Source organism: Kribbella sp. CA-247076, from assembly GCF_050942445.1.
Lineage (GTDB): Bacteria > Actinomycetota > Actinomycetes > Propionibacteriales > Kribbellaceae > Kribbella.
Map to the genome: position 1 here is coordinate 6242680 of NZ_CP192051.1, position 55742 is coordinate 6298421.

The following is a 55742-nucleotide window of genomic DNA, read 5'->3' on the forward strand; positions in this document are numbered from 1 at the left end:
CCGGCGCCGTACGACGGCTCGGCGACGAACAACTCGATCACGCGGCGGGCGACGTACCAGGTCTTGTCGATGACGTGGACGTGCGCCCGGCCGCGGAGGGTGGTCAGGAACCACTCGAGCTCGAGCCGCTGCTCGGGCCGCAGCAGCAGGTTGGACTTGTACTCGGTGGTTCCGCGGCGACGGAACGACGACCGCAGGACGGCGACCACCTCGGCGGCCTCCGGTACGGCGAGATCCACGCCGGCGTGGGTGATCACCGGCGATCCGGGGTCCAGGAGGTTGCTCCCGGAGAACCCCGACTCGTCGCAGGCGATCTCGACCCACGCCCGCGTCGGCAGGATATGCATCGGTGAAGTGCTCCAAAGTCGAAAGGCTGCACGCTGAGCGGCCCGCCGGCGTGGCGGGCGTGATCCGGCGAGGTGTCGCGGGACTCAGTGAGCGGCAGCAGCCTTCGGAGACATGCCTCCCATGATCGGCCACCCAGCCCGCCCACACCAGCCATTTGCCCCCGGCAGCACGCCTTCCCGACCCACGTCCGGCCGGACCGCGATGAGTATCTTCCGGCTCGCTCGTCTCATCCTGGGGAGAAACGAACGAGCCGGAGGTTGTGATGGCGAAGGTGCTGTACTCGGTGACGATGTCGGTGGACGGATTCATCGCCGGGCCGGGCGGCGACATGCAGTGGATGCGGCCGTACCTGGGTCCGAATCCGCAGATCGAGGAGCTGGTCCCGCGGATCGGGTCGCTGCTGGTCGGCCGGCGGTCGCACGACGGCGACGACCCGCACAAGGGCGAGCAGGGCGAGGGCGAGGCCTTCGGCGGCGGCTGGGACGGCCCGATCTTTGTGGTCACCCACCGTCCACCGGCCGGCGCGGAGCCAGGCATCACGTACGTCGACGACTTCGCGAGCGCGCTCGCCATGGCGAAGGAGGCGGCCGGGGACAAGTACGTCAACGTGATCGGCGCGAACATCGCCAAGCAGTGCATCGAAGCGGGTGAGCTGGACGAGGTCCTGCTCTGCTACGCACCGGTCATGCTCGGCGACGGCACCAGACTCTTCGACCATCCGGGCGGCCGGACGGTCCGCCTCGAGCGTCTGAGCCTGACCGAGAATCCACTCGCCTCGAACTTGTGGTTCGCCGTCTCCGCCTAGAGATCGACGGCGGTCGAGTGCATGACGGCGCGGATCTCTACCGAGCGGCCCGGCGTACGGGTGTCCGGAAGGAGGTTCGCCAGCTCGATCGCGCGGGCCGGACTCTCCACGTCGATCACGTAGTAGGCGTCGATCGCGGTCGCGCGGGCGCGGCCGGGCACCGTGACCGCCAACTCCGGATCGGCGAGCACCTCACCACCGACCAGTTCTCCGGCCTCGTAGGCCGTGTGCTCGAACGCGTCCCGGCGCAGGTCGGCGCACGGATCGTGCCGGTCGGTGTCACTCTGCAGGATCAGTAGGAATTTCATGGCGCGCTCCTCTCACTGGTACGACGGAGCAGCGGCCGCGGATTTGACATGACGGGCGCCGGAACCCGGATGCAACCAACCAAACCGGTGGAGGCGTGTCTAACCCGGTACCAAGGATCGGGAGGACACATGAGTGATCGGGATGCCGCGTTCGAGGCGTACTTCGCGGCACGCTCCGACGCCATGCGCGGCACGGCGTACCTGCTGTGCGGCGACTGGCACCGCGCGGAGGACCTGGTCCAGCAGACGTTCACGAAGCTCTACCTGGGGTGGCGCCGGATCCAGCGGCACGAGGCGATGGACAACTACACCAGGAAGACCCTCGTGCGCACGTTCCTGTCCGAGCGGCGGCGCGGGTGGTTCCGGTTCGAGTCGGTCGGGTCGCCGCAGGCTGATCGGCCGGTTGATCGGCCGGGCCTGTCGCCGGGTCTCGCCGACGAACGGATCGTCCTGCTGGAGGCACTCGCGAAGGTGCCGCCGAGGCAACGCGCTGTGCTGGTTCTGCGGTACTGGGAAGACGCCTCGATCGAGCAGACGGCTGCCCTGCTCGATTGCTCAGCCGGAACTGTCAAGAGCCAGGCCGCGCGCGGGCTACAGACGCTGCGTGCTCTGCTCGACGAAGAGAGGGTTCGATGAACGAAGAAGATCTCAACCAGGCGATGCGCGACGTGATGGAGCGCAGCACTCCACCACCGTCCATGGATCCGTCGCGCGCGCTCGACCGGGGCCGCAGGGCCCGGCGGCGGCGCACGGTGACCTGGACCGGCCTCGCCGTCGTGCCGCTGGTGGCGGGCATCGCGGCGGCTCCCGCCCTGCTCGCGGGCTCTACCGACAACGGGGTGGGTGGCCTGGTCGCCGGCGGCACCACCGCGACGCAGTCGGTGTCCACCCCGGTCCCCACGAAGACGCCGGTAGCTACCGTGGCGCCGACTACGCGGAAGACGGGCGACCCGTGGCCAGAGGGTCAGACCGACCGCACCGCGACCGCAGGACCGCGCGCCGATCGCGCCGCGGCCCTGATGAAGGACCTGAGCTCCTCGGTGCCGGCGGGCTTCAGCACTCCCGACCTGAAGGACCCGGACGGGAGCCCGTTGCGCTACGCGCAGGCGCAGTACGCGTCGAACGACGGGGAGCAGGACTACTGGGAGTACGCGGCGAACATCCCGGTGGAGAAGGACGGCAAGGTCGGCAGGCTGGCGGTGAACTCGACCACGCCGAGCGGCAAGGCGGCGACGGATCCGTGCGAGCTGGCGAAGGGATCCCGGACCAGTCCCGGTACGTGCGCGGTCGTGGACGTCGACGGCAAGAAGGTCGGCGTGGTGACCGCGAAGGGCAGCGGCGGCTACGACCAGTGGGCCACCTACCGCCATGACGACGGAACCGTCGTCTGGCTGGCACAGGCCAGGAAGCACGACAGACGACAGAGCCCGCCGCTGGCACAACCGATCTTCACCAGCATCCAGTTGGCCGAGCTGGCGACCTCGGCGACCTTCAAGCTCAGCAACTGACCAGGCAGGGTCCCCGGCTGATCGTCCCGGGGACCCGGCCTTGGCCGGCGTCGGCCATGATGAGTGGATGTTCGTGCGTACCGAGCGGCTGGGTCTGCGCCGCTTCACGATCGCGGATGCCGAGGCGTTCGCGGCGTACCGGTCGGATCCGGAAGTGGCCCGCTACCAGTCGTGGGAGGCGCCGGTGGGTCGTGACGAGGCCCGGCGGCTGGTCGAGGCCTTCGCGCACGGCGATCCGGCGGCACCCGGCTGGTTCCAGTACGCGATCGACCTGGACGGCGTACTGATCGGGGATCTCGGGCTCAACCTGCACGACAACCTGATGCAGGCCGAGCTCGGCTTCACGGTGGCGCCGGCGTTCCAGGGCAGGGGGTACGCGACCGAGGCCGTTCGGGGGTTGCTCGACCACCTGTTCGACGACTGGGAGCTGCATCGCGTCTCGGCCGAGTGCGACGCCCGCAACACCGCGTCGGCGCGGCTGCTCGAACGCGTCGGCTTCCACCGCGAGGGGCTCCGGGTGGCCAACTCGTGGTTCAAAGGCGAGTGGACCGACGACCTCCTCTTCGGCCTACTCCGCACCGACTACGTCAACTGATCGCCTTCGCGGCCCACGCTCTGGCGGTCAGTCTGATCAACCCGTCCGCCTCGATCGGCAGACGCACCCGGACCGCTTCCCGAAGGACCTCCTGATCCGGCGCGGGCAGGCTGCGCAGATAGGCCGGCGCAACCCCCTGACCACCGAGGAACGGCGTCCAGTAGTCGTCGAACGACGCGAACACCGTGGGTACGACGATCTCGCGCGTGCCGACCGTGGTGAACCCGGCCTCGGTGAACAGTCCCTCGAGACCCGCCGCCGTACAGAACGCGAACCGCCGGCCCTCGTCGTGCTCGCGGTCCTGCGGACGCACCTCGGTCATCGCGTCGAAGAAGTACCGCATCAGTTGCATGCCCTCGGCGTAGTCCCAGACATAGACCGCGACGGTCGCGCCGATCTCGCGCATCCGGCGCAGGGCCTCGACCCGCTCGGGGATGAAGTTGAGGACCAGGCCGGCGACGACCGCGTCGTACGGACCGTCGGGGAGCTCGGCCGCGGACCTGACCTCGAAGCGCGCGCGATCGTCGTCGACGGTACGGCGGGCGTACCCGATGAAGCCGGCCGACGGATCCACACCGAGCACCGACGCCGGGTCCGCCGTACGCAGGATCGTGCTGGTCAGGGCGCCCGTACCGCAGCCGACGTCCAGCCAGCGCAGGCCGGGCGGCTGGTCGAGCCAGGCGACGAACTCCTCCGCGACCAGCCGGCTCCAGCGGCCGACGTACGACTCGTAGATCTCACCGGTCGACCACTCGCTCATGGCGGCAGACTAGTGCCCGGGGCGGCAGGACTTAGCCGACGTGGGTCGGGAGGGAGACACCGGTCAGTTCCTCGGCGGTCCTCCAGAGGCGGGCGTTCGTTTCCGGGTCCCGGGAGCGCTTCGGCGGGTCGACGAGTTTGGTCGGGCCGACCAGGCCGAGGCGGCCGGACGGGCCATAGTACGCGCCCGGCTTCGCGTCCGGACTGGTTGCCGCGACCAACAGTGGCTCGGTGCCGATCTCGACCCCCTGGGACGGCAATGGATTGAAGCGCATCGCGAGCTCGACGTGCCGCGGTGTCCGGTCGCGGCCGAGGCTGGCGCCGGCGGTCTGCAGGTTGGTGCGGGTGAAACCGGGGTGCGCGGCGTTGCTGAGCAGCGGCCAGCCGTGCTCGCCGGCCAGCCGGGCGAGGTGGTTGCTGAACATCAGGTTGGCCAGCTTCGACTGCGCGTACGCCGGCGTCCGGCGGTAGCGGCGTTCCCACTGCAGGTCGTCGAAGTGGATCCGGCCGAAGTTCGCGGCGCCGCTGGCCATCGTGGTGACCCACGGCTTCGGCGCGGCCAGCACCAGCGGCAGCAGCCGCAGGGTGAGGGCGAACGGGCCGAGGAAGTTGGAGCCGAACTGCAACTCGAAGCCGTCCTTGGTGGTCATCCGGGTCGGCGGGTGCATGACGCCGGCGTTGTTGACGAGCAGGTCGAGGTGCGGCTCGTCCGCGGCCAGGCCGTCGGCGAAGTCCTTGACCGAGGCGAGGTCGGCGAGGTCGATCCGCCGGACCTCGAGCTGGGCGCCCGGGTGCTCGGCGAGGATCTCGGCCTTGGCGGCCTCGCCCTTCGCCGGCGTGCGGACCGCCATCACCACCCGGGCGCCGGCGGCGGCCAGTCGCTTGGTGGCTTCCTTGCCGGTGCCGCTGTTGGCGCCGGTGACGACCGCGAGCTTGCCGGTCTGGTCGGGTACGTCGTACATCTCGGCTCTCCGCTCATAAAAGACTGGTGGTCTGTTATGGACGACAGTAACAGACCGGCGGTCCGTTAACAACAGACCGCCGGTCTGTAGACTGTGACGGTGACGACGTTCCAACGAGCCCGCAGCGAGGAGCAGCGCGCCGTCCGGCGGCAGGCGATCCTCGACACCGCGGCGGCGATGCTGACCGAGCAGCCGGTCGCCGAGCTGACCCTGAACGAGCTGAGCCGCCGCGTCGGCCTGGCCAAGTCGAACGTGCTCAAGTACTTCGAGTCCCGCGAGGCCGTCCTGCTCGAGTTGTTCGGCTACGAGTTCGACGCGTGGGTCGAGGACCTGCGCGCCGCCCTTCGAGGGGTCAAGGGCAGGTCCGGACAGCGCGGCGAGTTGCTGGTCGACGCGGTGGTGCGGACGCTGGCCGCGCGGCCGGTGTTCTGCGACCTGATCGGCGCGCAGGCCGCCGTACTCGAGCGCAACATCTCGACCGAGGTCGCGCTGTCCTTCAAACGCTCGGCACTGCGTGGCTACCAGGCCCTGCTGACTGTGGTCGTCGAAGCCGTACCGCAGGTCAGCGTGGAGGGCGCCTCCCGCTTCATCTCCAGCGCCAGCATGCTCGCCGGCGCGATCTGGACCCACGCCCACCCGACGCCCGCCATCCAGGCCGCGTACGACGCCGATCCCGATCTGGCCGCCATCCGCCTCGACTTCGAGTCCAGCCTCCGCGAGGCCCTGACGACCATCCTCTACGGCATCCTCCCCCGCTGACCCGAGCAGCAGCCGCGATCAGACCGCCTTCGTGTAGCGGTGACACGGAACCGGGATCGGACCCGACTCGGTCGTCGCCGGATAGTCGAAGGCGCCCGCGTCCGTCCAGCCGCTGCGCTCGTAGAAGCGCCGCGCCCGCGCGTTGCCGGTGGCAACCGCCAGCCAGGCCTCCGCGAACCCGTTCGCCTTCACCTGCCGCTCGGCCTCACCGAGCAGTACGCCGGCGATCCCCGACCCCCGGTGGTCGCGCGAGACGTACACCTGCTCGACCTCGTCCCCCACGACCATCACGAACCCGGCGACCTCGTCCCCCACGACCGCGACGGTAGTGTCACCGACCCGCTCGGCCGCCCGGGTCCAGAACGACTCCTTGGTCCGGATCGCCACCAACTCGTCCGGCACATGACCAAGATGCCCGTCCCCCCACCCCGCATACCAAATCGCAGCAACGGCCCCGGCATCCCCATCCCCAGCAGCCCGCACAGAAGCAGTCATGCAGTCAGCGTAAACACCAGAGAGGCACCCGCTGCCCCCAAGAACACGACCGCCAGCCCGAACTGCGCGGTGTAGTCCGCCGCCCGGACGTGCGTGTACAGCGCGCAGACGAAGAACAGCACCAACCCGGCCGCGGCAGCCGCGACCAGCCATGGCACGCCGAGCACCAGCCCGGCGAGCAGCCCGGCCGCCCCGGCAGTCTTCAACGTGCCGATCGGAAAGGTCAGCCACGACTCCGGGACGTCGGCCTTGGCCATCCCCGGCAGGATCGCCTTCCAGTGCAGCAGTGCCGCGATCCCCGAAAACGCGTTCATCGCGACGGTCACCGCCACGACAACCACGGCAGCGGTCGTCACCTCAGTCCACCTCCAATCGCGACAGCTTGTCCGGATTGGTGATCGCGTAGATGCCGCTCACCTGGTCGCCCTCGACGTCGAGCACGATCACGGCGTACGGCGTGTCTCCCGACAGCAGCAGCGCGGACGGGTCTCCGTTGACGGTCCGGTACCGGATACCGAGGGACGACACCGGACGGCGAAGGCGATCGCCGATGATGAGCCGGCCGATCCGGTCCCGCCCGAGCAGCGGGCGCAGGCCGGCCGCCCGCGCCTTCCCGCCGCCGTCGGCCCACAGCGTGACGTCGGGCGCGAGCACCTCCATCAGCGCGTTCAGATCCCCACCGACCACGGCATCGATGAACCGCTGCGTCACCTCCTGCTGTACGCCGGGATCCGCGGGGAAGCGCGGCCGGCGCGCCCGCACGTGTTCACGCGCCCGGTGCGCCAGTTGCCGCACCGCCGCAGGCGTCCGGTCCACGATCGCCGCGATCTCCGGATGCGCGTAACCGAACACCTCGTGGAGCACGAACACCGCGCGCTCCAACGGCGTCAGTGTCTCCAGTACGACGAGCACCGCGAGCGACACCGCCTCGGCCCGTTCGACCGGATCCGCCGGCGTGATCACCGGCTCCGGCAGCCACGGCCCGACGTACTCCTCCTTGCGCCGGTTGATCGTCGTACGCCGGGCCAGCGCCGAGTTGACCGCGATCCGCACCAGGTACGCCCGTGGGTTCTCGACGCCGGACCGGCGCGACCAGGCCAGCCAGGTCTCCTGCAGAACGTCCTCGGTGTCTGCGACGCTGCCGAGGATGTTGTAGACGATCGAGAACAGCAGCTCCCGATGCCCGACGTACACCTCGGTCGCCGCGTCCGGACTCACCTCATCGTGGGCACTCACACCCGCTAAGAGTCCCCGCGGCGCCGAAGTGTGACATCTCAGTCGGGGTCGTAGGCGAGATTCGGGCGGAGCCAGCGTTCGACCTCGGTGACCGGGAGGCCCCGGCGGACGGCGTAGTCCTCGATCTGGTCGCGGCCGAGGCGGCCGACGCTGAAGTACCGGGAGTCCGGGTGCTGGAAGATCAGGCCGCTGACCGCCGCGGCCGGGGTCATCGCGAACGACTCGGTCAGGCCGAGGCCGATCTTCTCCGCCTCCAGCAGGTCGAACAGCTCCTTCTTCTCGGTGTGGTCCGGGCTGGCCGGGTACCCGAGGGCCGGCCGGATCCCGCGGAACCGCTCGGCGTGCAGGTCCTCCAGCACCGGCTCGGCGTCCGGCTCGAACCACGCCCGCCGGGCCTCCAGATGGATCCACTCGGCGAACGCCTCCGCCAGCCGGTCGGCCAGCGCCTTCACCATGATCGCCCGGTAGTCGTCGTTGCGGGCCTCGTACGTCGCCGCGAGCTTCTCGGCACCGTGGATCGCGACCCCGAAGCCGCCGAGGTGGTCACCGGCCGGTGCGACGTAGTCCGCGAGGCACCGGTTGGCCCGGCCTGCCGGCTTCTCGGTCTGCTGCCGGAGCATCGGGAAGGACACGTCCTGGCCGTCCAGGATGATGTCGTCACCCTCGCGGTGGGCCGGCCAGAAGCCGTACACGCCCTCGGCGGTGAAGGAGCCGTTGGCAACGATCTCGTCGAGCAGCGCGTTCGCGTCGTCGAAGAGCTCGCGGGCGACCGGCTGGTCCAGGATCGCCGGGTACTTGCCCTTCAGCTCCCAGGCCAGGAACAGGAACTGCCAGTCGATCATCGCCCGGAGCGTCTCGATCGACGGCGACACCTGCCGCAGCCCGGTGAACGCGGGCACCGGCAGCTCGTCGTACGCGACCTGCTCGGCGTTGGCGCGGGCCGCGGCGACCGGCAGCAGCGGGGTGCGCTGCTTCCCGGCGTGCAGCTCCCGCAAGCGCTCCTGCTCGACCGCGTTGCTGCGCGCCAGCGCCTCCGAGCGGTCGTCGTCGAGCAGGTCCGACACCACGCCGACCACGCGGGACGCGTCCAGGACGTGCACGGTCGTGCTCTCGTACGCCGGGGCGATCCGGACCGCGGTGTGCTGCTTGGACGTGGTCGCGCCGCCGATCAGCAACGGCAGCTTGAGCCCGCGCCGCTGCATCTCGGACGCGACCGCCACCATCTCGTCGAGCGACGGCGTGATCAGGCCGGACAGTCCGATCGCGTCCGCGCCCTCGGCCACCGCGGTGTCCAGGATCCTTGCCGCCGGCACCATCACGCCGAGGTCGAGCACCTCGTAGTTGTTGCAGCCGAGGACGACGCCGACGATGTTCTTGCCGATGTCGTGCACGTCGCCCTTCACCGTGGCGAGCACGACCTTGCCCTGGCCGCGGACCGTCTCTGCCCGGCCCTCGAGCCGGGCCTGCTCCTTCTCGGCCTCCATGAACGGTTCGAGGTAGGCGACCGAGCGCTTCATCACCCGGGCGCTCTTCACCACCTGCGGGAGGAACATCTTGCCGGCGCCGAACAGGTCGCCGACGATCTTCATCCCGGCCATCAACGGGCCCTCGATCACCTCGAGCGGCCGGGGCAGCTTCTGCCGGGCCTCCTCGGTGTCCGCCTCGATGAAGTCGACGATGCCGTGCACGAGCGCGTGCGACAGCCGCTCCTCGACCGGCCCCTCGCGCCAGGACAGGTCGACCTCGCGCTGCTTGCCCCGGCCGCTGACGGTCTCGGCGTGCGCGACCAGCCGGTCGGTGGCGTCCTCCCGCCGGTCGAACAGCACGTCCTCGACCAGCTCGAGCAGCGTCGGCTCGATGTCCTCGTAGACCGCCAGCTGGCCGGCGTTCACGATGCCCATGTCCAGCCCGGCTTTGCCGGCGTGGAACAGGAACGCCGAGTGCATCGCCTCGCGGACGATGTCGTTGCCGCGGAACGAGAACGACAGGTTCGAGATGCCGCCGCTCAGGTGCACACCGGGACAGCGTTCCTTGATCAGCGGCAGCGCGTCGATGAACGCCTTCGCGTAGCCGTTGTGCTCGGCGATGCCGGTGGCCACGGCCAGCACGTTCGGGTCGAAGATGATGTCCTCGGGCGGGAAGCCGGCCTTCTGGGTCAGCAGGTCGTACGCCCGCCCGCAGATCTCCACCTTGCGCTCGGTGGTGTCCGCCTGGCCCTGCTCGTCGAAGGCCATCACCACCACGCCGGCGCCGTAGTCGCGGACCCGCCGGGCGTGCTCGAGGAACTGCTCCTCGCCCTCCTTCAGGCTGATCGAGTTGACCACGCCCTTGCCCTGCACGCACTTCAGCCCGGTCTCCAGCACGGACCACTTCGAGCTGTCGATCATGATCGGGATCCGGGCCACCTCGGGCTCGGTCGCGATCAGGTTCAGGAACGTGGTCATCGCCTGCTCGCTGTCGAGCAGGTCGGCGTCCATGTTCACGTCCAGCAGGTTCGCGCCGCCGCGCACCTGCTCCAGCGCCACGTCCACCGCGGCCTGGTAGTCGTCGCCCTCGATCAGCCGGCGGAACTTCGCCGACCCGGTGACGTTCGTCCGCTCACCGATCATCACGAACCCGGTGTCCGGCGCGATCCGGAACGGCTCGAGGCCGGAGAACCGGGTGGTGTGATCGGCCGGGACGACGGTCCGCGGCGCCGTCCCGCGGACCGACTCGGCGATCTTCGCGATGTGCGCGGGCGTCGTCCCGCAGCAGCCGCCGACGATGTTGACCAGGCCGGACTCGGCGAACTCCCGCAGCAGCGCCGACGTCTCCTCGGGCGTCTCGTCGTACCCGCCGAAGGCGTTCGGGAGGCCGGCGTTCGGGTGCGAGGCGACGTACGTGCCGGCGAACCGGGCCAGGTCGGCCACGTGCGGGCGCAGCTGGGCGGCGCCGAGTGAGCAGTTGACACCGACGACCAGCGGGTCGGCGTGCTCGACCGAGCTCCAGAACGCCTCGACCGTCTGGCCCGACAGCGTCCGGCCGCTCAGGTCGACGATCGTCACCGAGATCCACAGCGGCAGTTGCGGCGCGACCTCACGGGCGGCCATGATCGCGGCCTTCACGTTCAGGGTGTCGAAGATGGTCTCGATCAGCAGCAGGTCGACGCCGCCCTCGGCCAGGGCCGCGATCTGCTCGGCGTACGCCGCCCGGACCTGCTCGAACGTCACCGCCCGGTACGCCGGGTCCTCGACCCTCGGGGACAGCGAGAGCGTCACGTTGAGCGGGCCGATCGAGCCGGCCACGAACCGGTCGCCGAACTCGTCGGCGGCCTGCCGGGCCAGCCGCGCGCCGGCGACGTTCATCTCCCGGACGTGGTCCTGCAGACCGTAGTCGGCCTGGCCGATGCTGGTCGCGGTGAAGGTGTTCGTGGTGGTGATGTCCGCACCGGCCGCCAGGTACTGCCGGTGGACGTCGAGGATGACGTCGGGCCGGGTCAGGTTGAGCAGATCGGGGTCACCGGTGACGTCGTGGGTGTGGTCGCCGAACCGGTCACCCTGGTAGTCGGCCGCGGTCAGCTTCGCCGACTGCAGCATCGTCCCCCAGGCGCCGTCGAGGACCGCGACCCGCTGATCCAGCAGCTCCCGTAGAGCGGATTCGCTCACCTGCCGTCACCTCCAGAAACAGTTCCGGAGGCGCCCTTGCAATCGGAACCGGTCGAGCGTGGCGGACCAGAGGTCCGTTGCAGCGCCTCTCGACCTGGCCGCACCATGCTAGCGGCGCGACCCCCGAATCACAGGCCCTTTGCCCACTTCGTGAGACGCCTGTTCATACAGTGGATGGAATGGCCCACCAGATCGGCCCGCGAATGGACCACCGTCCGGGCCGCGAGGATCGCCTAGCGTGAGCTCCATGAGGATCTTTCTCGCCGGCGCGACCGGTGTGGTCGGGCGCCTGCTCGTGCCCCTCCTGCTCGCCGACGGTCACGAGGTCACCGCACTCACCAGACGTGACCCGGCCGCCCTCCGCGACCGCGGCGTGACAGCGGTCGCGGGGGACGTGTACGACGCGGACGCGCTGCGCGGCGTGGTCGCGGCGGCCCGGCCGGACGTCGTGATGCACCGACTGACCGACCTGGGTACGCGCGACTTCGCCGGCAACCTGCGGATCCGCCGGGTGGGCACCCGGAACCTGGTCGACGCCGCCCTCGCCGCGGGCGTCCGCAAGGTGATCTCGCAGAGCATCGCCTGGGCCTACGAGCCGGGCGACGAACCGGCCGCCGAGGCAACGCCGCTGGATCTCGCCGCACCCGACGAAGGCCGCCGCGCGATGGTCGAGGCGGTGGCACGGCTCGAGGACATCACCGCGGAGGCGCCGGAGTGGGTCGTACTGCGCTACGGGTTGTTCTACGGCCCAGGCACCTGGTACACCAAGGCCGGCCTGATGGCTGATACCGGCAACCTGCCCACCGGGCCGGACCTCACCAGCTTCCTCCACGTCGAGGACGCCGCGCTCGCCGCCGTCCAAGCGCTCGACTGGCCGACCGGACCGGTCAACGTCGTCGACGACGACCCGGCGTCGGCCGACACCTGGGCGCCAGTCTTCGCCGAGTCCGTCGGCGCCGTCACTCCCCCGCCAACCCGATCCGCACGCACCGCGTGGGCGCGTGGCGCCTCGAACGACTACGCCCGTACCCGGTTAGCGTGGACGCCCACCTACCCCAGCTGGCGTACCGGCTTCTTTGGTCGCCCGGGCTAACAGGAGAGCGCAGGCAACGACGCCGAGGACTATGGTCGCCAGGCCGGACGCGCCGAGCGTCGCCCGCGGACCGAGGGCTGTGGTCAGCGGTCCGCCGAGGGCTGTGCCGAGCGGGGACGCGGTGAGCAAGACCGAACTGCGGGCGGCGAGTACGGCGGCCAGATGCTGGGGCGGCGACTTGGCCTGGACCAGCGTCACCGAGAGGGGAACGAACGGACCGTAGATCGCGCCGCCGAGCATGAAGCAGACGACGGTGACGGCGACCGGCGCGTCGAAGCCGAAGGGCAGGAGCAGCAGTCCCCAGAGGACCACGATGGCCAGCGTGACCGGCCAGAGTGGAAGTTGCCGCAGCGCACCGACGGTGAGGCCGCCGAGGACCGCGCCGATGCCGAACAGCATCCAGTACAGACCGAGCAGCGTGCCCGGCGCGTCCAGGTCGTTGGTCACGTGCAGCGGCAGCGCGACCTCGACCGGGCCGTAGAGGAAGTTGAAGAACCAGGTCAGCGCCAGCAGCCCGAGCAGCTCGGGATGCGAGCGCAGGAACGCGAACACCCCTCGCGTCGCCGGGGTGGCCGTCTCGTCCACAGCCGGGCGCGACGCGGGCAGCCGGATGCTGAGCACGACCACGGCGAGGAACACGTACGTCAGCGCGTCCAGGCCGATCACCAACGCCGAGCTGACGTAGGTGACCAGCACGCCAGCGATCGCGGGACCGGCGATCGTGGCCGCGAAGTTGAGCGAGCTCACGAGCGTGTTCGCCGCGAGCCGTTGGTCCTCGGGCAGCAGCTCGGCCATCAGGGTGTACATGGCCGCGCTGCCCCATGCGTGCAGCAACGACGAGACGGCGAGCAGTGCGACGTACACCTGCGGTGACAGCACCCCGGTTGCCCAGGCCACGGGGACGGCGCCGAGGACGACGCCGCGGACGAGGTTGTCGGCGAGCAGGATCCGCCGCGGTGGCAGGCGGCGCAGCCGGCGGCCGAGCAGGAGCGCGCCGACGACGCCCGGCAAGGTGTACGCCGCGACCGCGCCACCGACCCACAGGCCCTCGGTCGCCTCCGGGGCGAGCTCGATCGCGAGCCACGCGACCGCGACGAAGCTCATCCCGTCACCGAGGTACGAGACCGCGAAGCCGAGGATCAGCCGCCGGAGCACCCGGTGCGCGAGGACCGGGCGGTACGCGGCGGGGACGAGACGTCGGATCATGACGCCGACCCTATGCGCGGCGTACTCCGGGTGGCTTCTTCATTCCTGACGGGGTGCGTGATTCCTGACGGGGTGCGTGGACAGCGATCGGGCCCGAGCGCCTCGGAGGGGGTAGGAGGCGCCGGGCCCGATCGGTTGCGGTCCGCTGCAGCGGGGGGAGTAGCGCTGGGGTCAGCGGACCGGGCCGGTGATGAGTTCGATGGTTGCTTTGTGCTGCTGTCCGGTCTGGTCGACCCAGCCGACCTCGACCTTGTCGCCGGGATGCTGCTTGTCCAGCAGCTCCGACAGGGTGTCGGGCGACTCGACCGGTTCGCCGGCGAACGAGGTGATCACGTCGCCGGGCTCGATACCGGCGTCGTCGGCCTGGCCGTCCGCGAGCACGTCGCCGACCGCTGCGCCCCTGATGCCGGCGGCGGTGCCGGCGTCCGGGACGACCGAGACGCCGAGCATGGCCGACTCGCCGATGTGCACGGTGTCGGAGGCCTTGCCGTCCTCGATCTGATCGGCGATCGCCATCGCCTCGTTGATCGGGATCGCGTACCCCTCGGTCGTGGTCTGCCCCTGCCCATTGCCCGACCCACCGCCGTTGGGGTTGCCGTTGCCGTCGGGGTAGCCATTGCCCGAGCCGTCGCCGTAGCCGGGGCTTGATCCGTTGCCGGAGCCCGGGCCGAAGCCGGGGCCGCCGTACTGCCCGTTCCCGTCGCCGTACGCCGTGCTGGACGCGGCGGTCCGGCCGGGGCTGCCACTGTTGGCGACGGAGCCGGCTGTGTCGACGCCGATGACCTCGCCGGACGCGTTCGCCAGCGGTCCGCCCGAGTCGCCGGCCTGGATGTTCGCGTTGGTCTGGATGAGATTGCTGAGGTCCTCGGGGTCCTGCCCGTTCGCGTCGGTCGCGGTGATCGACTGGTCCAACGCGGTCACCTCTCCGGGCGCGTAGCTCGGCGTACCGCCGTCACCGCCCGCGTTGCCGATCCCCACTACCTGGTCGCCGACCTCGACCTCGTCCGAGTCACCGATCTTCGCGGTCTGCAGCCCGGACGCGTCCTTCAGCTGGAGTACGGCGATGTCGTGGTCCTCGTCGTACCCGACCACACTCGCGGTGTACGTCTTGCCGTTGCCGACATTCGTCACCGAGATCGAGGTCGCCCCCTCGATCACGTGGTGGTTGGTGAGCACCTCGCCGTCCGAGGTCAGCACGATCCCGGTCCCGGCCGCCTTCTCACCCTCGTACCCGAGCACGGTGTTCACGTTCACCAGGCCCGGCGACACCTGCGCCGCGACCGCGGCCGGGTCGAACTGGTGCTGTGCGAGCTGCGAGCCGGCGCCCGTCCGCGCATCGATGCCCCAGGCAACCGATCCGGCGACCAGCGCGGCCGCGAGCCCGAGCGCCCCGGCGCCGAGCAACCGCCGACCGCGCCGCTTCGGCGGCTTCTGCGGCCCACCGTAGGGCGCGTAGCCAGGGTACGGCGGATACGGCGCCCCCATGTACTGCGGCCCGGCGTGCTGCGGACCGGCGTGCTGCGGACCGGCGTGCTGCGGTCCGCCGTGTCCTGGACCGCCGTACTGCGGACCGCCGTGTCCTGGACCGCCGTACTGCGGACCGCCGTGTCCCGGACCGCCGTACTGCGGACCGGGACCGTGGTGTCCGAAGCCTTTGTGCCCAACTCCCTGCCGACCCGCGTTGTCGTTCATTCCCGTGCCCTCCTAGGCCAGTTCCTCCTGCCTTCGAGTAGAGCGCGCGAGACTGAGAACTCCATCGGGCGATCCAATGAGTTGGCTGAGAATCACCCGTGTCCTACGCCACATCGTCAGCCGGCCACCAATCGCCGGACCGCCTCGACGACGGCTGCCCGGCGGGCGGCCCGGCCCGGGACCGACGCGCCGTACTCCGGGTTCATCGACGACCAACTGGTCGCGACGGCCTGGAGCAGCGCGAGCAGCTCGGCCGGCGTGAAGTCTCCCGGCACGACACCGGACCGCTGGGCCTGCCGGAGCTCGGCCAGGCGGTTCTTGTTGACGGCAACGATCGCCGCCAGCGCGGAGCCTTCGGGCCGCTCGAGGCGGTACCACACGTTCAGCCGCTGGTGCTCCGGATTCTTCTCGAAGTAGTCGAAGACGCGGCCGGCGTACGCCGGAAGGTCGGCGGTGTCGAACCCGACGTCGGCCAGATACCGGTCGACGGCGGCCGTGTAGACCGCGTCGAACAGCCCGTCCTTGCTGCCGAAGTACGCGTACAGCATCGCCTTGTTGCAGCCGGCGATCTCGGCGATCCGGTTCACCCGGGCACCGGCGATCCCTCTGGCGGCGAACTCCTCGGTGGCGGCCGCCAGGATCCGCGTCCTGGTCCGCTCGGCGTTCCTCTGCATGTCACCAGGATACCGCGGGAATTATCCAACCAGTTGGTTAGTTAGCATCGGTATGAACAACGACATCTGGCTCATCACCGGCAGTTCGCGCGGGCTCGGCCGCGCCCTCACCGAGGCGGTCCTGGCCGCCGGCCACCGGGTGGTCGCCACCGCCCGCCAACCCGGGCAACTCGACGATCTGGTCCAGCAGTACGGCGACCGGATCCGCGCGATCGCCCTGGACGTCACCGACGCGGCCGCCGCGGAAGCCGCCGTACAGACCGCGGTGGACACCTTCGGCAGGCTCGACGTGGTCGCGAACAACGCCGGCTACGCGAACAGCGCCTCGATCGAGCACACCACGGACGCGGACTTCCGCGCGCAACTCGAGACCAATCTGTTCGGCGTCGTCAACGTCACCAAGGCCGCGCTACCGGTGTTCCGGCGGCAGCGCGGCGGCCACTTCCTGCAGTTCTCCTCGATCGGCGGCCGGGCCGGCGGTACGCCGGGCATGGGCGCCTACCAGACCGCGAAGTACGCGGTCGAGGGGTTCTCGCAGGTGCTGAGCAACGAGGTCGCGCCGTTCGGCGTCAAGGTGACGATCATCGAGCCGGGCGCGTTCCGGACCGACTGGGGCGGTACGTCGATGACGCTGGCGCCGGTGGATCCGGACTACGACGCGACCGTCGGCGCGATGAACCGGTACCGCCTGGAGACCGACGGCAAGCAGCCCGGCGACCCGGCCAAGGCGGCCCGGGCGATCCTGGACATCGTTGCCCTCGACAACCCACCACTGCGGCTGCTGCTCGGCAAGGACGCCCTGACGCACGCCGACCAGGCGTCCCGCTCCCGCGCCGAGGAGGCCGCCGCCTGGGCCCACCTCACCACCTCGACCGACTACTGAATCACCCATCGGCATTTCGACAGGAGGTAGTCGGTTGGCGAGGGACGACACGCCGCAGGAAAGCGGTTGTCGCCGTCGAGGCCCGGGATACCTCCTGTCGAGCTGCACCTAGTGCGGCTAGCGGTCCACCGGCACCGCGGCGGCCAGGCGGGCAGTCAGCGTGCTGAGGTGGGTGATCAGCTCGGGCGGGGACACGACCTGGAACGGGTGGCCTAGGAGAGCGATGTAGAGGACGAGCTCGTCCAGGGAGTTCGAGCCGGTGTCGATCTGGGTCGTCCGGGCGTCGATCGGGGTGACGGTCGCGACGCTCGGCGCCAGGCGGTCGGCGATCTGCTCGGCGGGCGCCTGGACGACGAAGCGCGCCTGGTAGCGGTAGCCGCCGGAGGCGACGCCGCGTGCCGTGCTGTCCAAGTCGGGGACCTCGCGGGGCGCGAAGCGTGGTCCGGTCGGGATGCGTGGTTCGACCCGGTCGAGGCGGAACGTTCGCCAGTCCTCGCGGTCGATGTCCCAGGCGACCAGGTACCACCGCCGGCCGGTGTGCACGAGCCGGTGCGGCTCCGTCGTCCGGACGGTCGACGTACCGTCGTGGCTGCGGTAGTCGAATCGCAGCCGCTGCCGATCGCGGACCGCTGCCGCGACCGCGAGCAACACCTCCGGCTGCACCACGGCTCCACCGGATGGCGTGACCGCGACCTCCTCGAACAGCTTGATCCGGTGCCGCAGCCGGGACGGGAGCACCTGCTCCAGCTTCGTCAGCGCCCGGACCGACGACTCCTCGATCCCGGCCACACTCCCGGTCGCGGCCGCGCGCAACCCGATCGCGACCGCGACCGCCTCATCGTCGTCCAGGAGCAACGGCGGCAGCGCCGTCCCCGCGCCGAGGCGGTAGCCGGCCACTCCGGGTACGGCGTCGACCGGGTAGCCGAGGTTGCGCAGCTTGTCGACGTCACGGCGGACGGTACGCACTCCGACCCCGAGCTCCGTCGCGAGCGCGGCCCCGCTCCACTCGCGAGGCAACTGCAACAGGGACAGCAGCTTGAGCAACCGTGCGGACGTTTCGAGCATGGAACAAGTTTGTCAGCAAGCTAGGACTGAAGCTGTCCTAACCAACTGACACAGTGGAACCATGATCAAGCCCTTCAGCATCGACATCCCGCAGAGCACGCTCGACGACCTGGCGAACCGGCTGGCGAACACCCGGCTGCCGGCCGCGCTTCCCGGTGACGACTGGGACACCGGCGTACCGGTCTCCTGGCTGTCCGGTCTGGTGGACTACTGGCGGGACGAGTACGACTGGCGCAAGGCCGAGGCGGAGCTGAACGCGTTCCCGCATTTCACCACCACCATCGACGGTCAGCAGATCCACTTCCTGCACGTGCGGTCGGCCGAGCCCGGCGCGCTGCCGCTGATCCTCACCCACGGCTGGCCGGGGTCGATCGTCGAGTTCCTGGACGTGATCGGCCCGCTGACCGATCCGGTTGCGCACGGCGGGGACGCCGCAGACGCGTTCCACGTGGTCGTCCCGTCCCTGCCCGGCTTCGGCTTCTCCGGTCCGGTCGGCGACAGCGGCTGGTCGACCGACCGCGTCGGCCGGGTCTGGGCCGAGCTGATGAGCCGGCTCGGGTACGAGCGGTACGGCGTCCAGGGCGGGGACATCGGCGCGGCGGTCTCACCCGAAGTGGCCCGGGCGGACAAGGAGCACGTCGTCGGCGTCCACGTGAACGGCGGTCCGGACCTGCCGCCGTTCCCACTGCCGGACGAGGAGCTGAAGACCCTCACTCCGCTCGAGCAGGACCGGATCGCCCGGATCGGGACCTTCATGCAGGAGGAGTTCGGCTACATCGCGATCCAGTCGACCCGTCCGCAGACACTCGCGTACGGGCTGGTCGACTCGCCGGTCGGGCAGCTCGCCTGGATCATGGACAAGTTCCGGGCCTGGACCTACCCGGCGCAGACCCCGCCCGAGGACATCGTCGGCCGGGACCGGCTGCTCACCAACGCGATGCTCTACTGGCTGACCGGGACGGCCGGGTCGGCGGCGTACGTCGGGTACGCGCAGCAGCAGGCGTGGGGCGAGACCAAGGAGAACTCGGGTGTCCCGACGGCCGCGCTGATCCTGGCGCACGACGTCAGCATCCGCCGGTACGCCGAGCGCGAACACACCATCACCCGCTGGACCGACGTGGACCACGGCGGCCACTTCGCGGCCCTGGAGGAGCCGGAGCTGCTGGTGAGCGACGTCCGCGAGTTCTTCCGGACCCTCCGCTGACCGCTCCGGCGCCGCACGACCCGGAGCGCGTGGGATCAGCGCGCGGCCGGGCGCGCGTGAGGTCAGCGGCGCCGGTCGACCCGGAGCGCATGAGGTCAGCGGCGGGGTGGGACGCGGATGCGGGTGAGGTCGGCGGCGACGACGATCTCACCCGTGAACTCTGCGGCCGCCTCGTCGTGGAACGCCTGCGGATCCAGGTAGCGCTGCGAGAAGTGCGTGAGCACCAGCTTGCGGACGCCGCACTCCCGGGCGACCCGGGCCGCCTGGCGCGCGGTGAGGTGACCGAAGCGGCGGGCGAGCTCCGCCTCGGTGGACAGGTAGGTGGACTCGATCACGAGCAGGTCGGCCCGGTCGGCGAGCTTCAGCACGTTCTCGCAGAGCCGGGTGTCCATCACGAACGCGAAGCGCTGGCCGGCCCGCGGTTCGCTGACCTGCTCGATCGTCACCGTGCGGCCGTCGACCTCGATCGCGCCGGCCTGCTGCAGTTGCCCGATCGCCGGGCCGGCCACGCCGTACGCGGTGAGCTTGTCCGTCAGCATCCGCCGACCGTCCGGCTCGATCAGTTGGTAGCCGAAGGACTCGATCGGGTGCTCGAGGCGCCGGGCCCACAGCTGCCCGAACGATCCGACCGACAGCAGACCGTCCTCCTCGACCGGCTCCTCGAGCAGCTCGGCCCGCTCGTAGAACGACGCGGCGTACCGCAGATGGGTGAAGTAGGTCTGCCCCGACGCCGGGTAGTGCGCCCGGACGGGATGCGGTACGTCGTCCAGCGACAGCCGCTGGACGATGCCGGGAACGCCGAGGCAGTGGTCACCGTGGAAGTGGGTGACGCAGAGCCGGGTGATCGCGCCGGCCGCGACCCCGGCGTACAGCATCTGCCGCTGGGTGCCCTCCCCCGGATCGAACAGGAACCCTTCGTCGTCCCAGCGCAGGAAGTACCCGTTCTGCGTGCGTTCGCGCGACGGCACCTGGCTTCCGGTGCCCAGCACAACCAGTTCGCGCACCCGCCAACAGTAGCTAACGCAGTGCGTCCTCGAACGCGGTCAGGAACCGCTCCACCTCCGCGGACTCCCAGATCAGCGGCGGCCGGACCTTGAGCACTCCCCCACCGGGCCCGGTCGTTCCGACGAGTACGCCGTACTCTCGCAGCCGCTCGGCGAAACCGGCGGCGTCCGGCAGCTCGACGCCGACCATGAGCCCTTGTCCGCGGACTCCCGGGACGAGTGCCTCCAAGCCGGCCCGCAACTCCGCACCGACCTGACCGGAGCGCTCGACCAGGCCGGTCTGCTCGATCACGTCCAGCACCGTCAGCGCCGCGACGCACGAGACCGGGTTGCCGCCGAACGTACTGAAGTACTCGTCCACCTCGACGAACGCCTCGGCGATCTCTCGCCGGGTGATCAGCGCCGCGACCGGATGTCCGTTACCCATCGGCTTGCCGAGGGTCACGAAGTCCGGTGTCAGCCCGAAGTCCTGGAACCGCCACAAGTTCCGCCCACCGCGGCCGAACCCGGCCTGCACCTCATCCGCCAGGAACAGCCCGCCGCCGGCCCGGGCCTCGTCCTGCAACCCGTGCATGAACGCATCGGTCGGTGTCAGGATGCCCGCGCTGCTGAAGACCGTGTCGACCGCGAGCAACGCCAGGTCGTGCCCAGCCCGCCGCAGGTCCGCCCGCGCGGCCCGGACCCGCTCCACCGCCGCCCGCCCGTCGTCACCGGCGTTCCGTGGGGCCTCGAACACCGCGACGTGCGCCGGCCGCCGGTCGGCCGGGTAGGTGTTGGTCGAGAACGCCGCGGTCGCCTCGCTGACCCCGTGATAGGAGAGGTTGGCAACTATCGCACCACCGCGACCGGTCACCACCCGCGCCATCCGCCATGCCAGGTCGTTGGCCTCGCTACCGGAGTTGGCGAACACGCACGTGTCCAGCCCGTCCGGCATGGACGCCGTCAACCGTTCGGCCAGCTCGACCACGTTCGGATGCAGGTAGCGCGAGTTCAGATTGAGTACGGCGGCCTGCCGGGAGATCGCCTGGACGACGGCCGGGTGGGCGTGCCCGACCACCGGAACGTTGTTGTAGGCATCGAGATAGCGGCGGCCGTCCGCGGTGTGGAGATACGCACCTTCGCCCCGGACCACCTGGAGCGGGGAGCGGTAGAACAGTGGGGACAGCTGACCGCCGAGCGCCGACCGGCGTCGTCCCAGGAGGGTCGGATCGGGAGCCTGGGCCGAGGCGACCCGCGACGTGCCACACAGCCGGTGGAAGCGGCCGGCCAGTTCGGTGCGGTCGAGGTCCGCGAGCGCGTCGAGGACGCGCCAGCTTCCGGCGACCAGGCTGGTCAGGTACTCCTCGTTGTCCGGGTAGAGCGGGGCGCGCCAGGCCGAGATCAGCACGCTCGCCGCCGACCGGGCGAGCACGAGCTCGCCGATCAACGCGACCTCGGCGGGCACGAGTGGGAGCACCCGCTGGTACCCGTCCAGGAACCGGCCGGCGTCGGCCCAGAGGTCGTCCGACTCGCGCAGCAACGAGGTCAGGCTGATCGCGAGCTCCGCCACCCGGGCGGTGTGGTGCAGGTCGCCGAAGTCGATCACGCCGGTGATGCCGCCGTCCTGCAGGAGCACGTTGCTCAACGTCACGTCGCCGTGCAGCACGGAAGCGGGCAGGTGCCTGGTCGTCGCGTCGAGCCCTTCGAGGCGGTCGAGGAGCCGGTGCATCGGTGCGCGCCGGCGCTCGTCCGGCAGCCGGTCGGCGTACGGGCGCAAGGTGGTGACGATCCGTGGATCCCAGTCGAGCCGGCGGAACGCGGCCGGATGGCCGAAGCCTTGCAGGGCGCGGGTCAGCCGCGCGCTCACCGTCCCGAAGCCGGCCGCGAACCAGTCCGGCAGCGAGGTCAGGTCGGCGACGTCGCCGGGCATGACCGTCATCACCCGGACGAGGTGCCGCCGCCCGTCCTCGGCGTCGACCGTGACGACCGACCGGCCGTCGAGGCCGGTCAGGACCCGTGGGATCGGGAGGTCGGGATCGACCGCCTCGACGTGGTTCATCGCGGCGTTCTCCATCGCGATCTGGTCCGGATCGTCACCCGAGTTCGACACCTTGACCACGAGACGGCGACCGTCCGTCGCGACCGCGAGAAAATTCCGGTCACGTTCGCTGCGCAGGTCGGTGACCTCGGCGTCGATCCCGTACTCCGCGCGCAGCAACCGGGTGGCCGCCGTCAGGCCGACCGCAGGCGGATCTTCCAGCATGCTCGCCGTCCGCTCGGGGATGGTGTGCACCGCAACTCCTCTGCTCAAGGCGCTCTGAACTCCAAAGACGCCGCGGGCCCGTCGTACTCCAAGGCACGGATCGGGTGGTCATGGCCCGGATAGACGACGTCGGCGAGCCGCGCGACCCGCTCGACCGAGGCGTCGGCCTGCTCGCGGTCGTACCGCCGACCCGAGGCCCGGCGCGACCGCAACACCGCCAGCGTCGGTACGGCGTCCGCGGCCAGGACCGTCGTCTCGTCGCCCGCGACCACCAGTCCGATCGAACCCGGTGTGTGTCCCGGCAGCTCGATCACCGAGACCCCGGGAACGACCTCGTCCCCGTCGCCCGTCTCCCGGATCTTCAGGCCGGTCAGGATGGCTGCGGCCCACCGCGGCGTACCGAAGTCGGTGGCCGGCGGAGCGGCGAGGTTCCGCAGCTCGGCCGGGTGGACGAACACCTCGGCGTCGCGGAACAGGTCGGCGTTCTGGAGATGGTCCCAGTGCCCGTGCGACACCACGACCTTGCCGACGTCACCCGGCTCCAACCCGCGAGCCGCCAGCGCCTCCAGCAACCTCCGCCGCCGGCCGACATGCCCGAAGTCGAACACCACCCGCTCACCGCCACTCTCCACCAACAACACCGAGCAGAACGACGGATTGCCCTGAGGCGACGTGAGCGAGTACCCGTTCAGCAGCGGCATGACCGAGGGCATGGTTCTCCAGACGAGGTGGTGCAGCAGTGCCCCGCGGAGTTATGAGCACGCATCACGCGGGGCACTGCTGGATCAAGGGAGGACGAGCGGGCCGGCGTCGATCAGCAGGGACGGCACGACCACGCTGTCCATGAAGGTGGTGTCGCCGCACTCCCGGGTGTTGCCGACGGCAAGGACCGCGTTGAGTACGTCGTCCATCCGGAAGGTGAAGCGGACCTGCGGGTGCCAGGCGACCAGCTCACCGTTCTCTGCCCAATAGGTGCCGTCCCGGGTCGTGCCGGTGACGAGCGTCTGCTTGGGGTGCAGCGAGCGCAGGTAGTCGAGGCGGTTGACGACCAGACCGCTGCCGCACTCGGCCAGCAGCTCCTCGTCGGAGACGTCACCGGGCGCGAGCAGCAGGTTCGACGGGCTCGGATCGCCGCCGAAGCGCCAACCGTCCGGTACTGCGTGTCCAGTGGGCACTCCACCGGTGACGGCGGCACGCCGGCGGTCGGAGACGACACCGGTGAGTATGCCGCGGTCGATCAGCCGGGTGCACCGACGTACGTTGCCCTCGGCATCGAAGCCGCTGGGCAGGCCGTCGGTGTCGGAGCCGTCGTCGACCAGGGTGATCAGGTCGCTCACCACCTTCTCCCCCAGCCGGCCGGCCACGGCCGAGCGTCCGGTCGCGTAGCCGGTCGCGCCGAGGACGAAGTGCCCGTACGTCGCCATCAGCGTGATGACCGCCTGTGGTTTCAGCAGCACGCGGCATGGCCCGCGGTGGGCGTCCCAGGTCGGCAACGGCGTCAGCGCGGTCCGGAGCTGGTCCGGGATCTCGTTGACCGGCACCTGGTCGGCGTCGCGGTGCATGGCCCGGACGCTGACCGAGTTGTCGCCCTTCTTCGCGATCGCCTGGATGGCCGCCTTCGTCAACGTCTCGGCCCGGAACAACCCGTCCGAGTGCGCCACCACCCGATCCAGCACGTCGTACCGGATCGCCCCACCCAGCGTGGTCGAGGAGTCCAGCCCGTCTCGAACCGTGCTGAACCACCGATGCCGATCCGCCGGCTCGGCCTGGAGCACCGAGGGCCAAGCGACGACCCGCGGTGCTTCCTCCGGCAGCGCCGCACCGGGCGACTCGACGGCGATCGTTCCGGTGCGCGCGCCCGGCTCGCTCGGAGCCTGGGACGAGCGCGCCGGAGGTGAGGCGGGGAGATCGGCCAGTGCGGCGTTCAGGCGGTCGGCCAGCGTCTGCACCGCGGCCGGCTCGAGGGTTTCCAGGGAGCCGGCGGCGGAGCGGCCGTTGCGGGTGGTGCGGACCCGGACCCGCAGGCGGCGTTCGCTGTGCTGGGCGGTGATCTGGGACTCGGCGAAGCGGAGCAGGTCGGCGCGTTCACCGAGGACGTCGAGCCGGGTGCCCTCGCCGAGGATCTCCAGCGCCTGCTCGACCTGGGACTGTTCGATGCTCATCGACCGACCTGCACATTCCGGAAGCGACCGGGGACCGTGCCGTGACCGACGTGGGCCACCTGCAACGGCTCGCCCTTGTTGCAGGACGGAACGCCGTGCACCTTCCACTCGTCCGGCCCGCCGAGCGCGTCGAGACCGGCCCAGAACTGCGGCGTGACGCTCTGGTACGTGCAGTTCTTCAGCAGCCGGCCGACCTTCCCGTCGCGGATCTCCCAGCCGACCTCGGTGCCGAACCGGAAGTTCATCCGCTGGTCGTCGATCGAGAAGCCGCGGTTGGTGTCCACCAGGATCCCGCGCTTGGTGCCGGCGATCATCTCGGCCAGCGACGACTCCCCCGGCTCCAGACAGATGTTCGTCATCCGTACCAGTGGCAGCCGCTGCCAGCCGTCGGCCTTGGCCTGGCCGGTCGACTCCAGCCCGAGCGCGCCGGCCGACTCACGCCCGGACATGTAGCCGACGAAGATGCCGTCCTTCACCAGTTGCGTGCGCTGCGCCGGCACCCCCTCGTCGTCGTACCCGAAGGATCCGAGCGCACCGGGGATGGTCGCGTCGGCGTAAGCCGAGACCATGTCGGAGCCCCAACGGAAGGTGCCCCGGCGTTCCGGGGTGGCGTAGGTGCCGCCGGCCAGGCTGACCTCGGTCCCCTGCGCGCGGTCGGCCTCCATCGGGTGGCCGGCGCACTCGTGCAGCACCATCGCCAGTTGGTTGCTACCGGCAATCAGTGTGGTGATCTCGTCCGGGCACTGCGGTGCGGACAGCAGCGCGACCGCCTCGGCGGCGATCCTGGCCGCCTCACGGTCCAGCCCGAGGGAGATCACGTGCTCGTAGCCGGCGGTGGCGAAATCACCGCGCTGGCCTCTGATCTGCCGCGGCACCCCTTGCGGGAAGGACCGGCGCTGCAGGTCGTCACCGTCGCCGGCGTTGACCATCAGGCCGCCGCCGCTCTCGATCAGGGTCTGCTCGATCAGCGCGCCCTCGGTGTTCGCGAACACCTTCTCGTCGCGGTAGAAATCCATCGACGCCTCGATCTGCTGGACCAGCGGACCGGCGGTGGATGCCTCCTTCACCGTGGCCGCGAGCAGATCGAGCTTGCTGGACAGCGGCACCGTGAACGGGTCCACCTGCAGCGGTGAGCACCAGGTGTCGCGGGTCGTCACCGGCGATCCGAGCACGACCCGGCCACCTCCACCGGCGGCGCGGGCCTGGCCGACTGCCTGGCCGACGACCGCGTCGAGCCCCGGGCGGTCGAGTCGGTGGGTGGCGGCGAAACCCCACTGGCCGCCGATCAGCACCCGCAGTCCGAAGCCGGTCGAGTCGTCGTACCCGACCTCGCCGGGACCGTCGAGCTCGACCAGCACCTGCTCGTGCGTCCGCCGGACGACCCGGACGTCGCCGTACTGCACATCCGCCGGAAGGAGGCCGAGCACCGCCTCGGCAGTGTCGCGCATCACCGGTGAACCAGACACTTTCGGACCTCCGATTCGGAAGGGGGAACGGGCGCCTCGATCGGCACTGTAGCAGACACTACGAGATCCTGAGAAGACGTCATGGCTACTACAAACAACTCCGGCCCCACGCAACGCCGTGGGGCCGGAGGTCGAGCAGGGCAGGGAATCAGCGACGCTTGGGACGGACGTCGATCGCGAGGCTGATCGAGAACGCGACCACAATCGCGACCCCGCCGAGCAGCGTCAGCGCGGTGTCGCCGAGCAGGCCGGTAGCCATCGCCACCAGCGTGACGGCGAGGGCGAGCACCACCGCGACGGCGATCTTCCAGTCGTCGCCGATGACGAAGTCGTACCAGAACTGCCCGAAGGCCTTGAGAAACCTCATTTCTTCACCTCCACCGCGACCTCGGGGGCGGCCACCGGGGACGACGGCGTCCGCAGCACCGCGACGAAGATCCGGCTGAGCAGGAGCCACGCGACCAGCAGGACCAGGATCATCAGGTCGTGCCCGGGCCAGTCGATGCTCTCCCTGCCCTCGCGGAAGATGCCGAGACCCTCGACCGCCCAATAGGTTCCGAAGGACGCCAGCAGCAGGCCGACGCCGTACTTGAGCAGGTTCTCGTTGATCATCGACAGCGGGCGGCGGAGCGCGACCGCGACACCCAGGACGATCACCACGGCGGCGATCGCACCGAGGGCCGCGCCGGGGATGTTGCCGGCGTTCAGGCCGAAGGTGAGCACGATGAACACGACCTCCATACCTTCGAGGAAGACGCCCTTGAAGGACACCATGAACGCGAACAGGTCGAGGCCGGTCTTCGTCTCACCGGCCGCCTTGGCCGCGGCCACCTCCTCGCGGTAGATCGCGTCCTCGTCGTGGATCGCCTTGCGCCCGGACGACCTGAGTATTGCCTTGCGCAACCACTGCAACCCGAAGATCAGCAGCAGGCCGCCGATCGCCAGTTGCAGCGCCGACTCCGGCAGCCAGTTGGCCAGGGCGTAGCCGGCGGCCACAGTCACGACCGCGAGCGCGCCGAGGGCCGCGAACGTCCCGGCCAGCGCCGATTTCCAGCTCCGGGTGTACCCCATCGCCATCACGATCGTGGTCGCTTCCACCATCTCCACGAAACACGCGACGAACGTCGCGATGATCAACCCCCACGTTGCCGCATCCATCAGTCACTTCCTCATCCTAGATGAAACATATGCTGCACGAAACGATAGTTACGACGTTACGAAGGTGTCAACGGCGCGTGGGAACGGCTGTAAACGCCCCGATGAGGGCATGCCGAAGCACCCGAGGTGGTCGCCTCGGGTACTTCCGCGCAGAGGTCAGGCCAGCGCGGCCACCAGCGTGCTCGCGGAGATGTTGCCGCCGCAGGAGACGATCGCGACGCGTTGACCTTCGAGTTCGGTACGGCGGGCGCGGGCGGCGGCGAACGCCATCGCGGCGGACCCTTCGATCAACTGGTGCTCGGTGTCGATCACCATCCGCAGGGCGGCGCTGATCGCGTCCTCGCTCACCAGCACCCAGTCGTCCACGAGCTCACGGCACAGGTCGAAGGTGATGCTGCCCGGCTCGACGCTGCCCGCCGTACCGTCCGACAGCGTGTCCTGCGCGTCGACCAGGACGATCTCGCCGGCCCGTACGGACGCTGCCATCGCGTCGTCGCGGACCGGTGAGGCGCCGTACACCCGGATCCCGGGCAGGTGCTTCTTCAGCACGGCCGCGACCCCGCTGACCAGCCCGCCACCGCCGACCGCCACGAACACCGCGTCCAGTGGCTCGCCGGCCAACTGCTCGAGGATCTCCACCGCCACGGTGCCCTGCCCGGCCACGATGTCCGGGTCGTTGTACGGCGGCACGTAGGTGAGGTCGTGCTCGGCGGCGTACGCCCGGGCCTTGGGCTCGAGCACACCGGAATCGTTGCCCTCGGCATGGAGATCGAGGCCCAGCCGGCGGAGCGCGGCGACCTTGCTCGGCGACGCGTTCTCCGGCAGGTACACCAGGCCGCGGCCGCCGAGGGTGGCCAGCGCGTTGCCGACCCCGAGGCCGTGGTTGCCGGTCGAGGCGGTGACCACGCCACGTTCGCGCTGCTCGTCGGTCAGCGTCAGGATCTTCGCCATCGAACCACGCGCCTTGAACGAGCCGGTGCGCTGGAGGTGCTCGCACTTCACCAGCACCTCCGCCCCGAGCTCGTCGCTGAACGCCCCGAACCGCACGAACGGCGTGGGCGGCAGGTGCTCGCGCAGCTTCGGCGCGACCTGTTCGGACCGCTCGGCGGCCTCCGTGGGACTCAACGTCATGCAGTACTCCTATCCGGTTGCCACCGCGAGCTGGGCCCGGAGGCCGGCGCGCAGGGGGATACACATCGGCTTGCCGCTGACCGGGTGCGGGACGACCTTCGACTCCACCCCGAACACGTCGCGGATGATGTCGCAGGTGAACACGTCCGCCGGCGGTCCCTGGGTGACCAGGCTGCCGGACTTCATCACGAACACGTGGTCGGCGTACTCGGCCGCCATGTTGAAGTCGTGCAGCACCATCGCGACCGTCTTCCCCTGCTCCTCGTTGAGCTGGTGCAGCAGGTCGAGCACCTCCAACTGGTAGGCGACGTCCAGGTACGTCGTCGGTTCGTCCAGCAGGATCAAGTCCGTGCCCTGGGCCAGGCACAACGCGATCCACACTCGTTGACGCTGGCCGCCCGACAGCTGGTCCACGTGCTGGTGCCGCAGTTCCGCCGTACTGGTCACCGTCATCGCCCACTCGACCGCCTCCTTGTCGGCGGCGCTCGGCACCTTGAGCGAGGCCCGGTGCGGGTGCCGGCCGAACCAGACCAGGTCCTCGACCGAGATCGACTCGGGCGTGACCAGGACCTGCGGCAGGATCGCGAGCAGCCGGGCCACCTCCTTGGTCGGGGTCTCCTGAATCGACTTCCCGTCCAGGATCACACTTCCCTGCTGCGGGGGCAGCAGCCGGGCCAGCGCCCGCAGCGCGGTGCTCTTGCCCGATCCGTTCGGACCGATCAGCACGCTGACCTTCCCGTCCGGGATGGTCAGGGTCAGGTCCCTGGCGATGACGCGCTGGTCATAGGCGAGCTGGACGCCCTGTGCCTGCAGACGCATGGCGGTTCTCCTACTTTCCGGTCTTCACGAGCAGGTAGAGGAAGTACGGTCCGCCGACGACCGCTGTCACCAGGCCGGCGGGGATCTCGAGCGGCGGGGCGAGACCGCGGCCGAGCATGTCGGCGAAGATCATCAGCAGGACGCCGAACAGCGCGGCCGCCGGGATCGACGCGAGGTGCTTGCCACCTAACACCCGGCGGGCCATGTGCGGGGCGATCAGGCCGACGAAGCCGATCGTGCCGGACACCGCGACCGCCGCCGCGGCCAGCGCGACCGCGAACAGCAGCAGCATCCGCCGGGTCCGTTCGACCGGCTCGCCGAGACCGGCGGCCAGGTCGTCACCGAGCCCGAGGACGTCGAGTCGGCGGCTCCAGACCACGATCAGCGGGACGAGCACGAGCACCCAGGGCAGGATCTCCAGCACCGAGCTCATCGACCGGCCGAACAGGCTGCCGGTCAGCCAGATCAGCGCCGCGCTCACGTCGAGCGGGTTGCGCACCAGCAGGAACCGGATGCCCGCCTCGAAGGCCGCACTGACCGCGATCCCGACCAGGGCGATCCGGACCGGGGTGGCGCCGCGGCGATACGCGAGCAGGTAGACCAGCGCTGCTGCCGCGAGACCACCGACGAACGCCGCCGGCACGACGGCCACCACCGGCATCCCCGGGAGCGCGAGCAGCAAGAGCATGCCCGCGAACCCGGCGCCCTTGGTCACACCGACGACGTCGGGTGCCGCGAGCGGGTTGCGAATCACGCCTTGCATGACCGCGCCGGACACGCCCAGCGCGATCCCGACGAGCCACGCGAGCAGGACCCGCGGCAGCTGGAACTGCACGACGATCTGCGCGGCCTGGTCACTGGTGTTGCCGATCACCGCGTTGAACACGTCGGTCAACGACACGTCGGTCGCGCCGACGCTGAGACTGTAGAAGCTCAGCACGACCGCGAGTACGCCGAGCGATCCGATCAGGATGCCGGGATACCGCTGCGCCGGCGACGTACGCCGTACGTGCTGGGCGGCAATGACCGCACTCATGAGGTCACCTTCTGTCGACGGGCGAGGTAGACGAAGATCGGTGCGCCGAGCAGGGCCGTCACCACGCCGGCCGGGACTTCGAACGGCGGCTTGACGTACCGGGAGACGATGTCGGCGTACAGGACCAGCACACCGCCGGCCACGGCGCACAGCGGCAGCAGGACCGTGTAGCTGGAGCCGACCAGCCGGCGCAGGATGTGCGGGACGACCAGGCCGATGAACGCGACCGGGCCGGCCACGGACACCGCCGCACCGCACAGCACGATCACCAGCGCGGAGCCGAACATCCGGGTCCGCTCGACGTTCTGGCCGAGGCCGCGGGCCATGTCGTCACCGAGCGCCAGCAGGTTGAGCGACCGGGCCAACGCGAAGGCACCGAGCAGGCCCACCACGAGCCACGGCAGCAGGTTGCGGATGTCCTGCCAGCCGGCGAAGTTGACGCCGCCGACCAGCCAGAACAAAACGCTGTCGGTCGAGTTCTCGTCGAAGATGATCAGCACCTGCGTCAGCGAGATCAGCAGGCTGCTCGCCGTCACCCCGGCGAGCGCGAGCCGGACCGGACTGACCCGGCCTCGGCCCGAGCCGGCGAGCAGCATCACCGAGACGCCGGCCGCGGCCGCTCCGCCGAACGCCAGCAGGATCGTCGGCGCACCCGAGAGCGACGGCACGACGGTGATCGCGAGGACGACGACGAACACCGCGCCGGCGTTGACGCCCATGATCTCCGGCGCCGCCAGCGGGTTTGCGGCCACCGCCTGCATGAGCGCACCGGCCACCGCCAGGGCGGCGCCGACGCAGAGCGCCAGCACCACCCGGGGCAGCCGGATCGACTGGACGATCAGCTCGTCCGGCTCATCTGCCCGGAAGATTGCCCCCGGCAACCTGGTGAGCGAGATCTGCTGACTGCCGATCGCCAGGCCCCAGACCAGACCGGCTACGACCAGCACCAACAGCGCCAGCGTCACCCAGGTGACCCGCTGCTTGCTGGTGACGACCTTCGGAGGCTGCCGGTCCGCATCCGTCACCGGCTCGGCGACAGTGTCCACGGACATGGCCGGCTCACTTCCCGTAGAGGAGCTCGACGGCTTCCTGCGCGACGACCTCGGCGGCGATCAGACCTCGCGACCGGGACCACTCGTTCGGGTTGACGTCGAACGAGGCGTTGTTCTTCACCGCCGGGATCTCCTTCCACAGCGGGCTCTTCGCCCAGGTGTCGCGCAGCGTCGGGCCGTCGTTCGGGGCGATGAACATGACGTCCGGACTGGTGGCGACCAGCGTCTCCAGGGTCAGCGAGACCGACGCCTCCCCGGAGTCGTCCGGCAGCGGAGACCGGACGCCGATGGCCGCCAGCACACCCGGGGTGTAGGCCTTGGGCGGGAAGCCGGTGAAGCCCTTGTCCGAGGCGCGCACGAACAACGCCTTCCGGTCCTCCTCCGCGGGCGCCTTGGCCTTGAACTCCGCCATCAACTTCACGTGCTCACTGAGCCGGGACTTCATCTGGTCGCACTTGTTCAGCGCGATCGCGGTCGACATCTCGCTGTCCAGGACCTGCTGGTAGTTCCCGTTCAGGCTGGCGAAGGCGATCGTCGGCGCGATCTTGGCCAACTGGTCGTAGATCGCCTTGTGCCGGCCGCTGTCGGCGACGATCAGATCCGGCTTGAGCGCGGTGATCACCTGGATGTTCGGCGTGGCCCGAAGGCCGACCGACGTGTACTTGCCGACCTGGTCGCGCAGCGCGGGAATGATCCGCTCCGGCTGGTCGTCGTCGGCGACGCCGACCGGCGACATCCCGACCGCGACCAGGGCGTCGACGAAGGAGTACTCCAGCGCCACCACCTTGGCCGGGTCACCGGTGATCGTGGCGGTGCCCAGGTCGTGTTTGACGGTGCGGGCCGGTTTGCCGCACTGCTCGAGGTTGACGTCCGGGCTGACACCTTCGGCGGCCGCGGCGCGGTCGGCGTTCGGCGCCGCGCCGGTCGACGGCGTGGACGCGCCACCGCAGCCGGCCAGGACGGCCGCGGTGACGGTCAGGGCGAGGACGGCGACGGTACGCCGAGCCTTCGTGGCGGAGTGGGACATGGCACGTGCTCCTCGGAGTGAAGCGGGGTCATCGGGTGCCGGCGAGTGCGTGCGCCGGGCCGGGGACGTCGGGACGGTCGTCCGGACCGGGACCGTCGTACAGATTCCAGGGCGCCAGTTGGTAGCTGTTGCTGCACGGCAGGCCCGGGGTGAGGCGGTAGGTGCCAGTGGTCAGGTCGACCAGGCTGGACACGATGGTGGTGTAGCGGTTGAGCTCGTGCCGGCGCGGATCGACGTGCTGGCAGACGGCGTCGGGATGGCCGAAGTGGTCGCTCATCGTGTCCTGCACGATGCTCGCGACCGCCTCGTCGGAGGTGCCGTCGTGGCGGACCCTCGCGAGGCCCTCCTCGACGCGCGGCACCCGGTAGAGCGAGTCCACCGAGAACGGCTGGTAGCTGTCCTCGAGCTGAGGTGGGACGAAGGCCTGGAAGTGGTTGCCGTGCACCAGCAAGCCGTCGGTCGGGTACATCCAGGCGTTCCGGCCGGGGGTGGTCTCGACGTCGATGGCGAAACCGTCCCGGTGGGTGAGCAGGAGGTTGCTGGACAGGGACTGCCGGGCGTCGAAGACCGCCTTCAGCGCTTCGTGGAAGTCCCAGCTCTCGAGGATCCGGCGGCGGACGAACGCGCCCGGCACACCGAGCCCGGTGCCGAAGCCGGCGCCGAGACCGTTCGCGTTCAGTGCGATGCCGGCCGAGTTCGCGCCGTGCCGCCCGACCTGACCGGCCTCGACGTGGCAGATGATCGTCGGCTTGCCCGGCTGCGCGATCCGGAGGGCGACGACGGTGTCGGCGACTCCGGCCCACAGGTCCCAGTTCTGGCCGGCCCAGACCCGCCCGAGCGGGTTGGCGGCGGGCAGGATCGCGAACGACGTACAGCCCTCGTCCTCGGTGGGGTCGCCACCCGGCCCAGCGGTGGAAGGGGAGGAGGCGCTGGGCCGGGTGGGGGTCTCGAACGGATTGCCGCGGGTCAGCTCACCGCGGCTGTTGAGCGCGACGATCTCCTCGAAGCGGTGGCCGGAGCCGTCGGCGATCCCGCGCAGCTCGGCCACGATCTCCGGCAGGTAGGCCTCGATGATCGGCACCCAGTCGCGGGCCCGGTCCTGCACCTCGGGCCAGGACAGCCCGGTCTTGTGGGCGACGGACTGGGTGTAGAAGGCCACCGAGGCGGCGATCCGGGCCCGCGCCGCTTCGCCGTACTGGCGACCGCGTTCGCGCGGATCCGCTGCCGAGATGTCGATCGTGTCGATCACGGTGGCTCCTGAGCTGGACGGGTCGGGTGAACCGCTGGTTCGTTGTGTTCACTACGAATATTCACTTGACGGTAGTGATCGCTACAATCACTGTCAACGGGTTCGCGGATGAAATGATGGGCCGACTCGGACGGAGGGGATCGTCGTGACCACAGCAGAGGCCAAACCACCCACCCTGCAGGAGCGGGTGGCGGCCCGGCTCGCCGACCTGACCGCTACCGAGCGGAAGGTCGCCGAGTACCTGTCCGCCCATCCCCAGGAGGCGGCGTTCTCGTCCGCCGAGGAGCTCGGCCGCGCGACCGGCACCAGCGACGCGAGCGTCGTGCGCACCGCCAAGGCCCTCGGGTACGACGGCCTGCCCGGACTGAAGCGTTCACTCCAGGGCCACCTGCAGACCTTGCTCACTCCGGCCAGCCGGCTGAGCGCCAGCCTCGAGTCACTCGGCGACGGGCCCGAGTCGGTCCTGCGGGCGACCCTGCGCGACCACATCGAGCACCTGACCATGGCCGAGCAGTTGATCGACCCCGACGAGTTCCGGCGCGCGGTCGAGTTGATCGACGCCGCCCGGGAGACGGTGATCTGCGGGTTCGCCGGTCTGGACGGCGTCTCGGAGTACATCGCCACCCACCTGACCCGGATCGGTCACCGGGCCCGGGTAGCCACCGACACCGGCTACCGGCTCGCCGACCGGATCCTGCTGCTCGGCCGGGAGGACGTCGTCATCGTGATGGCGCACAACCGGCTGAACCGCGAGGCCCGGATCGTGCTGGATCACTGCACCGAAGCCGGCGTGCCGGTGATCATGCTGACCGACACTCTCGGCGAGGCGTTGCGCGACGAGGTGGCGGTCGTGCTGTCGACCCGGATGAGCCGGCCCGGGACGTTCACCAGTCAGGCGATGGTGCTCGTCATCCTGGAGGCGCTGACCATCGCCGTCGCCGCCCAGGACCGGGAACGCGCGCTGAGCAACACCGTCCGGATGAACCAGCTCCGCGAGCAGTTGAACGGCTATCCGCTCGCCGACGAGACGGTCCTCGGCCTGCCCCGCACCGCCCCGGCGCGCACCAAGCCGCGGCGGCGAAGCTAGCCCGTGGCTCAGACCTTGCCCTCGGTGCGTTCGTAGACGTCGGCCTCGAACTCCTCCAGCAGGCGTTCGCAGTCGGCGACCTTGGCCCGGGCCAGTTCCTTGCCGTCGGCATCCATCCAGTCGCGGCCCTCGACCTTCGCCAGCCAGCGGCGCAGCTTCTCCAGGTCCTGCCGGATCTCCTCGGCCTCCTCGAACGTGTAGTTCTCCCGGAACCGCTCGAACTCGATCTCCTTGACGAACTTGGTCTCGCACTCCTCGACGATCTCGGCGTACTCCTTGGCCGACTGGCTGCGGAAGCCCTCGACGAACTGCGTCCGGGCGTCCTCGTCGACGTCGGTGAGGGTGAGGAAGACACTGGACCCGCCGAGCTCGGCGACCCGCTCCCGCACCTTCTCCATGCCGGCCCGTAGGTCGTCGCGGTCCGGCAGCACGCACACCGCCTGCTGTACGTAGAACCCGCCGAGCCGCTTCAGCTCCCGCCAGACCGCCACCCGTGCCCGCGACGAGTCGCTCGGCACCTTGTAGATCAGCAGCAGCCAGGCCTCGGTGGCCGGGGTGGTCACCGCAGCCTTCGTCCGTCGGGTCGTCGCCATGCCGCACAGGTTAGCCGCTCGTTCGCGCGCGCAGTCCGTTCACCAGGTGAGGCATCACCTCCCGCCAGTCCGCGACGAGCCCGACGTCGCAGTGCGCGAAGACGTCCGCGGCCGGGTCGGTATTGACGGCCACGACGGTCCCGGCCCGGCTCGCGCCGGCCAGGTGGTTCAGGTTGCCGGACAGGCCGATCGCGAAGTAGAGCCGCGGCGCGACACTCCGGCCGGTGATGCCGAGCTGACGCCCGTGCGGCATCCAGCCCTGGTCGGTGACCTTGCGGGTGGCGGCGAGCTCGGCGCCGAGCAGGTCACAGAGGGGCTCGAGCTCAGGATAGGTCGCGGGGTCCACACCTCGGCCGACGCCGATCACCACGTCCGCACGGTCCAGCGCGTCTCCTTCGTTGCCGGTACGACGCTTCGCCCGGCGTACTGCGGGATCGTCGGGCACGTGCAGGTGGTGCTCGCCGATCGGGCGGTCAGGGCGTGGAGTGCGGAGTGGGAGGAGACCGGTCCGGAGCGTCGCGAGCTGCGGCGACCCGTGGCTCACGATCTCGGCCAGCGTGCCGCCACCGGACGGCTTCAGCCCGGTGAGCCGGGCGCCGTCGAAACTCAGACTGATCAGATCGGACATCAGCCCGGCGCCGGTCGCGACCGCGAGCCGCGCGAGCACCTCCCGATCCCACGGCAGCGCCGCGCCCAGCACAGCCCACGGGTCCCGCTCGGCCATCCACTTCGCGAGGCTTTCGGCAACCGGTCGCGGCTCATCCCCGCTCAACGTCACCACGGCGTCCGCACCCCACCGCGTGAGGTCGTCGCTGCTCTCCACTGTTCTTACTGCGGTCACCGAACCGCCCACGTCGGCGGCCAGCTCGGCGGCCGCGCCGAGCAGAGCTCGAGTGCCCGCGACCGGTCCCGGTCCCACCAGCACCACGACCTCCGAGCCGGCTCGCGGCCCCGAGGACCGCTCGCCGGGCAGAAAAGCAGGAGTGCCGGCTCGGACGGCCTCGGCCGGTTCCGCCTCCCGCAACTCGAAACAACCTCGGAGTTGCAGTTCCGTGATCGCGCGGGACGTCTGGACTTCGACAGCACCTCGGAAGATGACCGGGTTGCGGGTGAGGGGTGCCGGGTGGACGTTGGCGACCTTCGTCGGGCTGCCGCAGAGGCCCCACCTGCCCGGGGTCAGGTCGTCCGTCGTGATACGGCGAACGGCGTCACCCACGGGCCAGGACTCGACGGGTGCCTTGCAGGGGTCGCAGGAGCGTTCGGCTACTGCCACTACCGCTGGGAGTTGCACCTCGACCGACTCGGTGCCGGTGTCGTGCTGGACGGTGGTTCGGAGGTGGGTGCCGGCCGGTTCGAGGGTCAGGACCGGGCCGGTGAAAGGCAGACCGAGGAGCTCGGCGAGCATCGCACCCACCGCGCCCGTGCTGCCGTCGACGGAGCTGGCGCCGACCAGGATCAGGTCCGGCCGCTCGTCGAGCACGGCGATCGTGGCGGCCAGCGCGCGGGCGGTGATCAGGCAGTCCGACCCGGCCAGCGCCGGGTCCGTGAGATGCAGCGCGTCGTCGACACCCCACGCCAGCGCCTCACGCAGTACGTCGGCCGCGACCGGGGGACCCATGGTGATCGCCGTACTGCGACCACCGCTGTCGCCCGCCAACCGGACGGCCTGGGCAACCGCCCGGCGACACCACGGATTCATCTCCGTGACAGCACCGGCCCGCTCCAACCGGCCGTCGGCGTCCAGGCGACCACTGTGGTCGCCCTTCGGCACCTGCTTGATCAAGGCCGTGACCCGCAACGGCCGCCCACCGACCGTCATGACAGTCCGGTTCCGACGGCCAGTCCGATGACGAAGGTGACGGCGGCCGAGAGACCGCCCAGGAGCAGTTGGCGGCCGCCGCCGTACCAGAACGGGCGGGCGGTGATCTTGCCGACGATGCCGCCGGTCACGACCAGGCCGAGCGCGCTCAGCAACAGCGCCGGCCACACGCTCAGCGCACCGAAGAGGAACGGGATCAACGGGATGATCGCGCCGACCGCGAACGCCGCGAACGACGACCCCGCGGCCAGCCACGGCGACGGCAGGTCGTTGGGGTCGACGCCCAGCTCCTCACGGACATGCACGTCGAGCGCGACGTCGGGGTCACTGGTCAGCTCGCGGGCGACCTGCGCGGCGAGCTCGGGACGCAGCCCCTTCGCCTCGTACATCATCGCGAGCTCGCGCTCTTCCTCCTCGGGGTGGATCCGCAACTCGCGCCGCTCCACCTCGATCTCGGCCTTCATCAGCTCGGTCTGCGAGGAGACCGAGGTGAACTCACCGGATGCCATCGAGCAGGCACCGGCCACCAGGCCGGCCAGCCCGGTGACGATCACGACCTTGCCGGTCGCGCCGCCGCCGACAACGCCGGCGACGAGGGCGAAGTTGGACACCAGCCCGTCCATCACCCCGAAGGTGGCGGGCCGCAGCCAGCCACCGGTGACATCACGGTGGGAGTGGTGGATCTCGGGCGCTTCCGCTACTGACGCGGTCATCTCAGAACAGTCCTTCCGCGGGGTGAGGTGAGCGTAACCTCAGTTAATTTGCATCACCTGTTACATCAGCGTACCCGTTACTTCCCCAACTGGACAACGGCTCGTTCGACAGCCGGCGCAGGACGTAGGGCAGGACTCCACCGTGACGGTAGTACTCGGCCTCGCGCGGGGTGTCGAGGCGGATCTTCAGGCGGTAGGTCTTGCCTGCGGAGTAGGCCGTCGCGAAGCCGTCGTCACCGAGGTGGATGTCGATGGGCTCGGTGCCGGTGAGGTCGTCGCCCTCCCCCGGGTGGAACTCCAGCGGCAGGACGCCGAGGCCGACCAGGTTCGACCGGTGGATCCGCTCGAACGACTGCGCGAGCACCGCCCGCACTCCCAGCAACGCCGGCCCCTTGGCAGCCCAGTCCCGCGACGACCCGGTGCCGTACTCCTTGCCCGCGACAACGACCACCGGCACGCCGGCCGCCCGGTAAGCCTCGGCGGCGTCGAAGATCGGGACCACGACGCCGTCCGGCCCAGGAGTCACCGGTCCCTCGAGGCCCTGGGCAAGCTGGTTCCGCAGCCGGACATTGCCGAAGGCACCACGCATCATCACGTGATGGTTGCCTCGGCGGGACGCGTACGTGTTCAGCTGATGGACCCCGCGATCCCGCAGGTACCGCCCAGCCACGCTGTCGACCGGGATTGCCCCCGCGGGCGAGATGTGGTCCGTGGTCACCGAGTCCCCCAGCCGCACCAACGCCCGTGCACCGATCAGGTCACCCGGCGCGGGTTGCTCGTCGAAGTACGGCGGCCGCTGCAGGTACGTCGACTCGTCCCACGCGAACGTCTCCCCACGCGGTACGTCGAGCCGCCGCCACCGCTCGTCTCCGGCGAACACGTCGTCGTACGCGCGGTCGAAGAGCTCGGGCCGAAGTGTCCTCGAGATGACCGCGTCGATGTCGGCCGGCTCCGGCCAGAGGTCGGCGAGGTAGACCGCCTCACCGCCGTCCGTCGTCCCGAGCGGCTCGGTGAGCAGATCGAGGTCCATCCGGCCGGCCAGCGCGTAGGCGATCACGAGCGGCGGCGAGGCGAGATAGTTCAGCCGTACGTCGGGCTGGATCCGCCCCTCGAAGTTGCGATTGCCGGACAGCACCGCGGCCACGGTTAGATCCTGCGACCGCACGGCCTCGCCGACCGAGTCGATCAGCGACCCCGACGCCCCGATGCACGTCATGCAGCCGAACCCGGCCAGGTGGAACCCGAGCTTCTCCAGGTACGGCGTCAGGCCGGCGTCGCCGAGGTAGTCCATCACCACCCGCGATCCCGGGGACAGCGTGGTCTTGACCCACGGCTTGCTGGTGAGACCGCGTTCGACCGCGTTCCGGGCGAGCAGGCCGGCCGCCACCATGACCGCGGGATTGGACGTGTTCGTGCAGGAGGTGATCGCCGCGACCACGACCGCGCCATGCCCCGGACGGTCGCTCGTGCGCGGGCCCTCCGGGAGCTCGGCGGCGACCGCGTCCCGAGCATCCGCGAGCGAGGTGCGTTCCTGTGGCCGGCGCGGGCCGGCGATCGACGGGACCACCGTGGCCAGGTCGATGTCGACGTACTCGTCGTACCGGAGCTCCACCGAGGGGTCGTGCCACAGCCCTTGCTCGCGGGCGTAGGACTCGATCAGGGCGACCTTTTCCGGCGGACGCCCGGTGAAGCGCAGGTAGTCCAGCGTGCGTTGGTCGATCGGGAAGTACGCCGCGGTTGAGCCGAACTCAGGGCTCATGTTCGCGATCGTCGCGCGGTCCGGGACCGGCAACCCGGCCAGCGCCGGACCGCCGAACTCGACCAGCTTGCCGACCACGCCGTGTCCGCGCAGGGTCTCGGTGATCGTGAGCACGAGGTCGGTCGCCGTCGTCCCCACCGGGAGCGAGCCGGTCAGCCGTACGCCGACCACCGGCGGCAGCACCATCGACACCGACTGCCCGAGCATCGCCGCCTCGGCCTCGATCCCGCCGATCCCCCAGCCGAGCACGCCGAGCCCGTTGACCATCGTGGTGTGCGAGTCCGTGCCCAGGCACAGGTCCGGGAACACCCAGCCGTCCCGCTCCTCGACCACTCTGGCCAGGTGCTCCAGGTTGATCTGGTGCATGATCCCCGCCCCCGGCGGGACCACCTTCAGCTGCCGGAACGTCTGCTGACCCCAGCGCAGGAACCGGAACCGCTCGGCGTTCCGCTCGTACTCGAGCGCCACGTTCAGCTGCAGCGCGTCCGGCCGGCCGAAGGCGTCCGCGATCACCGAGTGGTCCACCACCAGCTCGGCCGGGATCACCGGATCGACCAGGGCCGGGTCCTTGCCCTGGGCCACCATCGCGTCCCGCATCGCGGCCAGGTCGACGAGCACGGGGACGCCGTTCGTGTCGTGCAGGAAGACCCGGGACGGATGCACCTCGAGCTCGCCGACGGCACCGGGCTCCCAGGTCCGCAGCGCGTCACTCGCGGTCCCGTGGCGGAGCGCGTTCTCGAGCAGGATCCGCAACGTGCGCGGCAGGTGGTCGGGCGCGACCCCGCGCAACGGCGTGAAGTTGCCGTTCATCCCAGCTCGCTGATCGACGCGGCGACCGCGCGGGCGAACTCGGCCGTCCCGGCGCTGCCGCCGAGATCCGCGGTCCGGACCCCGCCGACGACGGTCGCCCGGAGGCCGCGCTCGACCAGGTCGGCCGCCTGCTTGGACGCGTCGTCGCCGAGCCAGTCGAGCAGCATGGCGCCGGACGCGATCATCGCCGTCGGATTGGCGACGTTCCGCCCGGCGATGTCCGGGGCCGAGCCGTGAGCGGCCTGCGCCATCGCATGCTCGTGCGAGGCGTTCACCGACGGCGCGATCCCGAGTGACCCGGCGAGCTCACCGGCCAGGTCGGAAAGGATGTCACCGAACATGTTCTCGGTGACCAGTACGTCGAAGTCGGCGCCGTGCCGGACCAGGTGGACCGTCATCGCGTCGATGTGGAAGTCGTCGACCCGGACCTCCGGGTACTCGGCCGCGAGCTCACGGCAGATGTCACGGAAGAAGCCCGTGGTCAGCCGGAGCACGTTCGCCTTGTGCACGATCGTCAGGCGCTTGCGGCGACGCATCGCCAGCTCGAACGCCTGCCGCGCGATCCGCTCGATCGCGGGCCGGGTGAAGATCCCCATCGCGATCGCCACGTCCGCGGTCGGCATGTACTCACCGGTGCCGCGATAGGTACTGCGATCGGCGTAGAATCCCTCGGTGTTCTCCCGGACGACCACCAGGTCGAGGCCGGGCACCAGCGCGGGCGTCCCCTCGAAAGCCTTCGCCGGACGGACATTCGCGAACAGGTCGAAGTGTTTGCGCAGGAAGCCGCTCGGGTTCAGCCGTACCCGGTGCTCCTCCGGGTACGCCGCGCTGTCGTGCGGACCCAGAAGCCAGCCGTCGAGTTGCCCCAGCGTCTCCAGCGTGACCGGCGGCAGCGCGCTGCCGTGCGTCTCGATCGCCGCGGCGCCGACCGGGAGTGGGACCCACTCGATCGGTGCGCCTCCGGCAGCGGCCACCGCCGCGTCGAGGACCTGGACGGCCGCGGGAACGATCTCGGGACCGATGCCGTCACCGGCCAGGACGCCCAGCCTGTGGTTGTCTGCCATGGCCACGAGTGTGAGTCGTTATAACCTTCTGCGTCAACTGGCAGTCTCATACGTCTCGAAGCTTGAATCTGCAGTATTCTCTTGCGTGAGCTTGTTATAACCGTGGAGGCAGCCGGTGACCGAGGCCAGACTGGCGACGAAGGCGGAGACCGCCTACGACCTCGTCCGCGCCAAGCTCCTGCGGGGCGAGCTGCTCCCGGGGGCAGTCATCCAGCAGGCCGCGCTGGCGCGCGAGCTGGGAATCAGTACGACGCCGCTGCGCGAAGCACTGCGCCGGCTGATGAGCGACGGACTGGTGGAGCTGGACGCGCACCGGGACGCGCGGGTCACCCGGTTGACCGCCGAGGAGGCTCGGGACCTGGTCGAGATCCGGCGGTCCCTCGACCCATTGGCGGCCGGCCTCGCGGCCGAGCGCCGGACCCGGCAGGACCTCGACCTCATCCGGGCGACCGCCGACGAGTTGCTGCCGCTGCGGACCGACCCCGGGCCGGCGGAGCTGTCGACGCATCGACGGTTCCACGTCGCTATCTACACCGCGTCGCACAACTCGCTGCTCGTCCAGACCCTGGACGGGTTGTGGGACAAAGCCGACCGGTACCGCAGGCTGGCCCTCGAGGACGGCCGGTCCGAGGAGGACCTCGACCGCACCCACGCCGAGCACCTCGCGCTGGTCGACGCGATCGCGGCCGGGGACTCCGGCACCGCCGCCGCGGTCATGCTCGCCCACGTCGACGCCAGCCTCGGGGCGCGCGCGGTCGCCCGCCTCACGTCCGCCGCCGCCCAGCCCGTCGCCCGGTCGCTCCGGGGACTTCGAGGAGCACGCAGATGACCGACGCCCTGTGGACCGGCTACCAGTACGCCGAGGTCGACGCGGACGGCTGGGCGACGTACTGGCGGCTCGATCCGCGCGGTCACGACGTCGGCCTGATCGACTGGACCGGGTATCCGGACCGCCCCGGTCACCGGCTGTGGGAGCGCGCGGCGACGCCGGCCGGCGTCCGGGCCGCCTGGCGTACGTCGGCGTCCGCGGTGAGCATCGAGCTGCGGGCGAGCCTGGGCATCTACTCCGTGATCGCGCCGCTCGACGTACTGGTCGATGGCGAGTTGCACGAGCGCTGCGTGGTCGTCGACGGCGAGCAGCGGCTGGTGGTCGAGCTGCCGGGTCGTCCGGTCACGGTCGAGCTCTGGCTACCTCAATCGGGCGTGATCGGCGTCCGGGGACCCACATTCGACGGCGACGCCGACCCGCTGCCGTCGACCGGGCCGCGATGGCTCACCTACGGCAGCTCGATCACCCAGTGCACCGGCGCCTACGGTCCCTCCGAGACCTGGCCGGCGCTGGTCGCGCGGACGAACGGGTGGAGCCTGAGCGCGCTCGGGTTCGCGGGCGAGTGCCACCTCGACCCGGTCGCGGCCCGCACCATCCGGGACCAGCCCGCCCGGCTGATCTCGCTGTGTCTCGGCATCAACATCTACGGCGGCGCGACGTACAGCGGCCGGACCCTGCCGGGCCAGGTCGAGGCCTTCGTGTCGACCGTCCGCGCGGGCCATCCGCAGACGCCGCTCGTCGTCATCACCCCGGTGCTCGCGCCCGACCTCGAAGGCGAGCCGAACGCCGTGGGCCTGACGCTCGACGACGTCCGCGACTGCGTGGAGCGCGGCGCCCGCACGGACCCGGAGGTCCGGATCATCGACGGCCGCACCGTGCTCACGTCGGCCGAAGCCGAGGCCCTGTACGTCGACGACGTCCACCCGGGGCCGGACGGCTACCGCCTGATCGCCGAGCGCCTCGCTCCCCGGCTCACTCTGCCGCGGTAAGGCTGGTGCCGAGCGCCTGCCAGTCGAGGACCGGCGCGGCCAGCGCGCTGATCGTGGCCAGCAGCCCCAGCCGGGCGGCCCGGAGCTCCGGATCCTCGGCCATCACCAGGATCTCGTCGAAGAACGTGGTGACCGGCTCGACCAGCACCGACGCGGCGGTGACGAACTCGGCCAGCGCGGTCGGCGCCTGACCGACCTTCTGGACTGCCTCATGCAGCACGACCTCGGCGGGCTCGGTCAGCCTGCCCGGGTCGTACGACGCCTCGGTCCCCTCCGGCACGATCCGGCGTACCCGCTGCAGGACCGCGACGAGGTCGGCGAAGTCGCTGCTGCCGACGAGCTGCTGCAGCGACGCCAGCGTCTCGTCCGCGACCGCCGGAGCGGTGGCCAGCGGCAACACCGCGGCCACCTGGTGGTGGTCGTCACCGCGGTCGATCAGCTGCTGCTCGTAGCGCCGGACGGTGAACTCGGCGACCTCGTCGAGCGAGTCCGCCGGTACGTCGATGCCCTGGGCACCGATCTCCGCGGCGGCCGCCCGCAGGCCGGTCGCCAGCGTGATCGCCTTCAGCGACGGGTGCTCCCGCAGGATCGCGACCACACCGGCGGCCGCGCGACGCAGCGCGAACGGGTCGGAGCTCCCGGTCGGCTTCGCGCCGATGCCGAACAGCCCGGCCAGCAGGTCGAAGCGGTCCGCCAGGGCGAGCAGCGCGCCCGGAGTGGTCGCCGGCACCGGGTCGCCGGCCGACCGCGGCAGCTCCATGTCGTACAGCGCCTGCGCCACGGCCTCGGTCTCACCGGCACGGCGCGCGTACTCGCGGGCCATCGTGCCGGCCAGGCTGGTCAGCTCGACGACCATCTGCGAGCCGAGGTCGAACTTCGCCAGCTCTGCCGCCCGCTTCAGCGTGGTCAGCTCGTCACCCTCGAGGCCGACGACCTCGGCGAGCGCGGTGGCGATCCGGCCGATCCGGGCCGCCCGGTCCGCCATCGAGCCGAGCCGCTCCTCGAAGGCCAGCTTCTCCAGCTCGCTCTTCATCGTCGCCAGCGGCGTCTCCAGGTCGGCCCGCCAGAAGAAGGCGGCGTCCTCGTATCGGGCCCGCAGCACCGCCTCGTTGCCGCCGCGGACCACGTCCTCGTCCACCGAACCGTTGGCCACGGCAACGAAGTGCGGGAGCAGGCCGCCGTCGGCGTCCCGGACCGGCAGGTACCGCTGGTGCTTGCGCATGACGGTCGTCAGGATCTCGCCCGGCAGCGTCAGGTAGTCGGCGGAGAAGCCGCCCAGGATCGCGGTCGGCTCTTCGACCAGGTTGACGATCTGGTCGATCAGCGCGGACTCACCCTGGACGTCCACCGTCCCGCCGACGCTCGCCGCGAGCTCAGCCGCGGCGTCGACGATCTGCGTCCGGCGGCGTGCCGGGTCGGCCTCGATGCCGTGGATCCGGAGCAGGTCCAGGTACCCCTCGGCCGCGGCGATCTCCACCTGCGGCTGGGCGGCGGTCCGGTGCACACGCGTCGTCCGGCCGGCGGCCAGACTCGACACCGACACCGGCACCACCTGGTCGCCGAGCAGGGCGACCAGCCAGCGGACCGGCCGGGTGAACGACAGCTTCGCGTCGTTCCAGCGCATGTTCTTGTCCGACCGCAGACCGGCGACGATCTCGCTCAGGACGCCACTCAGCACCTCTGCGGCGCCCCGGCCCGGGTCCGGTTTGGTGACCGCGACGTACTCGACGCCGTCGACGTCCAGGTCGTGCAGGTCGTCGGTGGACACGCCCTGGCCGCGGGCGAACCCGGCGGCGGCCTTGGTGACGTTGCCGTCGACGTCGTACGCGGCGGACTTCCGCGGGCCGCGGACCACCCGCTCGGCATCCGGCTCGCCCGCCTGGACACCGGCGACGAAGGCCACCACGCGCCGCGGGGTCGCGTACGTGGTGATGTCGCCGTGGCCGAGCCGGGTCGCGGCCAGCTTCTCGGTCAGCGCGGCCCGCACGGCCTCCGCGGTCTTGGTGACCTCGGACGGCGGCATCTCCTCGGTGCCGATCTCGAAGGTCAGCTGCCGGGTCCCGGAGCTCGCCGGGAACTCGGTGGGCTCCGGCGCCGGGGCGGGCAGCTCGGCCAGGCCGAGCGGGTGCTCCAGCTCGGTCCGCCGCTCGGCCCACAGCTGGGCCACCTCGCGGGCCAGCGACCGCATCCGGCCGAAGGCCTTGGCGCGTTCCGTCGTACTGACCGCGCCGCGGGCGTCGAGCACGTTGAAGGTGTGCGAGCAGCGCAGCACGTAGACGTGCGCCGGGACCGGGAGCCGGGCGTCCAGCATCCGGCGGGCCTCGTTCGCGTACTCCTCGAACAGCCGCTTCTGCGACTCGACGTCGGCGTCGTCCAGGTAGTAGCGGCTCATCTCGTACTCCGCCTGGCCGAACGCCTCGCCGTACGAGATGCCGGGGGCGTAGGCGATGTCCTTGAAGTGCGAGACGCCCTGCAGCGCCATCATGATCCGCTCGATGCCGTAGGTGATCTCCACCGACACCGGGTCCAGCGTCATCCCGCCGGCCTGCTGGAAGTAGGTGAACTGGGTGATCTCCAGGCCGTCCAGCCAGACCTCCCAGCCGAGCCCCCAGGACCCGGTCGCCGGGTTCGCCCAGTTGTCCTCGACGAACCGGACGTCGTGCGCGTCGATGTCGATCCCGAGCGCGACCAGGCTCTGCAGGAACAGCTCCTGCGGGTTGCCCGGGTCCGGTTTGAGCACCACCTGGAACTGGGTGTGCGTCTGCAGGCGGTTCGGGTTCTCGCCGTACCGGCTGTCGTCCGGCCGGACACTCGGCTCGACGTACGCGACCCGCCACGGCTCGGGACCGAGCACCCGCAGGATGGTCGCCGGGTTCAGCGTGCCGGCGCCGACCTCGGTGTTGAACGGCTGCACGACCATGCACCCGCGGTCGGTCCAGTACTTCGTCAGCGCGAGCAGCGCGTCCTGCATGGTGAGCACAACAAACCTCAAGCGTTCTTCCGAGGGGTATCGGGAGGCAGTCTATTCGGCCCCGGCCGGGTGCCTCCGCCCGGATTACTATCGGCGGGTGACAGTTACCGAGGCACAGGGTGCGGTGGACGCGGTCTGGCGGATCGAGTCCGCGCGGATCATCGCCGGCGTCGCCCGGATCGTGCGCGACGTCGGGCTGGCCGAGGAGCTGGCCCAGGACGCGCTGGTGGCGGCGCTGGAGCAGTGGCCGGAGTCCGGCGTACCGAACAATCCGGGCGCCTGGCTGATGGCGATCGCCAAGCGTCGCGCGATCGACCTGATCCGGCGCAAGGAGACGTACCAGCGCAAGCTGGCCGAGCTCGGGCACGAGCTCGAGATCGACGGCGACAGCGTCGAGGACGACGTCGAGGCGATCCTCGACGACCACATCGAGGACGACCTGCTGCGACTGGTCTTCACCGCCTGCCACCCGGTGCTGACCATGGACGCGCGGGTCACGCTGACGCTGAAGCTGCTCGGCGGCCTGAAGACCGACGAGATCGCGCGGGCCTTCCTCGCACCGGAGTCGACGATCGCGCAGCGGATCGTCCGGGCCAAACGCAACCTGGCCAAGGCCGGGGTCGAGTTCGAGGTGCCGTCAGGTGACGAGCTGCTCGACCGGCTGACGTCGGTCCTCGAGGTCGTCTACCTGATCTACAACGAGGGGTACTCCGCGACCGCCGGCGACGACTGGATGCGGCCGGCGCTGTGCAACGAGGCGATGCGCCTCGGGCGGCTGCTGGCCGAGCTGATGCCGACCGAGCCCGAGGTCCACGGCCTGCTCGCGCTGATGGAGCTGCAGTCGTCCCGGGCGAACGCGCGCATCGGCCCCGAAGGCGAGCCCGTCCTGCTGCTCGACCAGGACCGCCGCCGCTGGGACCGGCTGCTGATCCGCCGCGGCCTCGAAGGCCTCGACCGCGCCTGGGCGCTGGACAAACCGCCCGGCCCGTACGTCCTCCAGGCCGCGATCGCCGCCTGCCACGCCCGCGCGGCCGACCCGGACGACACCGACTGGGCCCGGATCGCCGGCCTGTACGCCGTCCTCGCGCAGGTCAGCCCGTCACCGGTGGTCGGGCTCAACCAGGCGGTCGCGATCTCGATGGCGTTCGGCCCGGAGCGCGGGCTGGAGGCGGTGGACGCGCTCGCGGACGAGCGGTCGCTGAAGGACTACCACCTGCTGCCGAGTGTGCGCGGCGACCTGCTCTTCAAGCTCGGCCGGCTGGACGAGGCTCGGGCCGAGTTCGAGAAGGCCGCCGCACTGACCCGCAACGAACGCGAACGCACGCTGCTGCTGGAGCGCGCGGCAGCCTGCTGAGAGTTACCTGTTCCGTCGGAGGAGCCAGGCCGCTGCGCCCGCGGTCAGGGCCACCGCGCCGCCGACGGCGGCGGTCGCCTTCGGGTGGCGACGGCCGGCGGCCGGCATCTCCTTCACCCGCGCCGGCACGTCCTTGACCCGCGGCGACAACTCCTTCATCCGGCCCGGCACCGTCTTCATCCGGCTCGGCACCGCCTTCACCTGGGTCGGGACCTGCTGGGCGCGGCCCTGGAGGCGCCGGCCCGCCTGGGCGGCGGAGTCCTTGATCCGGCGGGGGACATTCAGCTGCCGGCTCAGCTCCTGCACGGTGTCGGCGAGGTGGGCCCGGGTCTGTTCGAGCTCGATCCGGAGTGCCTCGGTCTCGGACAGCGGCTCGCCGTGACTGGCCTTGGTGGTGGTCATGCGGTGATCTTCCCTTCCGGCTGATGGCCCTTGAGGGCTTCCAGGTCCTCCTGCACGCCCTCGACGGCGCGCTGCGGAACGGGCGGAGTGGCGCGGCTGACGTGCCGCTTGCCGAGCATCGCCGCGATCCCGGCGACGGCGAACAGCACGACCGCGACGATCAGCGCCGCCAGCCAGGCCGGCACCGCCTGGGCGAGCCCGAGGATGGCGGCCGCGATCAGCGCACCGACGCCGTACAGCGCCACCGTCCCGGCGCCGCCGAACAGCCCGATCCCGACGCCGGCTTCCTTGCCCTTATCTTTGAGCTCGGCCTTGGCCAGCTGCAGCTCGTCGCGGACCAGTCGGCTCACGTCGCTGGTCAGTTGACTCACCAGGGCGCCCAGCTGCTCACCCTGGTTCTGTCCGGCATCGTGCCGGACGGCGTCCGGACGCGTCGTCATGATCGTCTCCCGTGGTCGGCTGCCCGCCCGGTACCCAGTCCCACCCCAACTACGCACGGTGCCCACGCGGACATTTTTCCGGGACCCTGTCGATTCCGGGGTCCGGTGTTCGACGCAGTGACGAGGCCAGCCGAGTGGCCCACTGAGGCAGGAGGATCTGCACATGACCGCAACGGTGGTTTCCCAGGACGGTACGACGATCGCCTACGACCGGCGGGGCAGCGGCCCGGCGCTGGTCCTGGTCGACGGTGCGCTGTGTAGCCGGGCGCAGGGGCCGATGCCTGAGCTCGCCGAGCTGCTGGCGGCGGACTACACCGTCTACAACTACGACCGCCGGGGCCGCGGCGACAGCGGCGACTCCCCGGAGTACGACGTCGAGCGCGAGATCGAGGATCTGGCCGCGGTGATCGAGGCAGCCGGCGGATCGGCGTACGTCTACGGCACGTCGTCCGGCGCCGCGCTGACCTTGCGGGCCGCGGCGGCCGGGTTGCCGATCACCAGGTTCGTCGCCTTCGAGCCGCCGTACGTCGTGGACGACAGCCGCAAGCAGATCCCGGCGACCTGGGTGTCCGACCTGCGCGCGCTGGGACCGGCGGACGCGGTGAAGTACTTCATGACGAAAGGCATCGGGCTGCCGGGGATCGTGGTCGCGATGATGCGGCTGATGCCAGGGTGGAAGGGCATGCAGGCGGTCGCGCACACCCTGCCGTACGACGCCGCGATGCTCGGCGACAACTGTTTCGGCCGGCCGCTGGACGCGGAGCAGTGGGCGACGATCGAGGCGCCCGCGCTGGTGGTGAACGGCGGGAAGAGCCCGGGCTGGATGCAGACCTCGGTGAAGGCGCTGGCGAGCGCCGTACCGGGGGCCAAGCACGAGGTGGTGGCCGGCCAGAACCACGTGATCAAGGCCTCGGCGATCGCACCGGTGATCGCCGGTTTCTGCCGCTGACAGCACGCGAGGGGCGGCTCGGACCACCTGGTCCGGGCCGCCCCTCGCGGTGGGCTCAGCTACCGGCGACCAGGCTGGCGGCGCCGGAGCGGGCAGCGTCGAAGCGCGCCTGGGCGTCGCCCCAGTTGACCACGTTCCACCACGCCTTGACGTAGTCCGGCTTCACGTTCTTGTACTGCAGGTAGAACGCGTGCTCCCACATGTCCAGCATGACGATCGGGATCTGCCCGGCCGGCAGGTTGCCCTGCTGGTCGTACAGCTGGTGGACGAGCAGCTTGCCGGCCAGCGCGTCCCAGCCCAGGATCGCCCAACCGGACCCCTGGATCGTGGTCGCCGCCGCGGTGAAGTGGGACTGGAAGGCGTCGAACGAGCCGAAGAACTCGTCCACCGCGGCCCCCAGCTCGCCGTCCGGCTTGTCGCCACCGTCCGGGGACAGGTTCTTCCAGAAGATCGAGTGGTTGACGTGCCCGCCGAGGTTGAAGGCGAGCGACTTCTCCAGCCCGACGATGGCGCCGAAGTCACCCTTCTCGCGGGCCGCGGCCAGCTTCTCCAGGGTGTCGTTCAGGCCGTTCACGTAGGTCTGGTGGTGCTTGGAGTGGTGCAGCTCCATGATCTCACCGGCGATGCTCGGCGCCAGTGCACCGTAGTCGTACGGGAGGTCGGGAAGCGTGTACGTGGTCAACTCTGCTCCTTCGTCGGGGCCCGCGGGGGCCGATATCTCCGATGTCCTGTTTCAGCGGCACCAGCTTGAAACTTCAACCACGGTTGATGTCAAGGTCCGGGCCCGCTCACACCGGCCCGTACCCGGTCACCCCAGCTTCACATACTCCGCCCGCGGACCCACGAGCGAGTCCACCTACGTCAGCACCTCGCGCAGCGCCGCGGCGAACGGCTCCGGGTTCTCGGCGAAGCCGATGTGGTCGCCGGGGAACGTCGTCGGCTCGATCCCGAGGCCGGCGGCCAGCGCGGTCGACGTCCGGTCGCACAGCTGCCCGGCCGACTCCTCGCCGATCCCGACCACGATGCGTACGCCGCCGTCCCGCAGCGCGGCCAGGTCCGGCTGCCAGCTCACCGTCTCCCGCAGCTCGTGCTCGAACCAGAACCGCTCGTCGGCGATCTGCTGCGGGTCCCGTTCACCGCTGAACATCGCCTCGACCGCCTCGTCCGGGACCGGGATGTTCGCCAGCGTGAAGAACCGCTTCCAGGCGCCGGTCACGTCCCCGGCCAGGTAGTCGGCGATCATCCGCTCCGACGCGGCCAGCAGTTCGCCGGCGTCCGGGACCAGCCGGTCCAGGGGCGGCTCGTGCGCGATCGCCGTACCGACCAGCTCCGGGTGCGCCTGGGCGAGTGCGAGCACGGTGACCGCTCCCCCGCTCGACCCGAGCGCGGTCGCCGGGCCGGCGTCCACGTGCCGGATCAGCCGGGCCAGATCGTCGGCCCGCTGCTCGGGCGTCGAGCCCGTACTGCCGCGCAACGGGCTGCGGTTGATCCCTCGCGGATCGGTGGTGAGCACGGTGTGATCGGTGGCCAGCAGGTCGGCGAGCGGCGCGAACGAGTCGGCGTTCATCGGCGCTCCCACCAGAACCACCAAGGGTCCGGCTCCGCGCACTTCGTAGTACAGCTCCGCGCCCGGCACGGCCAGGGTCGTGCCGGGCGCGGAGCTCGCAGTCGTGGTGCTGATCATGGTGCCTCCTTCGTCGGGTTGTTGCCGCTACCACGAACGGCGACCGGCGAAATGGACACCCAGGGAAGACGTCAGCTCTGGTAGACGTCCGAGTCGGGGCCGAAGTCTGCCTCCTCGACCACGCGGCGGACCTCGACCTCGTCGCCGAGGGCTTCGGCGAGCCGGGCGGCCCACTCGACCGCCTCGTCGCGGTTGCGGACCTCGACGACGATCACGCCGCCGATCAGCTCCTTGGCCTCGGTGAACGGGCCGTCGGTGACGGTACGCCGGCCGCCCTCGACCTTCACCCGGGCGCCGAGCGCGCTGCGGTGGACCCCCTCGGCGAACAGCAGCACCCCGGCCTTCGACATCGCCTCGACCGCCTGGCCGACCGCGGTGGCCACGTCCTCGGACGGAAGCACACCGGCCTCGCTCTCGGCGTCGGCCTTGTTGATGATCATGTAGCGCATAGCAGTGGTTCTCCTCGTCGTCTCGCTCGATCACTTACTCTCACGTCGAGCGGTCGCCCGCCAGATCGACACTCGCCGCGGCGAGGAATTTCCCGGCCGTTGACCTCAACAACAGTTGAGGTTGAAGACTGCGGGTATGACTGACTTGAGCACCGAGGACGAACAGGCCATCCACGAGCTGGTGCAGCAGGCGGACAAGGCGCAGAGCGACGCGGACCTGCTGCCTGAGCTGCACACGGCGGAGATGGTGATCGTGAACATCGCGGGCCGTCGACTGTTCGGGCGGGAGGCGTTCACCGAGGCGATGGCGGCCGCCCTCGGATCCGGGCTGAAGAACGTGCGGACCAGCGTCGAGATCGTCGACCTCCGCGCGCTGACGGCCGACGTCGTCCTCGTGAGCTGCGTCAAGACCGTGTACGACGAGCGGCCGGACGCGGACCCGGGTGCGCTGCCGGCCACCGGGGCACTGACGTACGCCGTACTCCGGACGTCGACGGGCTGGCGGCTCGCGCTGGCTCAGACGACGCCGATCCAGTAGACGATCAGTTCGGCCGGTTGCCGGTCGGGTGGTAGGCGCAGGCGTCGGCGAGGTCCTGGGTCGGGCCCGGCGGCTTGGCAGTGGCGGTGGCGGTGGGATTCGGGGCGGGCCTGGGTGCGGACTTCGGGGTCGCCGGAGCAGTCGTCGCCGGAGCGGTCGTCGCCGGGGGCGTCGGCTGCTCGAGGGCGGCCTCGACGGTGTCGCGGAGGGCGTCGTAGTCCGGGTGCAGGTACTTCAGCCGGAGCTTGGCGGCGTCGAGCGTGACGTTGGAGACCGTGCCTGACTTCACCCGGAGGGCGAGCTCGACCAGCGCGGGCAGCAGCTCCTGCGGGATGTCCGTGCGGAGCAGTTGCTGGCCGGCCCGGGCGATCGCCTTGTACTTGGTCGCCAGGGTCCGCGGGTCGGCGGCGTCGACGATGCCCTTGATCGCGCACCGCTGCCGGATCTGCCGCTGGTCGTCGTCGGCGCCGTACCGGCCGCGGGCGAACCAGAGCGCGTGTCGGCCGTCGAGGTGCTGGTTCGGGCCCGGCTCGATCCACTCGTCCGGCGGGATGTGCGAGCTGCTGACGCCACCCATCGCGACCCGTTCGTTGACGTTGACGGTGATCCCGCCGAGCGCGTCGACGAGCTCCGCGAAGCCCTTCAGGTTGACCTGGACGTAGTAGTCGAGCTTCAGCCCGATCGCCTCGCCGACCGACTGCTTGAGGACGTCGGCGCCCTCGTTGTCGGACGGCCCGAGGATGCCGGGGTGCGCGGCCGGGATGTTCTGGTACATCGCGCTCAGCATCCACTCCAGCCGGCCCTCCAGGCTGAGCCCTTCCTGGCCGTAGCCGTTCGGGTAGAGCCGGTGCAGCGGCGAGTCCTTCGGGAACGGCATGAACGTGAGCTGTCGCGGCATCGAGACCAGCGCGGTGTTCCCGGTCGCGGTGTCGATGCTCGCGACGATCACGGTGTCGGTCCGCACCCCCGGGCGGCTCGGCGCGTCGTCGCCGCCGAGCAGCAGCAGGTTGAGCCGCGGCTTGTCCTCCCACGGGTCCTTGGTGTCGATCACCGTCGGCCGGGTCGCGCTCTTGCCCTCGCCCTGCGCGACGAACACGTCCTGGACGAGGTCCCGCTGGGCGAGCACACTCTGTACGCCGACCGCCGCGGGCGCCGCGATCGCGAAGCACAGGACGCCCACGAGCAACGCGCCGGCCGCCCGGCCACTCGCCCCACCAGTTGCCGGACGCAACGATCGGTGCGAGGTGACGACGACCACCATCCAGAGGATCGCCAGCGTCCCGATCACCACCGAGGTCATCAGCAGGCGGCTCGGTACGACGGCCGCCGCGAGCACCTCCTCGCGCCGGGTCAGCCCGACGTACACGCCGAGCCCGATCAGGCCGAGGGTGAGGGTCAGGACGACGGCGCCGATCCGGCGGCGGCCGCCGACGATCAGGCCGAGCCCCGGGAGCAGGGCGCCGAGGACGGTCAGCCCGAGCAACTTGGGGACCGACCGCGGCCGTCGTCCGGCCGGATCAGGGTCAGGCAGTTCGGAACTCTCCGTGGCGCCGTCTGCGCGCTCGCGTGTCCCCATGGCTCCCCTGTCGCCGTCCCCAGAACCAGTGTGCGTCAAGTACCCGCACCTGCACCTCTTCAGACGTGTTACAGGGTCGAACGGTTGTCATACGGGCAGATGACCGCCGGAGAATCCCGGCGTCTCGACCACGGTCCGGACGACGACCGCGATGCGGTCCGGCGGGGTCCACTTGCTGGTGTCGGCGTTCGGCATCGCGGCCCGGTTCGCCGGGGTGTCGATGGTGCCGGGGACGATGGTGTTCACCCGGATGCCGTCACGTGCGTACTCCGCGTGCAGGGCGTCAGCGAACGCGAGCACGCCGGCCTTCGCGGTGATGTAGCCGGCCGCCCCGGAGAACGGTCGCGACGCCGCGCTGCTCGACGTACACACGACCGCGCCGCCACCGGCCGCGATCAGGTGCGGCAGCACCACCTGCGTCATCAGGTACGTCGGACGCAGGTTGAGGCGGAGCAGTTTCTCGAAGTCCTCCACCGGCGTCTCGTCGACCCGGGACCCGGAGGCGAAGCCGCCGACCAGGTTGACCAGCGCGGTCAGCGGCGCGTGCTCGTCCGCGGCGGCGAGGGCGACGACGTCCGCCGTACCGGCCGGGTCGAACGGGTCGGCGACGATCGGCTGCAGGGCCGGATCGGTGCCGAGCCGGGCCAGCGACTGCTCGGTCCGGCCCGGGACGACCACCCGCCAGCCGGCCCGCAGGAACTCCGCCGTCACCGCGACCCCGAGCGCACCGGTGCCTCCGGCAACCACCACCGTGTTGGTCATGCGAGCAGCCTAGTCCGGGGTCGCGGGAGCCCGGTCCGAGGCGTTACCGTCGGCGACTGTGCGGATTCTGATGCTGGGCGGGAACGGCTTCGTCGGACGTGCGGTGGTCGCGGACGCCCTCGAGCACGGCGCCGAGGTGACGTCCTTCAGCCGGGGACGGAGTGGTGCGGACCTGCCGCCGGCGGTCACCCAGCTGATCGGCGATCGGGACACCGGAGACTACGCCGCACTGCGGACCGGCGAGTGGGACGCGGTCGTCGACCTGAGCGGTTATCAGACCATGCACGTCGACCAGGCGATGGACGTCCTGGGCGACCGGGTCGGGCGGTACGTGTTCGTCTCGAGTCACGCGGTCTACGTCCGAGACCTGCCGGCCGGAACCGACGAGAACGCCCCGCGGCGCGAGCCGATGCGGTCGGCCGACGTCCTCACCAACGAGACCTACGGCCCGTGCAAGGTCGCCTGCGAGGACGACGTCCTGGCGCGGTACGGCGACCGCGCGACGATCGTCCGCCCGGGCCGGGTGACCGGTCCCGGCGACACCGCGAGCACGGTGCCCTACTGGGTACGACGTGGTGCCCGGGGCGGCCGGGTCGCGGTGCCGGCCAGACCGGAGCAACCGTTGCAGCTGACGGACTGCCGGGATCTCGGCCGGCTCCTGGTCCAGCTCGTCACCGATGACCGGCCGGGCGCCTTCAACGCGGTCGGCCCGTTCTCCACCCTCGCCGAGCTGATCGAGACCTCGGCCGACCTGGCCGGCACCACGGTCGACCTGGTGCGGGTGCCGATGGACGCCGTACCGCCGAGGTTCCCGTTGGTGGAGCCGGAGGCGGAGTGGGGCGAGCGGCGGCGCAACCCGGCCAAGGCGCGCGCGGCCGGCTTGCCGGTCACGCCGTTCCGGCAGACGATCGCGGACCTGATGGCGTGGGACCGGGAGCGCGGTGAGCCGCCGCTCGGGGTCGGCCTGTCACCCGAGGACGAGCGGAAGCTACTCGGGGAGGGCTAGCGTCCGGCCGGCGTCGCGGGCCGCGTTGATACTGCGGGTGAGGGTGTCGCGGAGAGCTGTGGCCTCGTCGGCGAACCCCTGGACGATCGAGGTGTCACCGGCCGGCTCGGTGCGGGCCAGGAGCTCGATGTAGCGGTCGCCGTCCTCGAGCGCGGCCTCGGCCCGGAGCGCGGCGTCGGCGGAGCGGACCCGGTCGGCGTACCGGCCGAGCAGGTCGACCTTGCGCTTGATCGCCTCCACCGAGAGCGCCAGTGCGCGGCGTTGCGGTCCGAGCACCGCCTCCAGCTCGGCCGTCTCCATCCCGCGGGCGACCTCCCGTTGCCTCGCCCGCAGCACCGTGTGCTCGCGCAGCACCTGCGCGATGTC

General features: G+C 70.6%; 54 protein-coding genes and 1 riboswitch (2 of these 55 only partly in view). Of the genes, 15 read left to right on the forward strand and 39 right to left on the reverse strand.

Annotation, left to right across the window (positions count from 1 at the left end; genetic code table 11):
• A protein-coding gene (locus ACQPYZ_RS29580; protein ID WP_433161856.1) for a DUF3800 domain-containing protein crosses the window boundary here: on the reverse strand, positions 1–347 show its 5' end (the start). Its footprint begins 616 nt before the window's first position; the window shows 347 of its 963 coding nt (coding positions 1–347); the start codon lies at positions 345–347; its stop codon lies beyond the left edge, outside the window.
• 263 nt (positions 348–610) lie between these two features.
• Between ACQPYZ_RS29580 and ACQPYZ_RS29585 the strand changes: the two genes are divergently transcribed.
• A complete protein-coding gene (locus ACQPYZ_RS29585) occupies positions 611–1153 on the forward strand; it encodes a dihydrofolate reductase family protein (protein ID WP_433161858.1) in 543 nt (180 codons plus the stop codon).
• Here the strand turns inward: ACQPYZ_RS29585 and ACQPYZ_RS29590 are convergent.
• The gene (locus ACQPYZ_RS29590; protein ID WP_433161860.1) at positions 1150–1461 is read right to left on the reverse strand and encodes a YciI family protein; all 312 of its coding nucleotides are present in this window, start codon (positions 1459–1461) and stop codon (positions 1150–1152) included. The genes ACQPYZ_RS29585 and ACQPYZ_RS29590 overlap by 4 nt on opposite strands.
• A 129-nt stretch (positions 1462–1590) precedes the next feature.
• On the opposite strand from ACQPYZ_RS29590, the gene ACQPYZ_RS29595 reads away from it, so the two are divergent.
• The 3 genes from ACQPYZ_RS29595 (at position 1591) to ACQPYZ_RS29605 (ending at position 3564) form a co-directional block, all read left to right on the forward strand.
• Positions 1591–2097 (forward strand): SigE family RNA polymerase sigma factor, encoded by a 507-nt coding sequence (locus ACQPYZ_RS29595; RefSeq protein ID WP_433161862.1) that lies wholly within the window; start codon positions 1591–1593, stop codon positions 2095–2097.
• Complete coding sequence (locus tag ACQPYZ_RS29600) at positions 2094–2969, forward strand: hypothetical protein (RefSeq protein ID WP_433161865.1); 876 nt, start codon at positions 2094–2096, stop codon at positions 2967–2969. The genes ACQPYZ_RS29595 and ACQPYZ_RS29600 overlap by 4 nt, the downstream gene beginning before the upstream one ends.
• A gap of 67 nt (positions 2970–3036) precedes the next feature.
• Positions 3037–3564 carry a GNAT family N-acetyltransferase gene (locus tag ACQPYZ_RS29605; protein ID WP_433161866.1) on the forward strand — a complete coding sequence of 176 codons (528 nt, stop codon included), beginning with the start codon at positions 3037–3039 and terminating at the stop codon, positions 3562–3564.
• Here the strand turns inward: ACQPYZ_RS29605 and ACQPYZ_RS29610 are convergent.
• Positions 3557–4324 carry a class I SAM-dependent methyltransferase gene (locus ACQPYZ_RS29610; RefSeq protein WP_433161868.1) on the reverse strand — a complete coding sequence of 256 codons (768 nt, stop codon included), beginning with the start codon at positions 4322–4324 and terminating at the stop codon, positions 3557–3559. The two genes, ACQPYZ_RS29605 and ACQPYZ_RS29610, sit on opposite strands and share 8 nt — an antisense overlap.
• Positions 4325–4355: 31 nt before the next feature.
• Positions 4356–5285 carry an SDR family oxidoreductase gene (locus ACQPYZ_RS29615; protein WP_433161869.1) on the reverse strand — a complete coding sequence of 310 codons (930 nt, stop codon included), beginning with the start codon at positions 5283–5285 and terminating at the stop codon, positions 4356–4358.
• A gap of 99 nt (positions 5286–5384) precedes the next feature.
• Here ACQPYZ_RS29615 and ACQPYZ_RS29620 point away from each other — a divergent pair, with 99 nt between their 5' ends.
• Positions 5385–6044: a TetR/AcrR family transcriptional regulator gene (locus ACQPYZ_RS29620; RefSeq protein ID WP_433161871.1), complete on the forward strand. Its 660-nt coding sequence runs from the start codon at positions 5385–5387 to the stop codon at positions 6042–6044.
• 18 nt (positions 6045–6062) lie between these two features.
• On the opposite strand, the gene ACQPYZ_RS29625 is transcribed toward ACQPYZ_RS29620, so the two are convergent.
• The 4 genes from ACQPYZ_RS29625 to metH form a co-directional block, all read right to left on the reverse strand.
• Positions 6063–6446 carry a GNAT family N-acetyltransferase gene (locus tag ACQPYZ_RS29625; RefSeq protein ID WP_433161873.1) on the reverse strand — a complete coding sequence of 128 codons (384 nt, stop codon included), beginning with the start codon at positions 6444–6446 and terminating at the stop codon, positions 6063–6065.
• An 89-nt stretch (positions 6447–6535) separates the two neighbouring features.
• Positions 6536–6895, reverse strand: a complete 360-nt coding sequence (locus ACQPYZ_RS29630) for a DoxX family protein (RefSeq protein ID WP_433161874.1) — start codon at positions 6893–6895, stop codon at positions 6536–6538.
• 1 nt (position 6896) lies between these two features.
• Positions 6897–7775 (reverse strand): RNA polymerase sigma factor SigJ, encoded by an 879-nt coding sequence (gene sigJ / locus ACQPYZ_RS29635; RefSeq protein WP_433161876.1) that lies wholly within the window; start codon positions 7773–7775, stop codon positions 6897–6899.
• 38 nt (positions 7776–7813) lie between these two features.
• Positions 7814–11419: a methionine synthase gene (gene metH, locus ACQPYZ_RS29640; protein ID WP_433161878.1), complete on the reverse strand. Its 3606-nt coding sequence runs from the start codon at positions 11417–11419 to the stop codon at positions 7814–7816.
• A gap of 21 nt (positions 11420–11440) precedes the next feature.
• A riboswitch (S-adenosyl-L-homocysteine riboswitch) is annotated at positions 11441–11516 on the reverse strand.
• A 150-nt stretch (positions 11517–11666) separates the two neighbouring features.
• Between metH and ACQPYZ_RS29645 the strand changes: the two genes are divergently transcribed.
• Positions 11667–12512: an NAD-dependent epimerase/dehydratase family protein gene (locus tag ACQPYZ_RS29645; RefSeq protein WP_433161880.1), complete on the forward strand. Its 846-nt coding sequence runs from the start codon at positions 11667–11669 to the stop codon at positions 12510–12512.
• Here ACQPYZ_RS29645 and ACQPYZ_RS29650 read toward each other — a convergent pair.
• The 3 genes from ACQPYZ_RS29650 to ACQPYZ_RS29660 form a co-directional block, all read right to left on the reverse strand.
• The gene (locus ACQPYZ_RS29650) at positions 12453–13718 is read right to left on the reverse strand and encodes an MFS transporter (RefSeq protein WP_433161881.1); all 1266 of its coding nucleotides are present in this window, start codon (positions 13716–13718) and stop codon (positions 12453–12455) included. The two genes, ACQPYZ_RS29645 and ACQPYZ_RS29650, sit on opposite strands and share 60 nt — an antisense overlap.
• 171 nt (positions 13719–13889) lie before the next feature.
• Positions 13890–15410 (reverse strand): S1C family serine protease, encoded by a 1521-nt coding sequence (locus ACQPYZ_RS29655; RefSeq protein WP_433161883.1) that lies wholly within the window; start codon positions 15408–15410, stop codon positions 13890–13892.
• A gap of 116 nt (positions 15411–15526) precedes the next feature.
• Positions 15527–16084, reverse strand: a complete 558-nt coding sequence (locus ACQPYZ_RS29660; RefSeq protein ID WP_433161885.1) for a TetR family transcriptional regulator — start codon at positions 16082–16084, stop codon at positions 15527–15529.
• A 52-nt stretch (positions 16085–16136) separates the two neighbouring features.
• On the opposite strand from ACQPYZ_RS29660, the gene ACQPYZ_RS29665 reads away from it, so the two are divergent.
• On the forward strand, positions 16137–16967 hold the full coding sequence (locus tag ACQPYZ_RS29665; RefSeq protein ID WP_433161886.1) for an oxidoreductase: 831 nt from the start codon (positions 16137–16139) through the stop codon (positions 16965–16967).
• Between the two features lie 117 nt (positions 16968–17084).
• Here the strand turns inward: ACQPYZ_RS29665 and ACQPYZ_RS29670 are convergent, their stop codons facing one another.
• Positions 17085–18032 (reverse strand): helix-turn-helix transcriptional regulator, encoded by a 948-nt coding sequence (locus tag ACQPYZ_RS29670; protein ID WP_433161888.1) that lies wholly within the window; start codon positions 18030–18032, stop codon positions 17085–17087.
• A 61-nt stretch (positions 18033–18093) separates the two neighbouring features.
• Here ACQPYZ_RS29670 and ACQPYZ_RS29675 point away from each other — a divergent pair, with 61 nt between their 5' ends.
• Positions 18094–19236, forward strand: a complete 1143-nt coding sequence (locus ACQPYZ_RS29675) for an epoxide hydrolase family protein (RefSeq protein ID WP_433161889.1) — start codon at positions 18094–18096, stop codon at positions 19234–19236.
• 95 nt (positions 19237–19331) lie between these two features.
• Here the strand turns inward: ACQPYZ_RS29675 and ACQPYZ_RS29680 are convergent, their stop codons facing one another.
• From ACQPYZ_RS29680 to ACQPYZ_RS29740, 13 genes are all read right to left on the reverse strand, one after another.
• Positions 19332–20240 (reverse strand): ribonuclease Z, encoded by a 909-nt coding sequence (locus ACQPYZ_RS29680; protein ID WP_433161891.1) that lies wholly within the window; start codon positions 20238–20240, stop codon positions 19332–19334.
• A gap of 13 nt (positions 20241–20253) precedes the next feature.
• Positions 20254–22512 (reverse strand): aminotransferase class III-fold pyridoxal phosphate-dependent enzyme, encoded by a 2259-nt coding sequence (locus ACQPYZ_RS29685; RefSeq protein WP_433161892.1) that lies wholly within the window; start codon positions 22510–22512, stop codon positions 20254–20256.
• Positions 22513–22526: 14 nt separating this feature from the next.
• Positions 22527–23195, reverse strand: a complete 669-nt coding sequence (locus tag ACQPYZ_RS29690) for an MBL fold metallo-hydrolase (protein WP_433161894.1) — start codon at positions 23193–23195, stop codon at positions 22527–22529.
• A 72-nt stretch (positions 23196–23267) separates the two neighbouring features.
• Complete coding sequence (locus tag ACQPYZ_RS29695) at positions 23268–24644, reverse strand: metallopeptidase TldD-related protein (protein ID WP_433161896.1); 1377 nt, start codon at positions 24642–24644, stop codon at positions 23268–23270.
• Positions 24641–26092, reverse strand: a complete 1452-nt coding sequence (locus ACQPYZ_RS29700) for a TldD/PmbA family protein (protein WP_433161898.1) — start codon at positions 26090–26092, stop codon at positions 24641–24643. Before ACQPYZ_RS29700 ends, ACQPYZ_RS29695 begins: the two co-directional genes overlap by 4 nt.
• Positions 26093–26258: 166 nt before the next feature.
• Complete coding sequence (locus ACQPYZ_RS29705; protein ID WP_433161899.1) at positions 26259–26477, reverse strand: hypothetical protein; 219 nt, start codon at positions 26475–26477, stop codon at positions 26259–26261.
• Positions 26474–27268 (reverse strand): COG4280 domain-containing protein, encoded by a 795-nt coding sequence (locus ACQPYZ_RS29710; protein WP_433161901.1) that lies wholly within the window; start codon positions 27266–27268, stop codon positions 26474–26476. Before ACQPYZ_RS29710 ends, ACQPYZ_RS29705 begins: the two co-directional genes overlap by 4 nt.
• 156 nt (positions 27269–27424) lie before the next feature.
• Entirely contained in the window at positions 27425–28399 is a 975-nt protein-coding gene (locus ACQPYZ_RS29715) for a threonine/serine dehydratase (RefSeq protein ID WP_433161902.1), read from the reverse strand.
• Positions 28400–28408: 9 nt separating this feature from the next.
• Complete coding sequence (locus ACQPYZ_RS29720; protein WP_433161903.1) at positions 28409–29218, reverse strand: ABC transporter ATP-binding protein; 810 nt, start codon at positions 29216–29218, stop codon at positions 28409–28411.
• A 10-nt stretch (positions 29219–29228) separates the two neighbouring features.
• A complete protein-coding gene (locus ACQPYZ_RS29725) occupies positions 29229–30254 on the reverse strand; it encodes a FecCD family ABC transporter permease (RefSeq protein ID WP_433161905.1) in 1026 nt (341 codons plus the stop codon).
• The gene (locus ACQPYZ_RS29730) at positions 30251–31306 is read right to left on the reverse strand and encodes a FecCD family ABC transporter permease (protein WP_433161906.1); all 1056 of its coding nucleotides are present in this window, start codon (positions 31304–31306) and stop codon (positions 30251–30253) included. The genes ACQPYZ_RS29725 and ACQPYZ_RS29730 overlap by 4 nt, the downstream gene beginning before the upstream one ends.
• A 7-nt stretch (positions 31307–31313) precedes the next feature.
• Positions 31314–32333 (reverse strand): ABC transporter substrate-binding protein, encoded by a 1020-nt coding sequence (locus ACQPYZ_RS29735; RefSeq protein WP_433161907.1) that lies wholly within the window; start codon positions 32331–32333, stop codon positions 31314–31316.
• 28 nt (positions 32334–32361) lie between these two features.
• Positions 32362–33582: a C45 family autoproteolytic acyltransferase/hydolase gene (locus ACQPYZ_RS29740; RefSeq protein ID WP_433161908.1), complete on the reverse strand. Its 1221-nt coding sequence runs from the start codon at positions 33580–33582 to the stop codon at positions 32362–32364.
• A gap of 145 nt (positions 33583–33727) precedes the next feature.
• Here ACQPYZ_RS29740 and ACQPYZ_RS29745 point away from each other — a divergent pair, with 145 nt between their 5' ends.
• Positions 33728–34669 (forward strand): MurR/RpiR family transcriptional regulator, encoded by a 942-nt coding sequence (locus ACQPYZ_RS29745; protein WP_433161910.1) that lies wholly within the window; start codon positions 33728–33730, stop codon positions 34667–34669.
• A gap of 8 nt (positions 34670–34677) precedes the next feature.
• Here ACQPYZ_RS29745 and ACQPYZ_RS29750 read toward each other — a convergent pair whose 3' ends face one another.
• From ACQPYZ_RS29750 to ACQPYZ_RS29770, 5 genes are read right to left on the reverse strand one after another with little or no spacing between them, the layout of a single operon-like run.
• Positions 34678–35262: a Chromate resistance protein ChrB gene (locus ACQPYZ_RS29750; RefSeq protein WP_433161911.1), complete on the reverse strand. Its 585-nt coding sequence runs from the start codon at positions 35260–35262 to the stop codon at positions 34678–34680.
• Positions 35263–35272: 10 nt separating this feature from the next.
• Positions 35273–37081, reverse strand: coding sequence for an FAD-binding protein (locus tag ACQPYZ_RS29755; protein WP_433161913.1), 1809 nt, complete (start codon positions 37079–37081; stop codon positions 35273–35275).
• Positions 37078–37794: a VIT1/CCC1 transporter family protein gene (locus tag ACQPYZ_RS29760; RefSeq protein WP_433161914.1), complete on the reverse strand. Its 717-nt coding sequence runs from the start codon at positions 37792–37794 to the stop codon at positions 37078–37080. The genes ACQPYZ_RS29755 and ACQPYZ_RS29760 overlap by 4 nt, the downstream gene beginning before the upstream one ends.
• A 43-nt stretch (positions 37795–37837) precedes the next feature.
• The gene (gene acnA / locus ACQPYZ_RS29765) at positions 37838–40363 is read right to left on the reverse strand and encodes an aconitate hydratase AcnA (protein ID WP_433161916.1); all 2526 of its coding nucleotides are present in this window, start codon (positions 40361–40363) and stop codon (positions 37838–37840) included.
• Positions 40360–41427: an isocitrate/isopropylmalate dehydrogenase family protein gene (locus ACQPYZ_RS29770; protein ID WP_433161918.1), complete on the reverse strand. Its 1068-nt coding sequence runs from the start codon at positions 41425–41427 to the stop codon at positions 40360–40362. The genes acnA and ACQPYZ_RS29770 overlap by 4 nt, the downstream gene beginning before the upstream one ends.
• A 115-nt stretch (positions 41428–41542) precedes the next feature.
• Here ACQPYZ_RS29770 and ACQPYZ_RS29775 point away from each other — a divergent pair, with 115 nt between their 5' ends.
• Together ACQPYZ_RS29775 and ACQPYZ_RS29780 are read left to right on the forward strand one after the other, a co-directional pair.
• Positions 41543–42256: a GntR family transcriptional regulator gene (locus tag ACQPYZ_RS29775; protein ID WP_433161919.1), complete on the forward strand. Its 714-nt coding sequence runs from the start codon at positions 41543–41545 to the stop codon at positions 42254–42256.
• Positions 42253–43245 (forward strand): GDSL-type esterase/lipase family protein, encoded by a 993-nt coding sequence (locus tag ACQPYZ_RS29780; RefSeq protein WP_433161921.1) that lies wholly within the window; start codon positions 42253–42255, stop codon positions 43243–43245. The genes ACQPYZ_RS29775 and ACQPYZ_RS29780 overlap by 4 nt, the downstream gene beginning before the upstream one ends.
• On the opposite strand, the gene ACQPYZ_RS29785 is transcribed toward ACQPYZ_RS29780, so the two are convergent.
• On the reverse strand, positions 43229–46216 hold the full coding sequence (locus ACQPYZ_RS29785) for a glycine--tRNA ligase (RefSeq protein WP_433169791.1): 2988 nt from the start codon (positions 46214–46216) through the stop codon (positions 43229–43231). The genes ACQPYZ_RS29780 and ACQPYZ_RS29785 overlap by 17 nt on opposite strands.
• Positions 46217–46313: 97 nt before the next feature.
• Between ACQPYZ_RS29785 and ACQPYZ_RS29790 the strand changes: the two genes are divergently transcribed.
• Positions 46314–47570, forward strand: coding sequence for an RNA polymerase sigma factor (locus ACQPYZ_RS29790; protein WP_433161923.1), 1257 nt, complete (start codon positions 46314–46316; stop codon positions 47568–47570).
• 3 nt (positions 47571–47573) lie between these two features.
• On the opposite strand, the gene ACQPYZ_RS29795 is transcribed toward ACQPYZ_RS29790, so the two are convergent.
• Both ACQPYZ_RS29795 and ACQPYZ_RS29800 read right to left on the reverse strand, forming a co-directional pair.
• On the reverse strand, positions 47574–47972 hold the full coding sequence (locus ACQPYZ_RS29795; RefSeq protein ID WP_433161924.1) for a DUF3618 domain-containing protein: 399 nt from the start codon (positions 47970–47972) through the stop codon (positions 47574–47576).
• A complete protein-coding gene (locus ACQPYZ_RS29800; RefSeq protein WP_433161926.1) occupies positions 47969–48412 on the reverse strand; it encodes a phage holin family protein in 444 nt (147 codons plus the stop codon). Before ACQPYZ_RS29800 ends, ACQPYZ_RS29795 begins: the two co-directional genes overlap by 4 nt.
• Positions 48413–48575: 163 nt before the next feature.
• Here ACQPYZ_RS29800 and ACQPYZ_RS29805 point away from each other — a divergent pair, with 163 nt between their 5' ends.
• Complete coding sequence (locus ACQPYZ_RS29805; RefSeq protein WP_433161928.1) at positions 48576–49361, forward strand: alpha/beta fold hydrolase; 786 nt, start codon at positions 48576–48578, stop codon at positions 49359–49361.
• Positions 49362–49416: 55 nt separating this feature from the next.
• Here the strand turns inward: ACQPYZ_RS29805 and ACQPYZ_RS29810 are convergent, their stop codons facing one another.
• The 3 genes from ACQPYZ_RS29810 to ACQPYZ_RS29820 form a co-directional block, all read right to left on the reverse strand.
• Positions 49417–50043 carry a superoxide dismutase gene (locus ACQPYZ_RS29810; protein ID WP_433161930.1) on the reverse strand — a complete coding sequence of 209 codons (627 nt, stop codon included), beginning with the start codon at positions 50041–50043 and terminating at the stop codon, positions 49417–49419.
• A gap of 174 nt (positions 50044–50217) precedes the next feature.
• Positions 50218–51045 carry an alpha/beta fold hydrolase gene (locus tag ACQPYZ_RS29815; RefSeq protein WP_433161932.1) on the reverse strand — a complete coding sequence of 276 codons (828 nt, stop codon included), beginning with the start codon at positions 51043–51045 and terminating at the stop codon, positions 50218–50220.
• A 71-nt stretch (positions 51046–51116) separates the two neighbouring features.
• On the reverse strand, positions 51117–51494 hold the full coding sequence (locus ACQPYZ_RS29820) for a YciI family protein (RefSeq protein ID WP_433161934.1): 378 nt from the start codon (positions 51492–51494) through the stop codon (positions 51117–51119).
• 136 nt (positions 51495–51630) lie between these two features.
• Here ACQPYZ_RS29820 and ACQPYZ_RS29825 point away from each other — a divergent pair, with 136 nt between their 5' ends.
• Positions 51631–52032 (forward strand): SgcJ/EcaC family oxidoreductase, encoded by a 402-nt coding sequence (locus tag ACQPYZ_RS29825; protein ID WP_433161935.1) that lies wholly within the window; start codon positions 51631–51633, stop codon positions 52030–52032.
• 4 nt (positions 52033–52036) lie between these two features.
• On the opposite strand, the gene ACQPYZ_RS29830 is transcribed toward ACQPYZ_RS29825, so the two are convergent.
• Positions 52037–53608 carry an LCP family protein gene (locus ACQPYZ_RS29830; protein ID WP_433161936.1) on the reverse strand — a complete coding sequence of 524 codons (1572 nt, stop codon included), beginning with the start codon at positions 53606–53608 and terminating at the stop codon, positions 52037–52039.
• A gap of 87 nt (positions 53609–53695) precedes the next feature.
• The gene (locus ACQPYZ_RS29835) at positions 53696–54370 is read right to left on the reverse strand and encodes an SDR family NAD(P)-dependent oxidoreductase (protein ID WP_433161937.1); all 675 of its coding nucleotides are present in this window, start codon (positions 54368–54370) and stop codon (positions 53696–53698) included.
• A 58-nt stretch (positions 54371–54428) separates the two neighbouring features.
• Here ACQPYZ_RS29835 and ACQPYZ_RS29840 point away from each other — a divergent pair, with 58 nt between their 5' ends.
• Positions 54429–55376 (forward strand): NAD-dependent epimerase/dehydratase family protein, encoded by a 948-nt coding sequence (locus ACQPYZ_RS29840; RefSeq protein ID WP_433161939.1) that lies wholly within the window; start codon positions 54429–54431, stop codon positions 55374–55376.
• On the opposite strand, the gene ACQPYZ_RS29845 is transcribed toward ACQPYZ_RS29840, so the two are convergent.
• Positions 55359–55742: the end of a hypothetical protein gene (locus ACQPYZ_RS29845; RefSeq protein WP_433161941.1), read on the reverse strand. It continues 516 nt past the right edge of the window; 384 of the gene's 900 nt are visible here — the last part of the coding sequence; its start codon lies beyond the right edge, outside the window; its stop codon occupies positions 55359–55361. The two genes, ACQPYZ_RS29840 and ACQPYZ_RS29845, sit on opposite strands and share 18 nt — an antisense overlap.

Bases quoted from the DNA above. Each gene is read 5' to 3' on its own strand.
- ACQPYZ_RS29695 (WP_433161896.1), bottom strand. From the start codon at position 24,644: ATGAGCATCGAACAGTCCCAGGTCGAGCAGGCGCTGGAGATCCTCGGC.
- ACQPYZ_RS29785 (WP_433169791.1), bottom strand. From the start codon at position 46,216: ATGCAGGACGCGCTGCTCGCGCTGACGAAGTACTGGACCGACCGCGGG.
- ACQPYZ_RS29610 (WP_433161868.1), bottom strand. From the start codon at position 4,324: ATGAGCGAGTGGTCGACCGGTGAGATCTACGAGTCGTACGTCGGCCGC.
- ACQPYZ_RS29825 (WP_433161935.1), top strand. From the start codon at position 51,631: ATGACTGACTTGAGCACCGAGGACGAACAGGCCATCCACGAGCTGGTG.
- ACQPYZ_RS29830 (WP_433161936.1), bottom strand. From the start codon at position 53,608: ATGGGGACACGCGAGCGCGCAGACGGCGCCACGGAGAGTTCCGAACTG.
- ACQPYZ_RS29780 (WP_433161921.1), top strand. From the start codon at position 42,253: ATGACCGACGCCCTGTGGACCGGCTACCAGTACGCCGAGGTCGACGCG.
- ACQPYZ_RS29750 (WP_433161911.1), bottom strand. From the start codon at position 35,262: ATGGCGACGACCCGACGGACGAAGGCTGCGGTGACCACCCCGGCCACC.
- ACQPYZ_RS29675 (WP_433161889.1), top strand. From the start codon at position 18,094: ATGATCAAGCCCTTCAGCATCGACATCCCGCAGAGCACGCTCGACGAC.
- ACQPYZ_RS29710 (WP_433161901.1), bottom strand. From the start codon at position 27,268: ATGGATGCGGCAACGTGGGGGTTGATCATCGCGACGTTCGTCGCGTGT.
- ACQPYZ_RS29835 (WP_433161937.1), bottom strand. From the start codon at position 54,370: ATGACCAACACGGTGGTGGTTGCCGGAGGCACCGGTGCGCTCGGGGTC.
- ACQPYZ_RS29700 (WP_433161898.1), bottom strand. From the start codon at position 26,092: ATGCGCGACACTGCCGAGGCGGTGCTCGGCCTCCTTCCGGCGGATGTG.
- ACQPYZ_RS29760 (WP_433161914.1), bottom strand. From the start codon at position 37,794: ATGACCGCGTCAGTAGCGGAAGCGCCCGAGATCCACCACTCCCACCGT.
- ACQPYZ_RS29770 (WP_433161918.1), bottom strand. From the start codon at position 41,427: ATGGCAGACAACCACAGGCTGGGCGTCCTGGCCGGTGACGGCATCGGT.
- ACQPYZ_RS29795 (WP_433161924.1), bottom strand. From the start codon at position 47,972: ATGACCACCACCAAGGCCAGTCACGGCGAGCCGCTGTCCGAGACCGAG.
- ACQPYZ_RS29805 (WP_433161928.1), top strand. From the start codon at position 48,576: ATGACCGCAACGGTGGTTTCCCAGGACGGTACGACGATCGCCTACGAC.
- ACQPYZ_RS29730 (WP_433161906.1), bottom strand. From the start codon at position 31,306: ATGTCCGTGGACACTGTCGCCGAGCCGGTGACGGATGCGGACCGGCAG.
- ACQPYZ_RS29650 (WP_433161881.1), bottom strand. From the start codon at position 13,718: ATGATCCGACGTCTCGTCCCCGCCGCGTACCGCCCGGTCCTCGCGCAC.
- ACQPYZ_RS29815 (WP_433161932.1), bottom strand. From the start codon at position 51,045: ATGATCAGCACCACGACTGCGAGCTCCGCGCCCGGCACGACCCTGGCC.
- ACQPYZ_RS29615 (WP_433161869.1), bottom strand. From the start codon at position 5,285: ATGTACGACGTACCCGACCAGACCGGCAAGCTCGCGGTCGTCACCGGC.
- ACQPYZ_RS29645 (WP_433161880.1), top strand. From the start codon at position 11,667: ATGAGGATCTTTCTCGCCGGCGCGACCGGTGTGGTCGGGCGCCTGCTC.
- ACQPYZ_RS29755 (WP_433161913.1), bottom strand. From the start codon at position 37,081: ATGACGGTCGGTGGGCGGCCGTTGCGGGTCACGGCCTTGATCAAGCAG.
- ACQPYZ_RS29670 (WP_433161888.1), bottom strand. From the start codon at position 18,032: ATGCTCGAAACGTCCGCACGGTTGCTCAAGCTGCTGTCCCTGTTGCAG.
- ACQPYZ_RS29820 (WP_433161934.1), bottom strand. From the start codon at position 51,494: ATGCGCTACATGATCATCAACAAGGCCGACGCCGAGAGCGAGGCCGGT.
- ACQPYZ_RS29715 (WP_433161902.1), bottom strand. From the start codon at position 28,399: ATGACGTTGAGTCCCACGGAGGCCGCCGAGCGGTCCGAACAGGTCGCG.
- ACQPYZ_RS29735 (WP_433161907.1), bottom strand. From the start codon at position 32,333: ATGTCCCACTCCGCCACGAAGGCTCGGCGTACCGTCGCCGTCCTCGCC.
- ACQPYZ_RS29595 (WP_433161862.1), top strand. From the start codon at position 1,591: ATGAGTGATCGGGATGCCGCGTTCGAGGCGTACTTCGCGGCACGCTCC.
- ACQPYZ_RS29800 (WP_433161926.1), bottom strand. From the start codon at position 48,412: ATGACGACGCGTCCGGACGCCGTCCGGCACGATGCCGGACAGAACCAG.
- ACQPYZ_RS29725 (WP_433161905.1), bottom strand. From the start codon at position 30,254: ATGAGTGCGGTCATTGCCGCCCAGCACGTACGGCGTACGTCGCCGGCG.
- acnA (WP_433161916.1), bottom strand. From the start codon at position 40,363: ATGAACGGCAACTTCACGCCGTTGCGCGGGGTCGCGCCCGACCACCTG.
- ACQPYZ_RS29720 (WP_433161903.1), bottom strand. From the start codon at position 29,218: ATGCGTCTGCAGGCACAGGGCGTCCAGCTCGCCTATGACCAGCGCGTC.
- ACQPYZ_RS29690 (WP_433161894.1), bottom strand. From the start codon at position 23,195: ATGCCCTCGGTCATGCCGCTGCTGAACGGGTACTCGCTCACGTCGCCT.
- ACQPYZ_RS29605 (WP_433161866.1), top strand. From the start codon at position 3,037: ATGTTCGTGCGTACCGAGCGGCTGGGTCTGCGCCGCTTCACGATCGCG.
- ACQPYZ_RS29600 (WP_433161865.1), top strand. From the start codon at position 2,094: ATGAACGAAGAAGATCTCAACCAGGCGATGCGCGACGTGATGGAGCGC.
- ACQPYZ_RS29585 (WP_433161858.1), top strand. From the start codon at position 611: ATGGCGAAGGTGCTGTACTCGGTGACGATGTCGGTGGACGGATTCATC.
- ACQPYZ_RS29655 (WP_433161883.1), bottom strand. From the start codon at position 15,410: ATGAACGACAACGCGGGTCGGCAGGGAGTTGGGCACAAAGGCTTCGGA.
- ACQPYZ_RS29590 (WP_433161860.1), bottom strand. From the start codon at position 1,461: ATGAAATTCCTACTGATCCTGCAGAGTGACACCGACCGGCACGATCCG.
- ACQPYZ_RS29660 (WP_433161885.1), bottom strand. From the start codon at position 16,084: ATGCAGAGGAACGCCGAGCGGACCAGGACGCGGATCCTGGCGGCCGCC.
- ACQPYZ_RS29705 (WP_433161899.1), bottom strand. From the start codon at position 26,477: ATGAGGTTTCTCAAGGCCTTCGGGCAGTTCTGGTACGACTTCGTCATC.
- ACQPYZ_RS29665 (WP_433161886.1), top strand. From the start codon at position 16,137: ATGAACAACGACATCTGGCTCATCACCGGCAGTTCGCGCGGGCTCGGC.